This window comes from Paenibacillus sp. 01T424 (genome assembly GCF_056398745.1).
The window spans coordinates 1-57,671 of the sequence record NZ_JBFTPZ010000019.1 but is presented as its reverse complement, the minus strand read 5'-3'; the positions used below and the strand labels follow the sequence as shown (position 1 = coordinate 57,671).

Genomic DNA, 57,671 nt, shown 5'->3' with positions numbered 1-57,671 from the left:
CATGCATAACCCAGAGCATGCCGGGCCAGAAGCCGGACGTCCACCAGTTATCTTCTGTGTTGTCATAGATGCCGTTGGTTTTTGCCACATGAGGCGTTTTATCTCCAATTTGGTTTATCATGCGCTCTACCTTTTCGGTTAATTGCACCAATATTTTTTCTTTGTATGCCTGATTCATTTTGTAGTAAGCCTCCTCGTTGACCCATGATTGTGGTTAAGCTGCTTGCTATCATTATAGTCTCTGACAAATGGACAAAGTTACGCTACAATGGTTAAAAATGTTGTTCTGTTGACTTGTTGAAATGAAGGGGTGCAGTCAGTGAAGGGGACGCTGTTTCAGGAAATGGACTACGGGGGATTGTCTTTTCTTTGGTCATACCGCAACTGGTCGCAGCAAGATTTCGAGGGGTATTACCACTTTCATAGGGGTTTTGAGGTGCTGGCTGTGCATCAGGGACACGGCATGGTTACCGTTAATCAGAAGACGTACGAGCTTAAGCCAGGCATGCTGTTTTATTTCGAGCCCTATCAGCTGCATAATGTTTATGTGGAAGTGGATGAAAGCCGGCCATATGAACGCAGCGTCTTTCATTTCGACCCTGTATTTATGAAGGGCTACTTAAGAACGTTTCCGGCTCTTTATGACGTCTATAAACGAATGCTTCAAGGGCTTATCGTTTTGCAGGGCATAGATATGATCGATTGCAATGAAGAGTTGAATGCCGCTTGCTCCGCATTCCAGAATGGCCTACTCGCTTCCTCCGCCAGCAGCAACGAAGAGCAGAGCGCGCTTTATTTGTTAAAGGTATTGTCGTTAATTAAACGAAAGGTTATTCCGGGGCCCGAGCAGGAGGAGCATATGAAGCCTATTCGCCAATCGGAACGTGTTATGGCATGGATTGAAGATCATTACGGGGAGCCCTTCCAGCTGGAGCTGCTTGCGGACGAGCTCCATATGTCAAAATCTTATTTGTCCCGGCTGTTTCGGCAAGAGACGGGTAGCAGCATTACCGGTTATTTGACAGCCCGCAGAATGCAGCAGGCTTGCAGTCTGCTTCAAACGACGAACAAATCCGTAGAAGTGATCGGCGAGCAGGTAGGGTTTACGAGCACCTCTTATTTTATAAGCCTGTTCAAACGGATTATGGGCGTATCTCCGCATCAATACCGCCTAAGGCTGTAGCGGGGAGCAGCGGCAATAGAATAGATGCATCGTTCCAATTAAGGATTCTCTGCCTTGCGAAGCTGGTTCCGAACGCGGTATTTGCTGGGACTGGTGTGAAAATGATTCCGGAAGGCGCGGCTAAAATAAGGATAGCTGTGAAACCCGGAGGCTTCGGCGATATCTTCCAGTTTCATGTCGCTATATAGAATTCTCTCCGAGGCAATAGACAGCCTGATCTCAATGACATAACGCATTGGAGATTGACCGAACGCTTGCTTGAACAAGTGGGAGGCTGTCGATACGCTGATGCCATAACGTTCGGCGATATGGGTCAACGTCAGCGGATCGGTAGCATGCTTCTCCAAATACTGCTTCATTTTGTAAGGAATGTTGAGCTCAGGCCTGGAGGCCGCCGCCATCTTTACATACCTCTCGATAGTTAGACATAAAACTTTGATCAAAGCGTCCATCATTTCCGCATTATCCCCATGAATATTCCGCTTCTCATAAATTAGTTTTCTCCACAATGCCAAGAAGTCTTCCGCCGTATCCAGATGAACCTTGCTTGGAAAATCATTCCTGATGCACCACTGCTGAGCCCATACTCCGCTGCAGGATAAGTAGTAATCGGCACTCTCAATTAGCTGAGAATCTTCAGTGTCTTTATCGGCCTCAACCACTAATCGGTAGTATTCCCCTGGCTTGCGGATGATCAGATCACCGGGCTGTACAACATATGTCTCATCATTAATCTCGACACGGCATGTCCCTTTTACCTGGAAGCGCAGGAGCAAGCGATTGTCGTTTGTGCCTTTTTGCAAGGAGCCGGTGAATGGAGAAGTATGATGAGAATAACCGATCAACAGGCAATCGATCCACGATGCGTCCATCATTTGCTGCCACCTCCAAGTGAGTAAACTATTTCTACTATCATAAATGTTGCAAAATAAGTCAACAAGCAGAGAATCGGATATTCACTTCTAAATCAGTTGTCACTATACTGGGGATTAATGAAGTGAAGGGAGATGGTAGTTTGTTGAAGGATAAGATTGCGGTTCAATTGTATACGCTTCGCGAGGAATGCCTTGCAGATTTCCCGGGAGTTCTTCGTAAAATAAGTCAAATTGGCTATGGCGGCGTACAGTTTGCGGGCTTTCAAGGCTATGACCCACAGGAACTCAAAGCGGTTTTGGACGAAGTTGGATTGAAGACCGCAGGCATGCATGTTGGTTACCATGACATTGTTGCGAACACAAGCAAAGTGGTCTCGGACGCCAGGCTGTTTGGCACAAGGGATATTATTTGCCCGAGTATTCCCGCTGAGCTGCAAAATGAAGGCGGATACAAACAACTGAAGAAAGATTTAAATGGTATTGCGAAGCAGCTGAAGGGTGAAGGCTTCCGAATCAGCTATCACAATCATGCTTTTGAATTTGAAACGGTGATAGAGGGGCAGGATGCGCTTTCGTACTTGCTTGAGGCTGGTGCAGACAATGAAATCCTTGCAGAGCTGGATGTATATTGGCTTCAGAAAGGCGGTTTTGAGCCTGCATCATTCTTCAAGCCCTATGCGGACAGGATGCCGATTATCCATATGAAGGATATGACCGCAGACGGTGAGCAGGCATTCGCGGAAATCGGTACAGGATCGATTGAATTCGAACCGATTATTCGCTGGGGAGAGGAGAATGGAGTCGAGTGGTACGTAGTAGAACAGGATGTTTGCAGAACAGCACCGATGGGCTGCGTGCAAACTAGCTTTACCAATCTATATCATCTAATGTCAATTCTGCAACCCAATGCTCGTCCGAACATCAAACGATAACGGCGCTTCTCAGCTGAAGCGCCGGATGGTTTGCCCGTTATGGAAAGGGCCGGCAATACGGATATGCTCGCAAGGCTCGCCATTGTTGGCGAGGCGCCACAGCATTTTGTCAGCCGCTTTATATCCGGTCTCCTTGATCAGAAGCTGGGGGCGGCTTAAATGCGGTAGCGCCGCCACCGGTCCGTTGGCCAAGCCGACTAAGGAGATGTCCTCCGGGATGCGATAGCCGAGAGAGGTAAGGCTGTCATACAGCCTTACGATATCTTCATCGATGCCGGCAATGATTGCTGTTGGTTGGCTGCTGCGCAGCTTGTCGATCAGCATACACTCGTCCCAAACGTCTGTTATTTGCAGTTCTGCGTCATAATCCAACTGAAGCTCACCCATCATTTCCTCAAACGCCTGCCATCTTCTTGTATACCCCCGCTGGCTGTGAATATCTCCTACATACATAATACGGGTATGGCCAAGCTGCGCAAGCCGGTCCACGGCCATGCAGACGGCTTCGAACACATCCCAGATTACGCTGTCGATTCGGGAAAGTGGTCTCGGATAATTAATCAGTACCTTGGGTAAAGGCAGCTCGAACAGCTTGCGCTCCGTGGAGTCCGAGAGCAGCCGGGGCGCGATGAACAGACCGTCCGCCGTCGGCAAATTAAGCTGCTCCATCCAGTCCGAGAATGCGTGATCCGGCACATCCTCATCCAGCACATAACTATCCAGTCGATGCTCCAATTGATCGAGCCTTTCTCTTATCCCCTCTGTCAACAATACGTTGTAATTCATAGATTGCCGGGATTGTATCAATACAAATCGAAACTGGAAGGTAGGATAGGGCGTGATGCCGCGGCTGACCATCTCACGTGCCTGAGATACAGTCAAATAGCCGCGTACGAAGGCTGTTCGAATAATGCGGCTCCGCGTTTCCTCGGACATGCCGGCTCGTCCGCTCAGCGCCTTGGATATGGTCTGAATCGAAAGACCAAGTTCTTTGGAAAGATCGTGCAGAGTAATCGATTTACGAGTTCCCAATTTCAAAACCGCCTTCCTCTTTTCTCCGTTTGGTTAGGGGATGCGTACGTAAAGCTATCGTCCACGCTAACGCTCGACAGTTCTATTTTAAACTAAAGTTAAACTACTTTAGAAGTCCCCCCGCTCCTATAATGAGAGTACTTTCAGAGGAGGGGTTAAGCATGAGAAAAATAGAGACGGATATTGTGGTATGCGGCGGAGGGCCGGCGGGGATCAATGCGGCGCTGGCAGCTGGAAGAAGCGGGGCGCGAACGCTGCTGATTGAACGATACGGTTTTCTTGGCGGCATGTCGACTGCAGCTCTGGTCTATCCATGGATGACCTTTCACACAATGGATGGCAAACAGGTCATTGCCGGAACGGCGCAGGAAATTGTAGACCGCTTGATGGCCGAGGGAGCATCGCCCGGACACGTTCGCGATACGGTAGGCTTTGTAAAGACGATCACCCCTTATGATCCTGAAGTGTATAAGGTGTTAATTATTGATATGCTGCGCGAGGCGGGCGTGAAGGTGCTGCTGCACAGCTTCATGGACGAAGTGCAGACCGGGGAAGGCCTCATTGAAACGGTACGACTCGCTACCAAGTCCGGGAAGTACGAAATTTCGGCGAAGCAGTTCATCGATGCGACAGGGGACGCCGATCTGGCCTATCTTTCAGGTGCGCCGTGCTTGCAAGGACGCGACAGCGACAAATTGACGCAGCCGATGACGATGAAGTTCCGAATGAGAGGCGTTGACCTGGCGAGAGTTAAACGGTATATGATCGACCATCCGGACGAGTTTTACAAGAAGACGCCTTTCGATGAGCTGGAGGAACTGCCATTGTCCGGCGTATTGGGTTACTTCAAGCATTGGAAGGAGGCTGATCTGCCCATTAACAGAGACCAGGTCCTTTTCTTCACAGGTCCGGGACCGGACGAAGTGCTTGTCAATACGACTCGTGTTCAAGGGCTGGACGGAACTGAATTGGAGGATTTGACGGAAGGAGAGGTGCAGGGCAGGAAGCAGGTGCGCATGGTCGCGGAATTCATGACCCGCTGCTTGCCAGGCTTCGAGAACGCTTCCATCTCTTCGGTCGGAGCGCAAATCGGCATACGCGAGAGCCGCAGAATAGACGGCTGCTATTCACTCCAGGTACAGGATGTTGTAGATGGACGAGCGTTTGATGATTGCATTGCACGAAGCGGCTATCCCATCGACATTCACGATCCGTCCGGCAAGGGCGTACAGGCCGCATGGGTACAGGGCGACGGGGCGTACGATATTCCTTACCGTTGTTTGCTGCCGAAGCGGATTGACAATCTGCTCGTAGCAGGCCGCTGCATCTCGACGACGCATGAGGCACTGGCAACGACGCGTCTGACACCTAGCTGCATGGCGACGGGACAGGCTGCGGGTACGGCGGCAGCAATGGCATGGGAGCAGGGGATATCACCGGGAAAAATCGACATTGGACAGCTGCAGGAGCGTCTAATTCATAACGGCGCGCTGCTGCGCAGCGGGCAGACTGTATAGCGCGCATCCGCCTGCGAGATAACGACCAAATTCAATTGAAGTAATAATTGGGTCATGGTAGACTTTTTTATAAGGTCGCCTCGTATCGGAAGTTTGTTGGAAAACAAACACTCTACCGGATGAGCGGCCTTTTTACCATGTGATAGTACATGTGTGCGTTTAAAATCTGTCAGGGGGAATGGGTGAATGAAGCGGTATATTTCGATACGAGCCAAATTTATTACCATGTTCGTTCTGCTTATCACCATTCCATTCCTGATAAGTGGAATCAGCACTTACAATAAATTTGCGGAGGAAACCGAAAAAAACTCCAGGGCGTACTCCATGCAAATTATGAATCAAGTGAAAATTAATTTGGAAAATACGATAAAAGACGCAGACAGAATAACTGTGGCTCCCTTGTATAACGAAGACGTGCTGCGGATTTTGGAGAAGCACAGTTATGAAGAATCAGGCGAGGAGAAGCTTATTCCGTCGGCGGAAATTACCAAGATGGCAAGAGTAGCGGCTTCGCTCACATTGGATCAGCCCGGAATTGAACGAATGATCTTTTTCACCCGCGACGGCATTATGTACAGCGTCCAAGAAAAACTGACGCAGCGCTATTGGAACGAGAAAGGGAATAGCTGGATGCAGGAGGTGCTGGATGCGGAAGGTAGGCTTGTCATTATCGAACCTCACGAGACGACTTATTACAAACGATCGGAACGGGTTATTTCCGCTGCCAGAGCGTTGAATCACCCTGCAACGGGCCAAAGCATTGGGGTCGTCAAAATTGATTTTAACATGAAAGAGCTCGAGGCGTTATTGTCAGAAGTATGGCTCAGCGAAAACAGCCAGTTTTACTTGACAAAGGATAACGGCGAGCTGTTATTTCCGGATAAACCGGTTAATTTCCCGGATAATGGTCCGGGGGACGGAACGATAGATTGGAACGGTCAGACTTATCTGTACACAACCATGCACTCCAAATCAACGAAAGTGAATATTCATGGACTTATCCCGATGGCTGATTTGCAACGGGGCGGCAAGGAAATCGTCGGATTTACGATCCTCATTTCAGTCATATCGCTTATCATTGCCTATTTGTTTGCGATTTTCACGTCAGAGCGGCTGGTCAGGCCGATCCGTTATCTTCAATCGCGCATGCGGCGGGTAAAGGACGGGGCTTTCAGCGAACGGGCAGATTTGAGCTTGATGAATCGCGATGAAATCGGGCAATTGGCCCAGGGTTTCAATCTGATGGTGACGGAAGTGGAGCGGCTGGTCAAGGAGGTATATGAAACGAAACTGCGCGAACGCGAAGCCGAGCTGTCGGCTCTGCAAAGCCAGATTAATCCGCATTTTCTGTACAACACGTTGGAGTTGGTAAGCATGCAGGCGCTGAAGGAGAGAAATCTCGAAATCAGCGACATTGTTGCCAGTTTGGGGAGAATGCTGAGATACACGGTTGACAAACAGGAACGACCGGTGCAATTGAAGGAGGAGATACGGTTCGTTAACGCTTATTTGCAAATTCAGTTATCCAGGCATGGCGAGAAGCTGAGTTCGGAAATGTATGTGGATCCGTCCTTCGAATCTTGTCTTGTACCAAAGCTGCTGCTTCAGCCGCTGGTTGAGAATGCATTGGAGCACGGAATGGGCAATAGCGGATTAACGATAACGATCAGGGCATCCGTTCTGGATCAGGATTTACTCCTGACTGTACAGGATAATGGGGTGGGGATGCCGCCGCAACGGTTATTGGCGGTTCGCCATCAGATGTTGTGCAAGCCGGAGCGGGACGGCAGCCGTCCAAAGTTTGGAGATACGCTTAAAGGTTATGCCATCAAAAATATTCACCATCGCATCCAACTGCTTTATGGCGTGGAATACGGCTTAAGCGTGGAGAGCGATGAGGCTTCCGGAACACAATGGAGAATCCGGCTGCCATTACGATAGGGGGAATTGGAATGTACAATGTGATGCTGGTAGAAGACGAGAAGAAAATTCAGGAAGGGTTAAAGATAATGATCGAGGAAGTGATCGGCAGTTACAGGGTAACCGCGGAAGCGGAACACGGTTTCGCTGCGCTGGAGCTTCTCAGAATGCAATCGGTGGATTTGCTGATTACGGATATCCGTATGCCCCAGATGAACGGAATCGAGTTATTGCGGCATGTCCGGGGGTTGTATCCGAGCCTTCCTGTATTAATCATCAGCGGTTATGAAGATTTCACTTATGCCAAGGCGGCGATGCGTCACAATGCGTCGGATTACATCCTGAAGCCGGTGGACCGGATTGAGCTTTCCCATTTTCTATTGAATTTGAAAGCGCGGCTGGACCGCGAGCGGGCGGTAGAGATGCCTAACGCCGAAGCAGCCCATGAAGATCTGACGATTCGAAGAGTGAAGGAACTGGTCGTCTCTTGTCTGGATCAGGATGTTTCACTTCCATTCATCGCGGAGCAGGTGCATTTGAATCATCAATATTTATCCACATTGTTTAAAGTGAAAACCGGACAAAACTATTCTGATTATGTGACGGCCTGCCGGATGAGTAAAGCCAAGGAGCTGCTGACCCATACACATCTGAAAATATACGAGGTAGCCAACCTTTGCGGTTATGCCAGCGCCAATCACTTTATGGCCGTGTTTCGGCAGCATTGCGGAGCGAAGCCTACCGAATATAGAAAAAGGCCGCTGAGTTAGGCCGGTCAGATCATTGAGCACAAAACAAAACAGATGCTATGAATATCGTAGTTTTTCTCGAAAATACGTTGTTTTTCACTGACAGGCTGACTTGTATACTTATTGTTAAGCGCTCCTAATTGGTGCAGAGACTTCATGTATTGCGACAGAATGATTACATTCGGATATTCGGGAGGTGTAAGAGGAAGCTTGGGCTGGTTTTTGTTGGAAGCGTTTACAATAAGACCGCAAGAGAAGAGCTAATGAAATGACATGAAAGAAAGGATGTGGTGGATAATGACTAGTCTTACAAAAAGATCTACAGTGTTATTATTAATCCTGAGTATGCTGTTCACGGGTTTGATGGGCTCGAGCCGCGTGCAGGCCGAAGCCGAAGCGGAGTCTGCCAACCGAATTGTATTCGAGGATTTCGAGAACGGCGCTTCGGACGATTACAGTGTTGAGGCGGAACCGCCATTCGTTGTTCACGTCATGGAGACGACGAGTGCAACCCCGCTGACGATCGCGGGTTATCGGGCCAGCGGCAGCGATTCTAATATTCCGGAATATGCCATTGACGGTGATATTCAGACAAGGTGGTCGGCGTATGATGACGGGCAATGGATCGAACTGGATCTGGGCTCGGAACAGCTGGTTTCTTATCTGGGAGTCGCTTTCTACCGGGGAGACAATCGCAGCAAGACCATTGCTATCGAGGTTTCGAACGACCAGACCAACTGGAGCCGCGTATACAGCGGCGATAGCAGCGGCACTACGATCCAGGTTGAGGCCTTTGGTTTTGAATCCGTCACCGCCCGTTATGTACGGGTTGTCGGGCGCGGAGCAAGCGAATGGACAAGCATTTCAGAAATTCAGGTTTACCCTCCCCATGTGGACGGATTTATAGTAAGGGATGTGGAGATTCCGCCAACGGGACCGGATCCGGATTCCCCAATTCCGACAAAAGCTGGTCTCTATTATGCGGATGGCACACCGCATGTACCGCATGAGGCACAGACAGTGACCGGCTCTACGTATAATGTCCTGGACTTCGGCGCCGATCCTGCCGACAACGGAATAGATGACGCGCAAGCTATCCGGGCTGCACTTGCTGCAGCGAAGCTTGGGGACGAAGTGTATCTTCCGAACGGACACTATCAACTAACGAGCACCGATATGGACGGAGTTACCCATTTCATTATGAAATCCGGCGTGCAGATGCGCGGCGAGAGCCAGGATGGCGTTCTGCTTGTCTCCGACCATGCTAATGAACAGGAAGAATATGCTACGGTTGAAGGCATCGTATTCCGCATGGCCGGACAAAACAATATTAAGATCAGCAACATGACAATTACGTCCAGCTGGGACTTGAATTATTCAACGAATACGTCGGTTGCGAATCCCGATCGGGGCGGACCTAAGCAGGTGATCATGATTACTGCCGCTTCCGGCAAACCGTCATATAACATTACGCTGGACGGACTGACGATCGAGAAGTTTCAACGGATCGGCGTTGTCATTACGAACAGTCATGATGTTATTGTGGAAAATTCGCTTTTTCGCAATGCAACGAACTTAGCCGAGGGCGGAAACGGATATGGCGTTTCCATCGAAGGCAAATCCAAGGAAAGCCGGCTCGGCAGAGAGGACGACTCTCGTTTCAATGTCGTTCGCAACAACGAGTTTATCGGTCCCTATCTGCGTCACGGAACGATGGCGCATTCTTACACGCATAACAATCTCATTGAAAACAACTACTACTTGAACTCGGCATTAGACGCTATCGATTTCCACGGAGAAGACGAGTATATGAATGAAGTAAGCGGCAATCATATCGTTGGCGGCGGCGAAGCGGCTGTAGGCGTCGGCAATCCGGGCGCTACGCATGATGCTGCTGGACCAGGCAATTACATTCATAACAATTTAATCGAGAATGTGAAACGGTATGGGGTACAGGTGTACTTGGGATCTCCGGATACGATTATCGAGAATAATATCATTACCGGATTTACGAACGTGGGGAGCCAGGGAATACGTCTGAAAAATGCGCCCGGAACAATTGTGAAGGGCAATCAGATCGTGAACAATACGGCTTCTGGCTTCTGGGGTATCATTGCAATGAAAGACGACGGCGATCCCACCAACGCCGGGAACGGCGCAGGCATACCCGAGAATATTGTCATTCAGGATAATCATGTTACGGGGAATACGAATGGCGTTAAGATTTCGCACGGCACGAATATTCTTCTCTCCGGCAATGAGATCAGTGGAAATACCGGGACGGATTATGAGAATCAAGTGGTGGTTTCCGAACTGCTGCCGGCAACCAAGGCAGCAAGCGTACAGCAAAATGCTCAGAACGCTCAGGTTGCGGAACTTTTACAGATTAAAGGCGGAGATGATAGCGAATCGGCGAGAAGCTATCTGCAATTTGATCTGAATTCCATTGAAGGCAAGCTGGCTACCGCATGGCTCTACGTGTATGGACAAGCGCTTGAGAGCCCTGTTGGAGAGATGGGAGCGGCAACTTCTCTCTATGCAGTGGATAGCAATGACTGGGACGGCGATACCATGAAATGGGATATGTATCAGTCTCCGCCAGAGCTTGAGCAAAAGCTCTCGACTGTGCGGCTGAATAATAACAGCGAGAACGTCTGGTATGTATTCGATGCGTCTGTGCTCGTGCATGAACGTCTGGATGGCGATCGTACGATATCGCTTGCTTTTGCGCAGGATGCCGATCAAACCGGTTATCTGACTCAGCTATACAATGGACAAGACTCTAGCTATAGGCCTTACCTGCGGGTTGAAACCTACCCTCCTGTCGAACTTGCGGCCGTAGAAGTAAAGGCGGATCGTTTGCAGCTGGTGCCGGGCATGACTACCCAACTGCATGTGACCGGCACATACAATACAGGATCTCACGTTTCGTTAGAAAATGCGGACATATCTTTCATAAGTCTGACGCCGGATGTAGTGACTGTTGATCATACGGGCGTGGTTACCGCGATTCAAGCTGGAGAAGCAGCATTACAGGCAACTGTCGTCTTGGATGGCGTTGCTCGCACTGGAGAGTTCGTTCTTAATGTAACCAATAATCTGGCGATTACTGCGCAGTTGTCGGTCGACTCCACGCTGGGTACAAATACAAAAGAAAGAGTACTGGACGGAAGCTTGGAAACCCGGTGGATATCAAAAGGCTCCCAAACGCCTTATCTGATACTGGACTGGACAACGGAGCAAACGATCAACCAAGTGAAGCTGTGGAGCGGACATGTGCCGGTTATAGGCTCGGCCAACTGGCATGTCAGAGATTTTGATCTGCAGATTTTGGAAGACGGAGAGTGGAAGACGATAGCCGAAGTCCGAGATAATAATCAGGACGCTTTTTTGGGTCAGTATACGACGTTGAATTTGGAAAACCCCGTCGTGACGACTGCATTGCGCTTCCATTTTGTCCGTCCGTCATGGGGCAACGGCAATTTGAACGATATGATGGCCAGAATCAATGAGGTGTTTGTCGGCTTCGTCAACGATTAGGAACCATCTCGGCCTAAGTCCTTGTTACGCGGGCTTAGGCCGAAGTTCTGTTATTCAGCTGGTTCAATTAAAGTACTCGAATTTACATAGTTTTTCTCGAATTCGCGTTATTTTTTCTGGAAGCCATCAGATCTATACTAGTGATAGAAAACGATTACAAACGTAGAGAGGGGCATAAAAATGAAAAAATACGGGTTTGTCTTGCTGTCAATGGTATTGCTGCTCGGGTTGCTGAGCGCATGTGGAGGGAAAGGCAATAACAATAATGGCGCCGCAAAGGAAAAAGCGAACAATACGCCGAGTGCGGAAGTGGCTGCTGAGTCAAAAGATCCTATCGAGCTTAAGATGTCCGTTTGGGGCAGTGATGCCCAGGTGGCGTTGTATGACGAGCTTGCTGAGGAATACAAGAAGCTCCATCCGAATGTGACAGTCAAAACTTCCGTGATTCCATGGGCGGACTACCAGCAGAAACTGGCGATCATGGCAGCGACCAAAACCTCGCCTGATATCGTATGGATCTCAGAGCGCATGATTCCGCAATTTATGAATGGGGGCCAGCTGCTCGATATTTCGTCCGTGAAAGAGGACGCGGCTTATGCGTTCGGTGATATAATACCATCCACGCTCACTGCATTTGAAAAGGACGGCAAACTCTACGGTATTCCATTCTCTACGCCGCCTCAGGTAGTTTTCTACAATAAAAAACTGTTTGAAGCGAATGGATTGAAGTCGCCAATGCAGCTTTATGAAGAGGACAACTGGACTTACGATGAGATGGTCAAAGCGTCCGAAGCGATCTCCAAACCGCAAGAAGGGGTATACGGCGTGAAGTTCATACAAAGTTCCTCCAACTGGTCCGACAATCTGATTCCATTGATTTGGGCGATGGGTGGAGAAATATTCAACGAAGACACAACTAAATTCGCTATGAACACGCCGGAGACGGCCAAAGCGATCAATCTCTTTAAAGGGCTGCTCGATAAGAAAGCGCATCCAAGCATCGGCGAGCAGTTAACTTTTGATACAGGTAAGCTTGGTATGGCGTTTGAAAACGTTACCCGTACAAGCGCTTACCGTGACAAAGTCGATTTCGAATGGGATATTGCTCCGCTTCCGAAAGGCGACCATGGCGTCACGGTGCCTATCGGCTTTGGAGGCTATTCGATCTTCAAAGACGCAGAGTATCCGGAAGAAGCATTGGAATATTTAAAATTTATTAGTAATAAGGAAAATGCAGCTAAAGTAGCCCAGTTTTTTGTGCCGCAGAGAAAGTCTGTCCTATACTCCGATGAGTATCTTAACAAGTTCCCATTCCCGACTGTTGAAACGATGAAAGTGGCTGCGTACGATCGGTTGGCCGAAGGTACAATCCGGCCTTCTCATCCGAACTGGGTCAAGATTGACGAGCAGGTGACATTAAACATGGATGCGATTTTGCTCGGTTCCACGACAACCGAGCAAGCGTTAAAAATTATGGAAGACAGCATTAATCCTCTATTGAAATAACCCTCCAGAACGATGGAGCATTGCGAGATCGCCATATGAACAATAGGGCGGTCTCGTAGATTATAGGGAGGGTTGCGTCATATTGACAACAGGAGGTAGGCGCGAATGGCCGGAGGTAAGTCTGCGGGTTTAGCATCTTTGAGATCAAAAGAAATGTGGATGGGATATTTATTCATACTGCCTATTGTGGCAGGATATATAATCTTTCTGTTTGGCCCGATCGTGTACGCTTTCGTGATGAGCTTTACGAATTGGTCGTTATTTGGAGATACAGCGTACATTGGTTTAGATAACTATATTTACGCGATGCGCGATGATCCCGTCTTCTGGGATACGGTCGTGAATACCGTATATTTCTCTGCGGGCTTGGTCCCGCTGAACATTGTTTTATCGCTTTTGCTGGCCATGCTATTGAAACGGAAAATATGGGGCATCGGCTTGTTTCGGACCGCGATCTTTACGCCGGTAGTCGTTTCCCTCGTGGTTTGGGGGATCGTATGGAAGTTTATTTTCTCTACGGACGGCGGATTAGTCAATCTGCTGATCCGAACGTTTGGCGGAACGGAGATTGCCTGGCTTTTCTCAGAAACTTGGACGATGCCTACCGTTATAGTGGTCAGTGCGCTCAAAGGCGTGGGCATGAACATGGTCATCTTCCTGGCTGCTCTGCACGATGTGCCGAAGGATTATTACGAGGCTTCCAAAATTGATGGTGCTTCGCGCTGGGAAACCTTTAAATCCATTACATTGCCAATGATTACGCCAGCCGTATTCATGATAACGATAATAACCGTTATCGGTTCTCTTAAAGTGTTCGGACAAATCTATGTGATGACAGGCGGAGGGCCGGGAACTAGCACGTACGTGATGGTCTTCTACATTTTCAAACAAGCGTTCCGCTCCTACGAATTCGGTTATGCATCGGCACTGGCATTTATTTTGTTCAGCATTATCCTGGTTCTGACTTTGATACAGTGGAAACTGAGAAAGAGATGGGTACATTATGAACAATAAAAAGATAACATCCAACCTTGCATCCTATCTGGTTCTAACAATCGTTTCCTTCATCGTGTTGTTCCCTTTTTTTTGGATGGTCAGCACATCCTTGAAGACGGATTCCGAGGTGTTTCTATTTCCGCCCCAGTGGATACCCGAAGCTTGGGAATGGTTCAATTATATTCGCGTGTTTACGGAAATGCCGTTTCATCTCTACTTTTTTAATAGTATATATATCGCTGTGCTCGTCACGGCAGGCACTTGTTTCTTGTCCGCATTGGCAGGCTATGCGTTTGCCAGATTGCACTTTCCATTCAAAAACGCGATCTTTCTGTTCCTGCTCAGCGGGATGATGATTCCTACAGAAGTTACGGCCATTCCTTTATTCAGCTGGATATCAAAACTCGGATTCATCGATACGCATATTCCTCTGATTCTTCCGCCAATGCTTGGAGCGGGAGGGATGTTTGGTGTATTTCTCGTACGTCAGTTTCTAATTACCGTTCCTATTGAACTGGATGAAGCAGCCAAAGTAGACGGGTGTTCGCCGTGGCGCACGTTCAGGTCGATTATGCTCCCGATTGCCACGCCCGCATTGGCAACCGTAAGCATCTTTACATTCATGAATAGCTGGAACGAGTTTTTTGAACCGCTAATTTATTTAAATACGAAGGAATTGTTCACGCTGCCGATCGGCTTATCGCTGCTTACTACGGATACCGGCGTGGACTGGCCGCTGCTGCTTGCCGCTTCGACCATAGCAACTGTCCCGATTCTGGTTGTTTTCTTCCTGGCTCAAAATAAGTTTATTGAAGGCATTGCCAATACGGGCTTGAAATAATATTCACATACAAACGTCAGCCCAACAATGGACTGACGTTTGTTTTTTGCAGCTACTTCGAAACGAAAAAAAAGTCATATGTTAAAAGAGTGATTCTTTACGTCGATAACATGGTATTATAAATAAACTGGTGAACTAGAAGAGTAATGATAAGGCTCCTTTTGGAGCTTTTTTTAATAGGTACTGTCAAATATTATTCCAAACAGAACTCTTTCCCTAATATAATAGATGGAGCTTGATTTGATCAAACTCTTCGTCGGTCAGCTTGCCTTCTTTGAATAAAACATCGTCACGAACATCAATTTTGCTGATATCATGTAGGAGTGCCATTTTGTGCAGAAGATCAATTTGCCATTATAGGAAATATAGGCACGACTATTAGCAACAAGAGAGGAATTAATAAGGTGAAGGAATCACTCTGGACCAAACCGTTTGTTTTGTTGATTTTATCTAATTTATTTTTGTTCTTATCACTGGAGATGCTGCTGCCTACACTTCCGATGTTTGCGGCAAATAAAGGCGGGTCGGATGCTGAGATCGGACTCATTATTGGTTTATTTACTTTTTCAGCCGTTATTTTAAGACCTTTTGTTGGTATGGCTTCTGATAAATTTGGCAAAAAGCTGCTGCTTCTCGTCGGTGTAGCCATTTGTTTAATCGGTACGGCCAGCTATTACGCCGCAGTGACGATTACGATGATGCTTATGCTTCGTATCGTGCATGGTGTAGGCTTCGGTATTTCAACGACCTTGTACGGAACGGTTGCTTCGGACATTATACCTGCCTCCCGAAGAGGAGAGGGCATGGGGTTTTTCGGTACAGGGAATGCTGTAGCCATTTCGCTCGGGCCCTTCCTTGGCATATGGTTGATGGAGGAGTTTGGTTTCTCCGTATTGTTCATTGTTGGCGCATGTATACTGCTAATTGCGATGGTTTGTACGGCCTTCGTCAAAGGTGACACCAAAGAGGAGAGGGCAAAGGCGCAAATAGCGTCCGCCACGGAAACCTCATTCATGCTGCGGTTTATTGAGCCGAAAGCACTTATGCCTTCTTTATTAGGACTGCTTGTAGGTKTGTCTCTGGGCGGTGTTATCAGCTTTATCACATTGTTCGGCAAAGAAACAGGCGTACAAAATATAGGTTTTTTCTTCCTTGTCCTTGCTATAAGCGAATTTTTGATACGTTTTATCAGCGGACGGATTTTCGATTCGAAGGGGAGATTCTGGGTACTGTTTCCTGCGGCAATATCTTGTATCGTGGGCTGCATAATCCTTTATGTGACGAAATCTACTGGAACATTGCTGCTTGCAGCGGTGTTTTATGGAGCGGGCTTCGGGGCTATTTTCCCAGGCTTGCAGGCTTGGGTAATTGACAGGGTGGAGCCGCAGCGAAGAGGGGTAGCGACTGCAACTTTTTATAATGCATTCGATATCGGAATCGGAAGCGGAGCCATGCTGCTTGGTCTAGTCGCGACATGGTCGAATTATGCGACGATGTATCTCGTATCCAGTCTGTTCTTCGTCATTTACTTAGTTGTATATTTCGTGTATGAGAAGCAGCTTAAGCAAGCGGGTTTGGCGGAAATAGCAAAGCGATCGTAGCCGAGAAAAACAGCAGCGACGATCGCGTGGTTAGTGTGATACGTATCGATCTTTTCCTTCGCGCTTCGCCTGGTACAGCGCTTTGTCTGCATAGGTAAACAGCTCGTCTTGCTTAGCGGAGCAGCCAGGCTTCCATGTCGCTGAGCCCAAGCTTATCGTAACCTGCTGGCAGCCGGATAATTCTGCATGCGGTATTTTTAATTGTCTGACCGCTTCCAGAAGTCTAGATGCAATATTGTCGGCGCGTTCTTCACTCGTTTGAGGTAAAATAAATCCAAATTCCTCGCCCCCATAGCGGGCGACAATATCAAGCGGACGCTTCAGGGCGCTCCGCAATGCGGCGGCGATTTGTCTGAGACATTCGTCGCCTTTTTGATGCCCGAACGTATCATTGAATAATTTGAAGTTGTCGATATCGCCCAGCATGAGCGTGATCGGCATATGGTGATGCTGCGCTTCCAGCCATTCCTTGTTCCAAGACTCATCAAACACTCGCCGATTTGCAATATTGGTCAACTCATCCACATGCGAGAGCTTATGTAATAATTGATATTTTTCAATCATTTTCAACTCATTTTCTTTGCGAGGGGTAACGTCTCTGGAGACAGAAACGATCGTCTGCGTGCGATCACCATCATGATAAATGACGCGGGAGGTCGTTTCGAGCCAGCGATAAATGCCTTCCTTGCGGCGCATGCGATAAGTAATGGTATTGGCTTCAACGTTGCTGTAAATGAGCTCCTGATTTTCGAGCATTCTCCCTCTGTCATCAGGATGATACAAAACAAACGGTGACGATCCAATCAGCTCGTCATCACGAAAGCCTAGCAGCATATAGCAAGCAGGGGATACATAAGTAAATAACCCATCTCGATCATGCTTGGAGATCATGTCGCTTGAATTTTCAGCAAGCAGCCGGAAGCTCTTCTCGCTCTCCAGCAGCTTGTCAGCGATTCGCTTCCGCTCTGTAATTTGGCGAAAATGAACGGAGAGTCCAAATTCGGACGGGTATAAATTCGACTCAAACCAATTATTAAGCCGTGGAATRAATTGCTCATACATGCGGTGCTGATTGGTTTCCATAGACAACCTATATTCTAGATGGCTTATGGACTCTGCGAGCCAAGGGAATAGCTCCCATATGCTATAACCAATCAATTGTTCCTTGTTTCGCTTAAATAGTTCCTGAGTCGCATTGTTCGTATAGATAAACCTAAATTCATGATCCAGTGAGAAAAATGCATCTGAGATACTCTCCAAAATAGTGGAGATACGCATCGTAAGCTGCCTTACTTCCGACACGGCTTGCGTCTTCTCTGTAATGTCCATCATTTGCGATATAAAATGACGGGGGGCGCCATGCCTATCATATACAAGGGATACGGAAAGAAGCACGGTTACAATGCCGCCGGTCTTTTTGAAGTATCTCTTCTCCATTTGAAAGGTGTCGATTTCGCCCTCGAGCAGCTGTTTCACGTAGCGGTAATCCTCTTCCAAGTCATCCGGATGGGTAATTTGGCCAAACGTAAGATTGATAAGCTCTTTCTCCTCATAACCCAGCATCGTTTGAGCGGAAGGGTTGGCTACGATAAAACGACCATCTAAATCTACTAATGCCATGCCTATTGAGGCATAATGAAAAGCGCTGCCGAATAAATCAGCTTCGCGCTTTGATTTCGAAAACAAGGTCAAGCTGCGCACCTCTCTGCGGTTCAGACTGGATAAGTTTGTTAGTACATAGTAAAGAATAGAACACAACCATCCGTTTGTCCACATGACTTCTGTAGGAAAGATCATCTGCAAAAAAGTAAGCATGTGGTATTTTCGGCGCTATATTATTGTTGTTTTGAACAAAGCTTCGTATAATGAAACGTATCATGCGTATCTCGCCCATTCGTTTGGATAGGATAGGGATGAGGCGTACCGGCAGAGCAATGTTTGGAGCAATCAAAATGATAGAGGAGGAGCAGCAAAATGAGCAACGATATGAATTTATCGCCTGCGGAAATAGCGGCGATGATCGATCATACAATACTTAAAGCTGATGCAACAAAGGATGAGGTACTTCAAATTTGCCGCGAGGCTAAGCAGTATCAATTTGCAACGGTTTGCGTAAATGCAGGCTGGGTAGCAACAGCTGCTGAAGAACTAAAGGGATCGGGAGTAGGCATAACGACAGTCGTTGGTTTCCCATTAGGAGCGACGATGACGGCATCTAAGGCAGCAGAAGCGAAGTTTGCTATTGAAGCTGGAGCAACGGAAGTGGATATGGTTTTAAACATCGGCTTGATGAAATCAGGCGATCTTGAAGGCGTGAAGCGTGATGTTGAGGGTGTAGCTGCGGCGGTTAAAGGACAAGCCCTGCTTAAAGTTATTCTTGAAACGGGACTTCTAACGGATGAAGAAAAGGTTGTCGCATGTGAAATTTGCAAACAGGCTGGCGCAGATTTCGTGAAGACATCGACGGGTTTTGGCAAGGGAGGCGCTACGGTAGAGGATATCGCGCTGATGCGCCGTACGGTAGGTCCTGACCTCGGTGTGAAAGCATCCGGCGGCGTACGCGACCGGGAAACTGCTTTGCAAATGTTCGCAGCGGGCGCTACACGTATTGGAGCAAGCTCTGGTATCGCTATCGTTACAGGCGGTCAAGGCGAAGGCTATTAGTTCGTTGCTCTTAAAATGAAAAGAGGGAAGCCTTGCACCATGGAACCGAACCCATGGCTTGCAAGGCTTCCCTCTCTTTTTTTGCTTAATGGCTGAATCGTTCGTCCAAAGAGACAGGACTTAACGTTCGCAGCTAATCGTCATGTTGGCATGCAGCTCTTCGCCAGCGTTCAGCATGACAAGCTCCTCTTGACGGTTAAGCTCACCATTTTCAGCCATCCATGGCTCTACACATACGAAAGGCCGATCCTTAACGGACCAAAGTACCATATATTTGAAAATGTCATCGTAAGTTAGACGAACGCGAGCGCCTTGCAAAGCGACGAAGGAGATTTCGCTCTTCTTCGCATCGAGCAGGCATACGGATTCCACAAGTCCTTCCAAGTCGATAACACCATCAAATGGTTTCTCTACATTATCGTTATAATCGACATAGCGGGTAGCATCGCTTTCATATGCGATCTTTTTATCCGAATCAATGGCGAAATAAGGATGGAAGCCAGCATAAAAAGGCATCGCAGCTGCTTCGCTTAGATTGCGGTACAGCTGACGCGTATGTAATTGACCATCCTGCAGTACATAGGTAAACAACAATTCGAATGCAAAAGGGTAGGAGCGCAGCGTTTCTTCATTGCTTTGCAGGCGGATTGTAATCGAAGCCTCACCATCCGTTTTTGTACTGACAACATCCCATACAGCAGTACGGGCAACGCCGTGATTAGCCATCGTGTACGATTGACCGTTCCACTCATAAGTTTGGTTAGCAAGCTGCCCGCTAATTGGGAACAGGATCGGATTGCCTCCGCGGATATTGGCTGTGGGGTTCTCAAACGTCGCTTTGTCCAAATAAAAGAGCTCTAGTCCATGCAGCTGGCAGCCGATAACGATACCGCCGCGCTCTGGACATACAATGATGCGGGATTGCGTGCTTTCTTCCGTTAACTCATACAAGGTATACGTATCCTTATAGCTGCGTACTTCGTAGTTGCTCACTTGTTTCCCTCCAATAATAGGTACATGGCATATTTCACCATCATATCATATTCGCAATACACGCTACCTCACTATTTATGTCCTAAATCACGCCTACAGAGTCATTTCGCCCTCCCCGTCATCCGTACGACTATCCCTAACCGATCGATTGCCTGTTTTAAAATGGTCGAATCTAGTAAAACAATCATCTACGCCAATTGATAGTCATAGAATAATATATATTAACTTCAGAAGAATGACATAAAATTGAAGAGGCTCATCTGTCTTTCTGAAGCCAAAGCCTCCCTGAAGCCCATCCCTCCGGGTGAAAGGGGGGCTTTTTATTGTGAAAAAAGGACTGTGCCCACAGGTTATAAATAACCTATGAAGCACAGTCCCTTTAAAGAAAGCATTAGCTATTATTCAGCTTTTGGAGCGTCAGTAGCTGCTGGAGTCAGTGTGTTCGTGATTTTTGCTTTTGCACGAATTTCTGTCATCCAAGCTTCGGATAGCTCATTTGCTTCTGTAGCAACAAGCTGGTTCTTAATTTCTTCTTTTTTCTCTTCGAACGTTGGAACAACAGCAGCTTTCTCAGCTGTTTTCTTAATAATGTGGAAGCCGTTTTCGGTTTGAACAACACCGCTGATTTCATTGATTTTTAGAGCAAAAGCAGCAGCTTCGAACTCAGGAACCATTTTTCCTTTTCCGAATAGGCCAAGATCTCCGCCATTATCTTTCGAACCTGGGTCGATCGATTTCGCTTTTGCAATTGCAGCGAAGTCGCCGCCTTGCTTAAGCTCAGCTAGAATAGCGTCAGCTTCTTCTTTTGTAGCTACCAAAATGTGTGAAGCTTGAATTTGCTCAGGCGTGCCAAGTGCAGCTTTGTTCGTATCATAGAACTGTTGAATTTCTTCCGCAGTTACGTCTGTTTTTGGCTCCAAAACTTTACGAATCGTTAGATTGATTTTTGTATCGCTTTTCAAGTTTTCAAGCGTCATGTTGTACTGAGCAAGTGCATTACTGAACTGCTCGTCCGTACCGAAGCTCTTCTTGATCAGCGCAATTTCAGCATCCACGTCAGCGTCTGTAACTTTGACGTTATTTGCTTCTGCTTCTTGGAAGATCAGCTCTTGTGTAATGATGTTCTCAAGTGTAGCCGGACCGCCTGCTTTAACTAGCTCATCGTAAAGTCTGTCTTTCCCTATGTTGACACCGTTGACAGTTGCCACGGTTTCATTGCTTGATCCAAATGGCGGTTTAATTAATACGACGATCAGCAAAATAGCTAGTACTGCTGAGACGATCAACCATGCTTTACCGCTTCCGCCTTTGGGAGCCTGATGAACGCTCTCCGAATTTAGGGCAGCAGCACGAACCTCGTCGTTTGATGCTTCAGGAAGCTCTTCGTTTAATTCTTGTTGAAGCTCCTCTTCGATAGCTGTATCTTGATCCGAAAGCTTGTCCTGCTCTTCTGTCTGTTCGAGCTCGTAACGTTCTTCCTTCGCAGTCAATTCGTTTTCTGCGTCTTTGTTTGGCTGCGATTCCTTGTTATTCATTCCATAAACTCCCTTCAATTTACCTGTCTTCAACTACTATAACAAAACAAGATTGAAAAAACCTTAATCTAAAATAAAAATATATGTTGTCGGCTCGAATTATCCGTATTTCCGCGAAATTTCACTATTTATAGGTTGACTCCGTGATGATATGATAGTAAAAGACGAATATCCAACATTATCCTACAAGTTTCATGTTGGTTTTTAATGAAGCTTTACATTTTGCGCCTCCCACAGGCGGTATGTTTACCAGCAAATACATATAAAGAACGACATCTAGGAGGAATAAGCTTGCGCAAAAATATGTGGGTATACACACGTTTAGTTTTATTAATGCTTTTGCCGTTGGCAGGCTATTTCGCGTTGCGAGGTTCGGAGCTTGATAAGAGCATTAACGCACCTCAAGAGCATTTTTATATCGTCAGTCTCGTAGCATTGATCTCACTGATCCTTGCTATTGCTGTAGGATTCGTCGCGATTACCCTTCGCAATATTAAGATTAGTTTTCTATCGTTATCTTATGTATCATTATCTGCATTGTTTGTTCTGCATGGCTTATCTACCCCTGGTTTTTTAACGCATCACTCAAGTACTGCAGGCAGCACTGCTCAGCTTAGCGTTATACTGGCCGTTGTATGGTTGTGGTTGTCCTCTATATCTGTAGATCGTCCTCTCATCAAATGGTTTGCGCAGTTGCAGCGAATGCTTTTGCCCTTATGGATATCCTTGCTTCTTGCCCTTTGCACCATCCTTTGGTTTTACCCGAATCTTATTCTATTTCTACATTTTAAGGAATTGCCGATGAAATGGGCCGCAAGCCTATTTACGATCGCTTTGAATGGCTGGACAATATATCGGTATTTGCAAGCGTACATATCCTCTCGTTTTCCATTGCAGCTCGCCATCGTGTACAGCTCAGGCTGGATGATTATTGCACAGCTGATTATCGTGAGTGGCGAAGCTTGGAATATAAGCTGGTGGCTTTACCATTTCCTATTGCTTGCTTCGGTTATTGTTATGGTTTGGGGTATTGTAAATCAATATGTCAGCTCCAAATCCATTACAGCGTCTATTAAGCTGATGTTCCGCGCCAATCCGCGCGATTGGATTAACACCTATATGTCTACAAGCGTTCGAGAGCTGGTGATGACAACGGAAGCACGTGATTCTTACACAGCAGGCCATAACTATCGGGTAGCCCTCTATGCTTTGAAGCTGGGAGAGGAGCTCTCACTCAGCTCAGCTGAATTAAGAGCGATTGCGCAAGGCGGATTAGTTCATGATGTCGGCAAATTGCGAATACCGGATACGATTTTGAACAAGCCAGGCAAGCTTACACCAGAGGAACGTGAAATTATTGAGGTGCATCCTATATCGGGCTACGATTTGTGCAAAAGATTAGGTTTTATGCCGGAGGAGCTTTCTGTTATAAGGTCTCATCATGAGAAGTGGGACGGCAGCGGCTATCCTGATCAGCTTGCAGGTGAACAGATACCGCTGCTTGCACGGGTCACTGCCGTAGCGGATGTTTATGATGCTTTGACCTCGTCACGTTCTTACCGAAAGGCGATGTCGCATGAGGCAGCTATGGAAATTATCCTAAAGGAGAGCGGGAGACATTTCGACCCCGTGTGCGTTCAGGCATGGGAGCGCCTTGTACGGGAGCAAACGAGCTTTTTCGAGGAAACCGTCCGCAACAGTCCGCATTTGAAGCTGGAGAAAAGGCTGATCAAATAGTTGCATTTCCATTTGGCAAGCTGCAGTTGTACAATATACGGGAAGCAGTTTGTTGATGCTTAATAAGCACAATAAGCGATTCCAATAACGGTTTGGGGGAATATTGAACATGACTTATTTAGCGGCTAATAATCGGTATGAGAGCATGAAGTATAACCGTGTCGGACGAAGCGGCTTAAAGCTGCCGGCAATTTCCTTAGGATTGTGGCATAATTTCGGCGGCATTGACCGTCATGAGAATGGGCGTGCCATGGTACGCCGTGCATTTGATTTAGGCATTACGCACTTCGATCTTGCGAATAACTATGGACCGCCTGCTGGATCAGCAGAAGAAATGTTTGGCCAAATACTTAATCAAGATTTTGCAGCATATCGTGATGAGCTTATTATATCAACCAAAGCTGGCTACTATATGTGGGAAGGCCCTTATGGCGAATGGGGCTCACGCAAATATTTGGTTTCCAGCTTGGATCAAAGCCTAAAGCGGATGAACCTTGATTATGTCGATATTTTTTATCACCATCGTCCAGATCCGGATACACCGCTTGAAGAAATAATGGGGGCTCTTGATCATATTGTGCGCCAAGGAAAAGCGCTGTATGTCGGCGTTTCGAATTACAATCCAGAGCAAACAGCTAAAGCGGCCGCTATTCTGAAGGATCTAGGTACGCCTTTCCTTATTCATCAGCCATCCTATTCGATGTTCAATCGCTGGATCGAGAACGGCTTGCAGGATGTTTTGGACGAAGAAGGCATTGGCTCGATCGTATTTTCTCCGCTTGCTGGAGGCTTGTTGACGAATCGTTATTTGAACGGTGTTCCTGCCGATTCACGCGCTGGAGGACCAAGTGTATTTCTGAAGGCGGATCATATTACAGACAGCACATTGAATAAGATTAAGCTGTTGAATGAGATTGCACAGCATCGTGGACAATCGCTTGCCCAAATGTCTCTTGCTTGGGTACTCCGAGGCGGAAGAGTAACTTCGGCTTTGATCGGAGCAAGTCGTGTTGAACAAATTGATGATAATGTTGCAGCACTACGCCGTCTTGATTTCAGCGACGAGGAGCTTAGCCGTATTGAATCGGTGCTTGCAGCCGAATAGCTTACTATAAATGATAATGAGACGCTAGAGCAGCTAACCGCAGTGTTGCGGCATGCAGACTCTAGCGTTTTTTTATTATCCAAATAATAGTTGAAAGAGATATAATAGTGTCAAAGTCAGGCAGATTTGGCTCATGCGTAGCGAAAGGTGGAAGTGGTTTGAAAAAAATGTCGTTGCGTACAAAAGGTTTGATCTTGATTGTTCTCATTTCTTTTTTTCCGCTGTTGATTGCCGGAATAGGCAACTATTCTGCGGTCAAGGATGCAATGCTCAAATCCGAAATCGAGAAAACAAGCAGTATGCAAAACAAACGTGCAAACGAATTGGCGTCATGGATGGCTATCCGCAAGGCGGAGGTTATTGTGATGAGCCGAACAGAGGTTGTCCGTTTTGGCACAGATGAGGAGCGTCTTCATTATTTTGGACGTGAGCTCGTTCGCGGGGGCTTTATCTATCACTCGATTGGGTATATAGATGAATCAGGCATAGGCCTGCGTACCGATGGTATTAGACGAGACATGAGTATGGAGTCATTTTTTCAGGAGTCGATTACAGGCAAAGTGGTCATTACGGACCCTTTTAAGCCTTCTTTTTCTGATGCTACACAATCATTTATTGTTGTACCTGTATATGGGGCTACGAATGAACTCAAAGGAGTTGTGTACGCCTCTATTGTCATGGCTACACTTCGGCCATTCATTGAATTTACAGGAGATCAAACGATTATACGCTTGTTCAATGATGAAGGCGGCATCATCTATAGCTCTGATGACCAAGAGATCATTAGCAAGGGCTTATTTCATGAGAAGTCTTCCTTGTCTCCGATTGCCGAGAAAATGCTTGGCTCCTATGAGGGTGTTTCAGAAATTAACATAGCGGGAAGAGCGTACGCGGTATTTCATACGAAGGTGAGTGAAACGCCATGGCGTTTTGCATTGCAAGAGCCAATGTCCAAGCTGGAAGAAGAGGTAAAGCCGATCTTTTGGCGTATTTTCACGACGATTGCTGTCTCGGAAGTAATCATTGTTATCTTCTTCTTTCTCTACTTCGAACGTATTGTGAAGCGGTTAGAACGTATTTTGGGCGTTACGGAGCAGGCTGCAGCGGGGAGCTTCGAGGCTGAGCATCTTGAAGTTGAGCCGTATGATGAGATTGGTCAGCTTGGTCATTCTGTGAACGGCATGATGGAGCATTTGCAAGAAATGTTCGATCGCCTTGAGGCAATTATTAATCAGAATCAATATGCATTTATCGTGCTCGACGATCAGTATAAGGTCACCTATCTGAATAAAACAGCTGAAGAGATGCTGGGCTACAAGACTTCGGAGCTAGCTGGGAGCGCTACACCGCTGTTGTTCATGGATCTAGATGAGGTTCGCTTGGAAGCTGAGAAGCTTACCGAACAGCTTGGCAGAACGGTTCAGCCTGGTCTTGAAGTATTCAAGGAGCTCCGCAGCACGAGCTTCTCCTATGAGAGGGAATGGACCTTTATTCATAAAAACGGAACAAGAATTCCAACGCTGCACAGCTCGAATGGTTTGCGTGACCGCAATGGACGGTTCTCTGGTGTTGTAGGTATGGTGCTCGATATTTCCGACCGCAAGCATGTAGAGAAAGCACGCAATCGTTTGCTCGACATCGTTGAATCAGCCAAGGATTTAATAGCTTCAGTCAGCTCAAGAGGCAAGCTCGTCTATATGAATGGGGCAGGCAGAGAAATGCTGGGCTTGCAAAGCAATGCGGATCAGGTGCATATGGTAGAGGAATATTCTCATCCAGAAATGTATTCGGAGCTTGTGAGAGGAGCAGCGCTCGCCAAAGAGTTTGGTTACTGGGAAAGCGACGCGCAGTTGATGAAGCGAAATGGCGAGCCGCTGTACGTTTCCATGGTCATCGTGCCGCATAAGGATGAAGATACGGGTGAGCTGTTTTTTTCTTGTATAGCCAGAGATATTTCGGAGCAGAAGATGGTGCAGGAGAAGCTTGTTCGCGCCACACTCGAAGCGGAGGAAGCCAATCAGGCGAAAAGCCGATTCCTAGCACTCATGAGCCATGAGATACGCACACCGCTTAATGGGATAATCGGCTTGACGCAATTAATGCGCAAGACAGGGCTGTCTTCGTCACAGAAGGATTATATGGACAAGATGAATACCTCCTCGGAGACGCTGCTGCGAATTATTAATGATATTTTGGATTTCTCCAAAATTGAAGCAGGCAAGGTCGACATCGAACGTCAGCCGTTCCAGCCTGAGGAGCTGATGCACCGGATCACTGATCAATTAAGCGTATTTATGGGCGGTAAAGAGCAGTTTGAATTCATTATTGATACGCCAGAGGAATTGCCGCAAACGATTATTGGCGATGCGCTGCGTCTTGAGCAGGTGCTGCTCAATTTGTGCATGAATGCGATCAAATTCACGAATAGAGGAAAAGTAAGGCTGAAGCTGGAGATAGTGGAGCAGACGGATAAAGGGGTAGACGTGAAGTTTATCATCTCGGATACGGGGATTGGGATGAGCGAGGCGCAGGTCCAGAAGCTCTTTAAACCGTTTACGCAAGCGGATGGATCAACAACACGGAAGTTTGGTGGAACGGGACTTGGACTTGTCATATCCAAATCATTTGTTGAATTAATGGGAGGCAAGCTGAAGGTTACCAGCAAAGCGCTTGTTGGAAGCGAGTTTTACTTTACGCTGCCATTCACTATTATTCATAAGTATACCGAACCGCGTTTGCAGGTTCATCAGGATTTATTGGAGCAGCCCGTGTGGATCGTAGAGGATGATGACGAGATGCGGGAGCACTGGAGCGATATTGTCGAATCGTTTGGCTTGACGCCTATTCCATTTCACTCTTGGAAAATGGCTAGAGATCGCCTGCGCCGCATTGGAGCTGGCGCTCTGCCGAAGCTTATCGTGCTTGATATGGAGATGCCGGATATGTACGGTGCAGAAACCTGGCTTGAATTCCATCGTGATGCGGAACTAGCTGGTGTTAAAACCATTGCTATGACGACCTCTTATGGACGCGACGAAATGATGCAGCTTCCTGCTGAGCAAAGACCGGTAACATTGTTAATTAAGCCTATCATGAGAACGGCTATGCTTCGTGCAATTGAAAGTGTTCTGGATCATAATGGCACGAATGGGAAGGAACAAGAAATCGAGTCGCTCGAAGCAACGATTCAACAAAATATGACAAATACGCGGATTTTGTTAGCAGAGGACAATAAAATTAATCAGCTGGTTGCAATCGAAATTTTGAAGGAGCGGGGCTACGAGGTCGGCTTAGCTGAGAATGGCGAAGAAGTGCTGATGAAGCTGGGTGAAGAGCGCTGGGATCTTATATTAATGGATATTCATATGCCGATAATGGATGGATCGGAAGCGGTTCGCATCATTCGCACACAAGCTAAATATGATCATATTCCGATTATTGCCGTGACGGCAAACGTGCTTCGCAATGATCACGAGCGTTATTTGAAGCTGGGGATGAACGATGTGGTAACGAAGCCTATTTCCTCCGAGCGAATTCATAATGTCATTTCCTATTGGTTGAAGGAAATCAGCGGTTCGACTATTCAGCCGGTCGTCAAATCTGGGCTAAATGATCGTACACGTACATTAGAACCAGCAAATATAGATAGTTTGCCGTCTATTGACGGCATGGACGTTGAAAGCGCACTGGCAAGAGTGAATGGAAAACTGCCGATCTTGCTGCATATGATGGAGCAATTTATGCTTGATTACGATTCATTTGCAGACCAGCTGCGAATGATGATTAAGCAATCGGAGCTAACAATTGTCAAACGAATGGCTCACACACTTAAGGGGGCTGCCGGTTATTTATCCGCCTACGAATTGTTAGAGGCGGCTTGTGAGGTTGAGCGAATCGTGAAGCTGCCGGAGCTAGAATCAGACAATTTGCAAAAAGCTATGATTCAGTTAGAGGTGACGTTAAAGCGGCTTTTGGATGGGCTTCGGAAAGCGAAAGATGTATTCGACAATAAAACCTAACAAATTTCTAACAACTTGTTGTTCCTTTAATAACGTTAAGGTATAGTAGAGATACAAAAAATATTCGACAGAAATCTTCAATCCTCAAAAAGGGTGACGACAATGTATAAGGTTTTAGTTATTGAAGATGACGTCATGATGAGTGATATGCTGTCTATGTATTTATCCGAGGAAGGCTATTCTGTCATGCAAGCTTATAGAGCGGATGATGGATTAAGACTCGCATCAGAGTTTAATCCGGACTTGGTGCTGCTTGATTTAATCTTGCCCGATCTGGACGGAATGGAAGTGTGTGCGCTAATTACAAAGCGCTCTAACGTACCGATTATGATTCTATCCATGAAGAGTGAAGTGTCAGAAAGAGTTCAGGCTTTAAAAGCTGGAGCGGATGATTACATGTGCAAACCATTCAGCATGCACGAAATGACAGCTAGGGTAGAGGCGTTAATTCGTCGATCGAATACGATGCAGACAGAGACAATGCAGCAGGTTTCAGCAGCAGTGGAAGCGACCGAAGAGGGGGAGCTCATTCAGCTTGATTTTGAGAGACGCCTATTGCTGGTTCGCGGGAAGTTAGTTGAAACAACCTTCTCGGAATATGAGCTGATGAAATTATTTCTTGCACATCCGGGCAAGGTGTTTAGCAGGGAAGAACTTATAAATACGATCCGCGGCTTTGATTCCTTCGTAACAGACCGTGCCATAGACGTACATATCGTCAACCTTCGCAAGAAGATTGAACAGAACCCGAAGGAACCGCGGCTCATTCGAACGGTTTGGGGATTCGGCTATAAGTATACCGCTCAGCATACGAGCAAGAATCAAACCTGAATAAGCTATTATGTAAGAAGAATCACTCTATAACATGGAGTGATTCTTTTTTTTTGCCCATTTGCCCAGCAATACTATGAATATTCGCCGCCATTCTCCTAATTGTAAGGTTGTTAGAACAGGTATTAAATTATCTAACAATGTTCTAAATATTGCTCATTAATTTTTCTAATAGTTGTATGACAAAATGAGTGTATATAACTGAAATGGAAAAGGATGGTGGTCGAACAACATGGATGCGTTGACCGGTTTGCCTTGTCGCAAGGAGGCTTATGCACAGCTGGAATTGGCCGTAAATGTCGTACGTGCAGCAGGCAAGCGGATGGTGGTGGCGTTGGTGGATTTGGATAAATTTTATCGCTTAAATGAAACCAAAGGAACAGAGTTTGGCAACCATGTACTCCTCATGATGGGGCAGCGTCTGGCTGAAGCTAGAAAGGCTGCTACAACGGTGAGTAGAGTTGGTGGAAACAGATTTATGGTAGCTATGCCTGTAGAACATGATGAATGTCAAAGCATACAAGCTGTGGAGGCTATCAAAAATGCGATTGAGCGTCCCATCGATATTAACGGAGCGGAGCTGTATTTGACCTCGAGTATTGGGGCAACGTTATACCCGAAGGATGGACGAACAAGCGAACAGCTTATATGCCGAGCGGAGTCTGCCCTATACCAATCAAAAGAGCAGGGCGGCAATCGAGCAAGATTTTATAATTTGGAAGATACGAATAAGCTTAATCGACGCATCGCTATCGAAGCGGCGTTAAGACCAGCATTATATTTACAGCAATTTCACCTCAGCTATCAGCCTATCTATCGCATGGAGGACGGCAAGCTTAGAGGATTTGAAGCGCTGCTGCGCTGGCAGCATCCTGAGCTTGGCGATATTTCACCTACAGAATTTATACCTATAGCTGAGCATAGCGGTCTCATTGTACCTATTGGAGAATGGGTGCTTAGAGAATCGTGCAAAACGCTCGCGAACATGAGCAAATATGGTTTGAATAGTCTTAACATGTCAATTAATATATCTTCTCTTCAGCTGCAAGATCTGACCTTTTCACAAACGGTGCTGCATGTGTTAAAGGAATATGAGCTTGCGCCCTCCTCATTTGAGCTTGAAATAACGGAAAGCTGTATGCTTCATACTTCAACTACAGCCATATCTACACTTAGCTGGCTTCGAGTAGCTGGCGTTCGAATCATACTAGACGATTTTGGAACAGGATTCTCTTCCCTCACCAACTTGAATCAATTGCCGATTCATTGCCTTAAGATCGATAAGTCATTCATTAGAAACATTGATCTGCAAAGCGCGGATCGCATTATCGTTGAAGGCATCATTAATCTCGTTCATAAGCTTGGTCTTGAAGTGATTGCCAAGGGTGTAGAGTACAAGGAACAATACGAATTATTAGGCGAATGGGGTTGCAATTATGTACAGGGATTCCTTCTGGGCAAACCACAGGAACCTGACGTGCTTGATATATCCATGATACGACGTTCGGAATACACAGCAAAGAAGATGACTAAAGGAGAACTGTAAAGTGAGTCTATTGAGCAAGCTAAAAAATCTTCGATCGATCAAACCTACGATTCGTATAAAGCTAATGGCGTTATGCTTGTCGCTTCTTTTAATTCCTAGCATTCTAGTTAGTACTTTAAGTTACAATACTGCTGTTAGCGAACTGGACAACGGCGGCGAGAAGCTGCTTCAAAATAGCGTTAAAAGCACCATTGGTTTAATTGCATTGCTCGACACACAGGTGAAAGCAGGAGCGATTGACCGCGCCAAAGCAGAAGAGTTCGTCAAAGTCACTATGCTTGGGCCAAAGAATGAGGCAGGCAAACGGCCTATCAATAAAAGCATTGATCTCGGCGAAAACGGTTATGTTTTTGCATTAGACAAAGACTCACTCACGATTGCCCATCCCACGATGGAGGGCAGCAGTCTTGCTGGACTTAAGTACGGCAATGGAGAACCAGTGCTCGATTCTGAATGGGGCCTCCCTGTTTCGGATGCCTTCATGAAGAAAGCGGAGTCGGGTGGCGGTTTTGTTTATTATACTTGGGCGCTTCCGGGTACAGAGAATGAACTGGCGTCGAAAATTACTTACCTAGAGAAGGACCCTCACTGGGGCTGGATTATTGCCTCGGGTACATATATGCAGGATTTTAATAAGGGTGCTGAACAGATTGTGACGGTTACAATCGTTACCTTATTAATTACGATAGCGGTCGGTATGGCAGCAACAATACTCTTTACGATCCGCATGACACGGCCAATCAAGCAGGTTTCTGCGCTTTCAATGGAGGTTGCAAAAGGTAATCTTCAAATAGATCCAATTATTTGCCATTACCGAGATGAGACAGGCGTACTTGCTGTAAGCTTTAATGAAATGGTAAAGCAGCTCAAAACGCTTGTGCACGAGGTGGGGAGCAGCGTGGATCAGGTAGCCGCTTCCTCGGAGGAGCTTATGGCTAGCGGAGAGCAAACCAGCCATGCAAGCGAACATATCGCATATACGATTCAGAAGGTAGCAGATGGGGCAGAGAAGCAATCGGCTAGTGCTGAGCAGAGCTTTCAGGTTATCCATGAAATGTCGGCAAGCGTTCAGCAAATTGCGGTTAGCACGGAGCAAGCATCACATGCAGCCAAAAAAACTTCCCGCCAGGCAACAGAAGGAAACGAGACGCTGCAGCAGGCAGTTGTTCAAATGGAATCAATCCAGCTATCGTTTAATAGTTTGGCTGCAGCCGTACAAGGACTTGGGAATCGATCCACTGAAATCGTTAGAATGGTGCAGGTTATATCTGACATTTCTGCTCAGACGAATCTGCTTGCACTGAACGCTTCTATAGAAGCGGCAAGAGCGGGTGAGCATGGCAAAGGCTTTGCAGTTGTAGCTGGCGAGGTTCGCAAGCTGGCAGAGCAAACGAAGGAATCAAGCGATCATATTACGAAGATTGTTATGGCTGTTGGCACGGAGACGGAACGTGTGGTGCTGGCGATGAATGATGCGGGCACTGTCGTATCCGGCGGCATCCAAGCAGTTGAAGGAGCAGGCCGCATGTTTGGCTCTATACGGGACGAGGTTATGCAGGTCGCTGAGCAAATTGATGAGGTTTCGCAAGCAGCAAATGGGATTGCAGCAGGTACGGAGCAAGTGATGCTGACCATTAAAGAGGTCGTTGATATCGCGGTTGAAGGGGCTTCTGGTACGCAATCTGTAGCTGCGGCGGCGCAGCAGCAGACGGCCTCGATGGAAGAAATTGCAGCGGCATCAGCTATGCTTGCCAATATGGCAGAGCATTTGCAGAAGGAAATTATGAAATTTAAGGTTTAGCTTAAAGGAGAATGAGTAATGCCCTAGCAGCGATATGCTGTTGGGGCATTTTTTATAGGTGAATGGGATTGATAAAAACACAAAAAGACCTGACGGGCACTTTGCCTGCAGGTCTTTCTTTACGAGTTATCTAACATACTTCAAGGTAGAGCTTTGTGCCGTCGTTATATTGGAAAATAGCGACATCACGCACCATTTCAACAGATTTGATTCTTCTCCACTTTTTGCGGAAGTCAAAATCGAGTTCTAGTTCGTACAATTTATGATGAAGCAGATCTATGGATGCGGATTGTTCATTAGGGTAATAGACTGGGACAGAACGACTTTTAAAGGTAACGATTTTCATCATTTCCTATAACACCTCCGATCAATTTCCTCCATTCTAACGTAAATATTTTAGCCCCTTATGAATATGTGGTCAGAATTTTGTTTACTTTATTTACACTTTTCTAACATGTTCGACAATTACTGCACATGCTTTAGAGGTGTAGCAGCTGCAATCTCATGTATGAAAGCCATAGAAAAACTGGCGGAATGATCAACTGAATGATAGCTTGCGAAATATTTCCTTAAAGCTTTCGCTGCTGGTTGCGTAATAAACGATTGCGATGAGCGTCAAATGAAGCGGATAAAAGCTGCGCCAGACGAAGCGCGGCACTTTGATGGTTTCGAGGCTGCGCATGAAATCAGGCACATAGACCATAAGAATAGTAGCAAATATGCTAAAGGGCTGTATGAACCATTCCTTTATAAAGATGCTTACCACTTCCAAGGAGAAGTGAAACACAACAAAGGATTGATTTTGAGCATAACGATAAATGAGTACGAGCAGTGCAGCATATGCGCCATAGCTGAAGGGCATAAACTCGAGAAGTCCAGCGAGTGAAAGGCAAAGCAGAACTTGAAGAAGCGGCTTTCCGTTCCATTTGTCTAGAAGGCGCAGAAGCAGCAGGCAGACGAATAAAGTGCCTACCGTATTGACTTCAAGCCGGTAAAAAGCAAATTGATAAGGCAGCTGCGATAAAAGCGCGATCCATGCAACCCGTTTCAGATAACGATCCAAATTGCTCGTTCGGTAATAACCGAGGACAATCGCGAGCGCATAGAAGGGGAGTGCCAGCCGTCCAATGATTCTCCAAACGACGTTCTCAGGGAACCATAACAGACCAATATGATCAATAAGCATAGTAAGCATAGCCAAAACTTGAATCGCAATCACCTTCGTTCCCTCGCCTTTTGTTTAGTATAGCATAGGAAAACGAGGGAATAGGAGCAGGAAGACCTCCAAGCCGCTTTGCGCGCATGAGGAGGTCTTCCTTGAATCATGACATGATTATAGTCCGGCGTTTTTCTGCAGCCGACGGGCAATTTCAATAAAATCCTCTTGCGAGATGCCTGGCGCAAACTCTTCTGGAAGCTCGCTCAAATCAGGCATAGGTGCGCCTTGCGGTGCGCCTTGAATGACCTCAAGCTCAGCGCCGGTAAGCGGATTTTGTCCATTCCAAATGAGGACAATATCCTTGTAGTCGTTCTGGCTGAATGTGTACAGCTTGTTGCCAAGCCCCATTGCTTCGTATTTTCGAGCCGTTTCGAAGCTGTTGTTGCTAAGGTCGGGAATAGGGATAAGCTTCTTCACATCAACACCCGTTGCGATTTCGAGCGCTTTGGCATAGGCAAGTACATGGACGCCGCCGCGAACGAGTAAATAGCCAATCATTGCCCTTGCTGTAGGGTGATCCGTCATCTCAAATACTCGCATTTTATGCGTTCGTGCTCCGCACTCCAAGAAGAAATTATGCAGCAGATCAAGCACGAGATTGCCGCTGCTAAATACATTATCACCAGTCCATGCGCGTCCCATCGAATCACCTGGCAGCGAGGTTTGACCGGTTTGTATAAAAAAATAGCTGTTGCGCTTATTTACACCTTCCTTTAGTGGAGCAGAATTAGGATCACCGGGACTTGTTGTCCCTGTTAATACCATATTAATAGCTGTCGAAACAAGCTCCACATGGCCAAATTCCTCTGCTGTTATGCTGGATACGAGGTCGTAGAACGGTTTAAGCTTCTTTTTCTCACGGAAATTAAAGGACTGATACATGTAGTTGTTTAAGGTGGACATTTCACCAAATTTTCCTCCAAGCAGCTCCTGCACCGCTGCCGCGGCGTTCGCATCCGCGTAAGGTGATGGCGGGAGTTCTATCTGAAGCCGATTTATCCGTTCAATCATGAGTTTACTCCCCTCATTTCATCGACGTTTCATTCTATGCATATGTATGACAGCTTTCGCAGTCATAGACCGTCGATGTCAAAAGGGACATGCTTTTGTCGAATGTATCAAAGCCTAACTTAATACTTAGAGCAGTGTGATGACAAGAAGCTCATACAGAACGAGTGGCAGCACCGCATTGTACGGGTTCATGAAAGCGCGCGGGTCTCGCATCGTACATTGCAAATAAAGAATGCAGTGATCAATATGCATAAGTTTGCCTTCAAATACATGTCCATCGATGGTCTGGACGCAAACGTATTTATGCATATGACCGCCGCACATGTTCATAATCCTATCGCGTACCTCCATCACCATTGCCGTGTGCTGCGCTTCGGCTTCATAGATCACTGGAGCGGGTTTCTCCATGCCTGCCATGTTGCTCATATTAGGCATGCCGCCCATGCCTGCGTTTTGCATGTTGCTCATGTTAGGCATGCCACCCATACTGCTGACGTTTGGCATATTGCCCATGTTGCTCATATTGGACATGCCGCCCATACTGCCGACGTTTGGCATATTGCCCATGTTGCTCATATTGGGCATGCTGCCCATATTGCCTGCTTTCGGCATATTGCCCATGTTGCTCATATTGGACATACTTCCCACATTCCCCGCATTCGGCATACTACTCATGGTGTTCATGTTAGGCATATTGCTCATGCTCCCCATGTTGCCGGGGTTTGGCACATTGCCCATATTGCCGATATTGCCCATGCTCATCATATTTTCTGCCAAGCCAAAGACCTCCATTCGTATGGTATGTCATATAGGTATGCAGGAAGCGAGCGGGTCATACAAAAATGGAAGGTTAAATTCAACACATGGAAGGCGATACTCGTCCATGCAACTCTCTTAAATTTACATAGAATAGAGTATGTTCGATAGGGAGGTGGAATAATATGTCTGCTAAATCAATACTGAAAGTTAGCAATGTGAAAGCTGCTCGCAAAACAAAAAGCCGAGCTCGTATTTCTTCTGAAAGCATAAGCCCAGTGGAGCAAAAAAGCTGCGGACGCAGAGAAGACCCGGCAGTTGAAGCGATGCAAGAAGCAGGAGCTGAGTTAAGTGATATTTTTAAACAGTTGAAAGATGAGCGCACTGCTGCAAAACTTGTGAGAGCGATACGATGTCGTGATGCAAGAGCCGTTCAAAGCTTAATCGATTGCCATTGCCGTGTAGTTAACTTCTTCTGCACGCGTGACAAGGACTGTGTAAGAATTTTCTGTGCGTTTGGAAGAAATCAAGATGTAACCGTCTCATTTGATATTTGCGTCAAAAGAGAAGTAGATGAATGCCGTCGTCAATTCTGGTAATTTCAATTTAATAGGAAGGGCTGTCAATATTCTATGTTGGCAGTCCTTTTTGTTATTTAAAAAGGAGGCATATCACAGGAGTTGTATGGGCTGCATACGTTATAGGAGTGAGAGACGAGAATCATGTATAAGTTTGGAGGGAAAGAGGATGCCGCGAATACCTAATTTTCCGCAAGCGTTGTTAGATGAGCACCGCGTATGGCATCATACGAATCATTTGGTTCCGGGAACGATACCGCCGCCGGGTTATGGCGATCGGTTTCTGCGATTTCATCGAGATTTTATTAATAGGGTATACAGCTGGCATGATTCGATGGGCTATGACCGCAGCTGGATTGCTGGCTGGAACCAAGTGCCTGAGGAGATCAGGCGTTCCTCCTGCTTTAATCCAGGCGCAGAGCAGCGAGTACAGAACAATCCGCGTTCATTCGCTACAGCCGATCAGCTGGGCAGCTTTATTGAGTACAATCTTCACGGGTGTTTTCATGAAATGGCGGCGAGGTTGTACAATCAGCCCGAGCTGAATGATTTTGACCTAGCGCCGCGCCATACTGAATTTTATAATATCCATGGCTTAATTGACCAGTGGTATAGCAATTGGGAGCGAACAATGGGCGTTCGCGATCCAGCTAGCAAAAGCAGGGCATCCCTTAAGTACAACCGCGCAGAGCCTGAAGTACGCTCGTATAATAAGAAAACTCGCGAGGCACGAATTGCTTCGCCGAAACAGAGCACTGGACAATCGTCAGCTGCTCGTTCTGATCGCCGAGCTCAACACCTGACGCAGAAACCGCAGATAAAGAGCCTTCAAACAATGCAATCAGCTCATCTAGATCAGCCTCATAAACGCCGGCCACTTCTTCAGGCTGCAGCAGAAGTTCTGTCAAAGGCAGCTCGCACACAAGGCCAAAAACGTCACTGACCTCACGGTCGATAAAGGGTTTTCCGTTTACTTCACCGCTAATATTTTCCCTGATTTGCCCGAGTGGTATGAGCTGTTGAAATGAGGCGGAAACCCCTAGCTCTTCCTCAAGCTCACGAATGGCCTCGCGAATAGTTTCGCCCGCACTCAAATGGCCGGCCGCCGTGATATCATAGCAGCCCGGATTGGTATCCTTGCCTGCCTGACGCAGCTGAAACCGCACGAACCTGCGGTTTCCTTCACGGCGCGTCAGCCAGCAATGGAAGCTGCGGTGCCAATAACCTTTCGCATGCGTCTCTGCGCGTGTTGCTGTGCCCAGCGGCCGAAGCTGCTCGTCATAAATGTCAAAGAGCTCATCAGCCATGTGCAGCAGCCTCTAGCTGGGATGTGCAGTGCTTGCAGCGAGTAGCCTTCACAGGGATTTTGGACAAGCAGTAAGGGCAATCCTTCTCGGTCACTTCAACAGGTGGAGCTTCCTTCTTCTCATTGCGGCGAAGCACATTGATTACTTTTACAAGCAGAAAGATACAGAATGCAACGATAATAAAGTCCAGCATTACGTTTATGAATTGGCCATAATTAATGGTAGGCAACAAGGTTTCATCAATTTTGCCTCCGTTGCTTGCGGTGACAGTGGCGGCGTGTTCTTTGCTATAAAGAGGGATTTTTAAATCCTTAAAATCGACGCCTCCCAAAACCACACCGATCGGCGGCATAATCACATCGTTAACCAAAGAAGTTACGATTTTACCAAAAGCTCCTCCGATAATGACCCCGACCGCTAAATCGATGACATTGCCTCTCATTGCAAACTCTTTAAACTCTTTAATGATTTTCATTGCTTTTCCTCCTACACATTTTAAGAAGCGGTAATAATGTCTGACGTAAGCCTCGTGCTATTACGAAGCGGAATGATCAAATCTAGCAATCCTATTAGACTATTATCGCCTGTTTCTACTAAGGTCATTCTAACATAATAGCCGAAGATGAGCAGAAGAGAAACTCACTCGCGATTTCTTACAAAAAATTGAAATATTGCCGGGACAAAGAGAGGTTTTTAAAGGATATTGTCGAATTTTACTATTTGAAAGCAAATTAATGGTTATTTAAGGAGTTCTATGAGCGACCTCGTTATACATGAAAATGGATTCTATTTAGTTTTATCACTCTTCATCATGTGTTTTGCCTCCTATACGATGCTGAAAATGATTGAAAAGCCTCTGCAAAATGAACATACACACGGCTTCAATTGGATCATTGGCGGCGCTGCTGTATTTGGACTTGGCCTATGGACGATGCATGTTGTTTTGTTGCTTGCATCCCATTATAGATTGGTCATGAATTGGAGCATGCTCCCTATAGTATTCGCATGTGTCATTATCATTTATGTCTCATTAGTTGTTATGCAAAAGAAAAATCTCTCATCGGTACGCTTCTTATTTGGAGCCCTATTAATGGCTCTGGGAGTTAATATGCTTCATTACTTGTCGATGCTTTCCGAATCGGTCGTTATACTAAAAATGGACTGGCCGCTTTATTGGATCTCCTTTGGAGTCAACTTTATTGGTGCATATTTGGCTTTTTATTGGCTGGAAACAAAGGGGTCAGGGTATAAGATAAAAAGCTGCTTTTCACTCGGATTGTCTAATATAGTCGTTCATCAAGTTGGCATGCACGCGCTGCAGATTGATTATAGCGATGTTTTATCTACAGATCTTCTAAACCAATATTTGTTGATTCTTGCATCTTTACTTGGTTTATCTACTTTATTTATCCTCAGCTTCAGTCTTACCACCTGGTTTGCATCCAACAAATATACTCAAATGAATGAGCGTTATAAACTTCTAGTGGAGAACTCCATAGATACGATAGCTTTAATAAGCGACGGCAAATGGGAATTTATGAACCGTGCTGGCTTGCGTTTATTCGAAGTGCATTCAGCGGATAAAATAATCGGTTCAAATGTTTATAATTTATTGGCCGAACCCTATCATAATGAACTGGAAGCATGGCTCACGGCAGGCCAAGCAGGAGATGATGCGCCCAATAAGCCAATCGAGCTGCAATGGATGTCCATGCAAGGGATGCTGCTTCATACAGAAATGGTACGGGTGAGCTCTACCTTCTCGGGTAAACAAATTGAACAAGTCATTATTCGGGATATTTCTGAGAGGAAGAAGAATGAGGAGCTGCTCATTAATTCTGAGAAGCTTTATGTCGCAGGTCAATTAGCGGCGGGCATTGCACATGAAATTCGAAATCCGCTTACCTCGTTAAAAGGGTTTATGCAGCTGCTTTCATCGGGCCGGGGCAATATCAACCATTTTTACGATATTATGAAAACAGAGCTCATCCGTATCGAGTCAATCGTCAGCGAACTACTTATGCTCTCCAAGCCACAGGTTTATGAATTTGTGCATAAAGATTGCCGTCAATTAATGGCGGACACGGTTAATTTACTGGAGACACAAGCTATTTTGCACAATGTGATCATTGAATTCCATTCTGACTATCGCCCATTGTGGGTATACGGTGTTGAGAATCAATTAAAGCAAGCGTTTATTAACGTGCTTAAAAATGCGATAGAAGCGATGCATAATGGTGGCATCGTCATGATTAATATGTCCCTTGATCCTGATCGCGGAGTAATGATACGCATTAAAGATGAAGGATCAGGCATGCCTGCGGAGCAGCTGTCGAAGATTGGTCAACCTTTTTATACAACAAAGGATAAAGGGACAGGACTTGGATTAATGGTCACTTTCAAAATTATTAATAATCATCAGGGACAAATTACGGCCGAAAGCAAGCTAGGAGTCGGGACGACCTTCATCATCCAATTGCCGTATATGGAGCAGCCGAATTTGCCGATGGATCAGAAGCTGAGCGAGCTAGGCCAATCAGATGATTCAGACCATTAGAGACGGGTTCACGCCATTCATCATTAACTTTTTATCACGCGCCGAAGGATGACTTTTTGAATTTGAAACTTAATTTTCAAGACATCGTAATACGGTTATGCAGTTCGGAATGATGATAATTTGAGTGGAGGTCGGTTTGATGTTTAATCGTTTTTTGGCAAGCATCGGTATTGGCTCAGCAAAGATTGATACACTATTAGAAAAAGCACGTTATGCACCAGGTGAAGAGGTTCGAGGTATCGTCAAAATGCAAGGCGGCAACGTAGAGCAGCGAATTGAAACGATACAGCTATCGGTCATGACAGAATATATACGTGAGAGCAATGACAGTAAAATAACGCAGCAGGGAGTGGTGGGACGATATCACGTGAGCGCTCCCTTCACATTGCAGGCAAATGAAAGTCGCGAGGTGCCGTTCTCCTTTCAGCTGCCCCATCAAACACCGCTTACAATTGGCCGCGCGCCAGTATGGGTGAAGACGGAATTAGACGTTCGCGGAGGCGTCGATCCTGGTGATAATGACCGAATCGAAGTGGTTCCGACACACGCCATGAACACGGTGCTGGAGGCGCTGAATGTGCTCGGCTTCCGTTTGCGCAAGGCAGAATGCGAGTACTCTTCCCGTCTTGGCGGCAAAATGCCATTTATTCAAGAGCTGGAATTTGTGCCGACCTCGCAGTTCCGAGGCCAGCTTGATGAGCTGGAAGTGATGTTCTATCCATCGGATCGCGAGCTTGAGCTGGTGCTCCAAATCGACCGGCGCGCACGCGGGTTATCATCCTTTTTTGCAGAGGCTATGGATATGGATGAGACATTTGTTCGGGCTCGCTTCACGAATGAGCAGCTGTCAGCAGGGCCGAACGCAATTGCGCAGCAGTTGTCTGGAATCATAGCGCGCTATATTTAAGTTTTATAAATAAAACAAGCTCGGGAGCGCTCTTGCAGGGGCGTTTCGGAGCTTTTTTGCTGCTTGCAGCGCAGTTATAAATGAATAACGGATGCAAGTAGTGATCGAATCGGTTTTTTCGGTATAATAACTGGAGGAGGGGATTAATTTGGCAGAACCGCTTAAGGCTATGTACGATGGATTATTTTTGGAGAAATTTGCGGGTTTGCTGAAGTCAGCATGGAGTCCTTTTGACGTCGTTCTTTTCGCAGAGCGTGTAAGGGATGGTGACTGGGAGCAATTAGAGTTAAAGGCTCGAACTCGAAAAATTACAGAAGCGCTGGGTGCTACATTACCGCAGGCATATGATGAAGCGCTGGCTGTTTTATATCAAATAGATGAAAAATGCACTGGGCTGCCTTTTATCGTATTTCCAGACTTCGTCGAGGTGTTTGGACTGGAGCCGCAAAACTGGGAGCTGTCTTTGGACGCGCTGGAGCGCTTTACGAAATATTCGACCTCAGAATTTGCAATAAGAGCATTCATTCTTGCCGATCCACAGCGTATGGCTAAGCAAATGCTTATATGGGCAGATCATCCGAATGAGCACGTAAGGCGGCTTGCGAGCGAAGGCATAAGACCACGCCTGCCATGGGCGCAGGCGCTGCCGCTCTTTAAGCGAGATCCATCGCCGATTGTTCCGATTTTGGAGAAGCTGAAATGTGATGATTCACTTTATGTGCGTAAGAGCGTAGCTAACAACTTGAATGATATTGCGAAAGATCATCCGGAGCTTGTCACCACGCTTGCGCAGGCTTGGATCGGCAATGATGCGAAGACGGATTGGATCATTCGTCATGGCTGCCGTACGCTGATTAAGCAATCAAGCCCGCAGATCATGGAATTGTTTGGGTACGCGAAGCACTCGTCTGCAGAAGAAGAGGAACACCCGCTTGTTGCTTTTGCTGCAATCGAGGTAGATCCAGAGACGGTTGCTATTGGTGGTGAGGTATCTATACGCTATCGCATACAGCTGCGTGAGGGTGAGCCGGCCAAGCTGCGTATCGAATATGGAATTGCATTCGTGAAGTCTGGAGGGAAAACTTCATTGAAACGTTTCCTGCTATCGGATCGCGAGTATGCTGGAGGAGCGTCAGCTTCAAGTGTTCGCACTCATCGTTTTGCTGATTTAACGACGCGAAAGCATTATAGCGGGCTTCATCTTGTAACGCTTTGGGTAAATGGAAGAGAGGTGGCTTCAGCCGAACTTCTGGTGACGGAGGCAGAATCAACATGACGATTGGTGCAAGAGTTTTAAAAACGGGGATGGCTGTTGCCTTAGCGATTTACTTGAGCAGCTTGTTCGGCTTCGCTTCCCCGCTTATTGCTGCTGTGGCAGCTATATTTACGATTCAGCCTTCTATTTACCGCTCATGGCAGCGTGTAGCGGATCAAGTGCAAACGAATCTGCTTGGTGCTGTAATGGCGATTGTAGCCGTTCGGTTATTCGGCCATACGCCGATTGCGGCAGGTCTTGTATGTATCCTTGTCATTCTCATTAGTATTCGCTTGAAGATGGAGAGCACGATTAGTCTGACGCTAGTAACGGTCGTTGCCATTATGGAAGCGAATGGACAAGGCTGGGACGTGGCAATTGGAAGATTTTTAATGGTGCTAACGGGTATTGGAGCATCATTTGCGGTTAACGTGCTCGTATTTCCTCCACGGCCAAGGAAGCAATTTACCGAACAGGTTCATCATGCCTATTCACAGCTTTCTCTGCTGCTTCGCACAGCCATTTCGAATGAGATGAAGGAGCAGGTTTTCCGCCAAGAGAAGGACAAGCTTCACGATACGCTGCACAAGCTGGAGGAACGCCACACCGTTTTCGAAGAGGAGCGCAAAGTGCTTGCGAAGACGAAGACGAGCCATGCCCGTCAGCTGCTTGTATCGAAACAAATGATTAAGTCTCTGCAAAAAGGGGCTGATCTGCTCGATGTGGTGGAGGAGCATTATTTTTCCTCCCAAAGTGCCAGTGAGTGGGCGCTGCGCTTCGATCGGCAAATTGAGGATTTATCGAAGTATCACGAGCACATCTTGTTGAAAGCTGAAGGGAAAATGAAGCCTAATGCGCTGATTGAGCCTGAGGAAGAACGAGAAGCGCGGTTTGTGAAGGAATTGACAGCATACATTTTGGAAGACCCGGACGAGCATAAGCGTCTCGTCTTTGTCGCTTCGGCATTGTTCGAATATGCCTACCATTTGCGGCGACTGGAGAAGCTGCTCGATCAAGTGACGCAGCGCGAGGAAAACGCAAAGCGCTGTGCTGAAGAGGCAGAGAATGGACCAAAGTCATCATGAACGGATTTAGCTGATTAGTTTAGCAAATAAAACAAAAACAGCAGGTTAGAACGCCGCTTAAGAGCGTTCTTGCCTGCTGTTTTTCTGCTTATATTACAGCATGCTCAATGTTTACTGATCATCGTCAGTTTTGTTGCTGCCTTCATGACGCCTTGGATGCTGCATATGAGCCTCTGGGTTATTATCATCATCATGCGGCACCAGCCTCGGATCAGTATGCCCCTCATGATGATTATTGAAGAAGAGCTCAACGAGCTGCCACTCGGTTGTTCCAAGCATCGGATCTGCTGGGAACACATCTCCGCGTTCGAGCTGCTCTTCACGTCCCCATTCATTGCGGTAGGTGCCTTTTACTTCAACAGGCTCACCAGATAGGGGATTCATCTCATTATGGTTATTATCATTGCTCATATGGTGTCAACCAACCTTCCTGTCCTTATAATCCGTGCTTGGGCACAGCTGAACGATCGGCATCTGACTGCAGTTCGCTCGCTGACGATTTGCTGGCTAGATTGCGGTCTGCTCGGGATTGCGCCTTGCTTGCTGCCTTCTGTTGATCGGATGGCTGTTTGCCTGACATGTGGTCACCCTCCTCGAGAATCTCATCGTTTTTTTATTTTCTTTATCTTCAGAAGAAGATCCTCAACAGTGTGCCACAAAAGGATGAAATGTATGAGTACAAGGTGGAAGAACAGGAGCAAACTATAATAAGTGGAGTCCGCATGAGGGGCAAACCGAATCACGTTCAGTGACGATCTCATCGCAAGCGGGACATGGTTCGGAAAATGGTGCTTTAGCAGCTGCGGCATCATGTATGAGCTCGCCTTTGCCTTCTTTTATGGCGGAGGATTGTTCGGGATTCGGACGGAGATGGGCAGGCGTTCCGAAGATCGTCTCCACCATCTCTTTCATGTCCTTAAATTTATCTGAGTCATCTGTAACAATTCGAATGAACATAAACATGCCGGCGAGCAGAGCAAACGCAATGACCAGCACGATCGTCGTAGCCCCAACATCAAACCATGTGAGGAGAGGGAGAGGCGCTTGTACAGGCAAACTAGCCAAGATGGTCCATGAAAACATACTCCATCACCTCACCCATTCAGCTGATAGCGGGATTCGAGACGTTTGCCCCCGAACCACATGACCAGAACAGCAGTAATCGAGACGAATATACGCCAAGGCTCATTGACTAAATTGCCAATATCGAAGCTAATCAAGGAAATGCAAAATATCATAACTGCCTTCCCAAGCAGTGTAGCGAGCATAAAAGTAGGGAATGGCACCTTGCTAAGTCCGGATACGACAGTTATAACAACTGAAGGTGTAAAAGGGAAGCAAGCCAGCAGGAATAGCGGCGTGAAGCCGCGGCGTTCAACCCAATTGAAGAACCGCTGCGACTTGGGAAATCTTCGCTCTAGTTTCCCTTTTACATTGCGTCCGAGCTTTCGGCTGATCCAAAATACGCAGAAGGCACCAGCGCTTACACCGATCCATGAAAAAAGAAATCCAAAGCCGAGGCCGTAAATGTTGGCATTAGCCGCAATGATAAGAATTAATGGGAGGAAAGGGAGAAACGATTCAAGCATGGGAAGCAAAATGCCGGGAAAAGGCCCCCATTGCGAATAGCTTTCCAATGTCCATTGGATTGAATCGAGATCCAAGTGTTTTAAGTATTCAAGCCAGTTGCGCCAATCATCCATAGATCTAACCCCGTTCTACTTGTTTGTAGCTTTTTCATTTGTAGCGAATGCCGGAAATGGGAACCATAAATAAAATAAACCGATCAATCCAAAGAGGATTGCGCTTGTCCAAAAAACGGATGCTTCTCCGTTCCAAGCCGCGATTAAGCCGCCAGCAGCTGGACCGATCATAACGCCTATTCCTTCAAAAGTGGATAATACGCCCCAGCCAAGCCCTTCTTGATTAGGTGGAACATAGGCAGCGAGCAGCGCATTCCAAACAGGCAAAATAGCTGAATAGGATAATCCAAGAGCAGCCGCTATTAGTAAACAATACCAGAACGAAAGTCCTGATGCCAGCATATATAAACCAAATGCAAACGCTCCAAATCCAGTCACGAGAAACCATTTTTTATTAACCAGCTTATCGGCAAGTTTCCCCATGGGGATGAGTCCACCTGCAGCAAAAAGTCCTCCGGCCGTTAAAAGAATGGAGTATTGCGTGCCTGAGATACCCAGCTCCTGATTTGCGAAGCTTGGTAAAATGGGAACGAGCATGCTTGCGCCTGTCGTCTGCAAAATCATCCCCGGCAGCAGCATCTTCATATGGCCGAGTCGTTCCTTCAGAATGACGAGCTGCGTTCGAAATGGCATACGGTTTGATGCAGCAGCCCTTTCTTTGCTCATGAAAAGTGTTAATACGCATGCAGCCACAGACATGCTGACAAGCAGCTTGTACGTAAAAGATACGCTGAAATCGAGCAGAATATTACATACGATCGGACCGCTTCCTAGTCCCACCATCCAAATGGTGTAGAGCGTTCCCATTTGAGTTGCACGCTGCTGCTCAGTTACTTTCGTTAAACATACGATCCAGATCGGTGACATTCCGATGCCATATAGTGCGGCTGCACCAATGAACATCCATGGCAGCTCGGAGAATTGCAGCAAATATATGCCGATCAGCGAAATAATTAAACCTGCTTGAACGACGATACGAGTTGAGAAACGATCGAGCAAGTAGCCAATAGCCATTTTGAGCAGCGTATCGGTTAAATAATGAGCTGAAATCGCAGCGCCGATAACATCAGGTGATAGGCTTAATGTTTTTGCTCCAAAAATAGGCAGCAAACTAACAAGAACAGCACCTCTTACAAACTCCACAACAAACAAAATAACGGAGATAAGTCGCATCTCCGCTCCAAACCAACTTTTCTGATTTGTAATCACGGGCAAGCCCCTTATCCATTATAAAGTGATTGCTTTCTCCATTATACGTAAGTTGGATAAAATATCCAAAACGATGCTATCTGCTGCGGTTTGTGAGGCTTGAAGCTGTTTAGTGGATTGTCTGCTATTAGTAAGACGTAATGGATCATGAACGAGTTTCAAAATTTGTTCCGTCAGCTCATTCACCTCATAGGCAACGACAGCTGCGCCTTTGGACTTAAGATACAATGCATTTTGTTTTTCTTGTCCAGGAACTGGCTTGTAGATGAATATGGGCAGCTCGGCAGCGATCGCTTCTGATAATGTAACGCCACCTGGCTTAGTGATGAGGCAATTAGATATAGCCATAAGCTCGTGAATAGACTCAATAAACCCGTACACCTGCAGGCGAGAAGCTCCTTCATGTGCTTGAAATTGTTGCTCAATAATATTTTTCATAAACAGATTATGTCCGCATACGAGCGCGACCTGAACCTCAGCGTTTTGCAGCAAGCTGCTGCAAATTTGCGATACATCAGGCAAAACGCCCTGCGCTCCCGCCATGATTAGGACGATAGGTTGATTAGGATTTAGTTTATATCTCTCGTAGAGCTCGCTTGAGGCGGCTGTTGCACGGAATCCGCGTTTGAGCGGAATGCCGCTCACTTGAATTGCCCTCTCCGGTATTCCCAGCGAGGAAAGCTCTAATCGGAGATCCTCTGTAGCGACATAATAGCGGTCGACGCTTGGATGAACCCAGCGCCTGTGAAGATCAAAATCGGTAATGACAGCATAGGAGGGAGGATGAACGCTTTTACGTTTCTTAAGCTTCGGCAGAGCAAAGCTAGGGAAAGTATGCACGACGATATCCGGCTGCTCGACTGCAAGAATACGCCTAATTTTTTCTGTACCGAAGGAATGAAGAAGCCCGCCAAACAAAGAATCATGCTTCATTAGCCTTGTGAAATCATACACCCAGCCATATAGCGAGGGCATATGCGTATAGCTCTTTAAGTAAAAGCGCTTAGCAAACTCATTTATCCAAGGGTGAGATTCTGCCATGAGATCGACCATTACCGTACGATAATTGCCATGCTCCTCCCAAGCGCTCTTAATCGCGCGAGCAACCTGAAGATGGCCTTCTCCATATGAAGCGTACAAAATTAACAATTTCGGCTGCGGTTTTTCCTCGAAACGTATCATAGACACACCTCCTGCCGTTAGTGTAACGAACATTTGTTATGCGATTGTGAACGGCGTTTGGTTACTTTGTGTATTTTTAGTATAATGAATACGCAATCCATCCTATTTCAAAATTGAAGGAGCGATGATTAGAGTGCAATACACGAAACTAGGAAGATCTGGACTTCGAGTAAGCCGTTTATGTCTGGGCACAATGAATTTTGGCGTGGACACGGACGAGAAGGAATCATTTCGTATATTAGACGCAGCTCTAGATGCAGGCATTAATTTTATCGATACCGCTAACATTTACGGTTGGGGCGAGAACGCAGGCCGTACAGAAGAAATTATCGGAAAATGGTTCAAGCAGGGCGACGGACGCCGTGAACGTACGGTGCTGGCTACAAAAGTATACGGCGACATGCATGATAATCATGACGGTCCGAACCGTGAAGCGGGACTATCCGCATATAAAATTCGCAGACATTTGGAAGGTTCGCTTAAGCGTCTTCAAACGGATCATATCGAGCTGTACCAAATGCATCATGTGGATCGCAGTGCAAATTGGAATGAGCTTTGGGGAGCATTCGAAACAGCAGTAAACCAAGGCAAGGTTGGCTACATAGGCTCAAGTAATTTTGCCGGCTGGGATATTGCAGTTGCGCAAGGCGAAGCGAAGGCAAGAGGATCGATCGGTCTTGTATCTGAGCAGCACAAATATAATTTGTTATGCCGTTTGCCGGAACTGGAAGTATTGCCAGCTTCGAAGGAATTAGGACTTGGCGTTATTCCGTGGAGTCCGCTTGACGGCGGCTTGCTTGCAGGCAATCATCGTCGTAAAGACGGAGGCCGCCGCAGCGGAGATTCGAAACGATTGGATCAGCATCGTGATCAATTAGATGCCTATGCTGCATTTTGTGACGAGCTTGGCGAGCCTGAGGATCTCGTTTCACTCGCATGGTTGCTTGCAAATCCGGCAGTAACGGCTCCGATTATCGGTGTCCGCACGCTGGATCAATTCGAGCGCTCGCTTCGCGCAGTTGAAATCTCATTAGATGAATCTGCACTGAAACGTATTGATGAAATATTCCCTGGTCCTGGCGGAGATGCACCGCGCGCTTACGCCTGGTAATGACAAACGCCCCGTATCCATTCATGGATACGGGGCGTATCTTATTCACATCATGCCGATCAAATCAACAAGTTAAACAAAACAGGGTCCTTGTTCAGCTCAAGAAATTGAAAGCCCTTCTTGCTCATACGAGCAACGAGCGGATCGTAATCCTCACGGTGCGTAAGCTCGATGCCGACGAGCGCAGGACCGTTGTCTTTGTTTGATTTTTTGGTGTACTCGAATCGTGTAATATCATCATTAGGACCTAGCACGCTGTCGAGAAATTCACGAAGCGCTCCTGCGCGCTGCGGGAAGCTGACCATAAAGTAATGCTTGTAGCCCTCATAGATGAGAGAACGTTCTTTGATTTCCTGCATCCGATCGACATCATTATTGCCGCCGCTGACGACACAGACGACCGTCTTGCCTTGAATTTGATCACGGTATGCTTCTAGCGCAGCAATGGGCAGTGCGCCTGCCGGCTCGGCTACGATGGCATTCTCATTATACAAATCGAGCATCGTCGTACACACTTTTCCTTCAGGTACGGAAATAACATCGTCAAGCAGGTCTCTGCATAGCTCAAATGATAAATCACCGATACGTTTAACTGCTGCGCCATCGACGAATTTTTCAATTTGATCAAGGGTAACGACTTCACCTGCATCAAGCGATGCTCTTAGTGATTGCGCGCCTTCCGGCTCCACGCCAATTACCTTTGTTGTCGGTGAGACGATTTTTACATAAGATGAGACGCCGGCTGCAAGCCCGCCACCGCCGACAGTCACGAATACGAAGTCAGGTACGGTATCCGCGGCTTCCATTAATTCTTGTCCTACCGTTCCGTTTCCTGCGATGATTTTGGGATCGTCAAAGGGATGTACGAAGGCAAGGCCATTGCGGTTGCTCTCTGCGACTGCTTCGGCATAAGCATCGTCAAAGGTGTCTCCTGTAAGGATGACTTCTACTTGCGATCCGCCAAAAAAGTTAACCTGCGTCACCTTCTGGCGAGGAGTTGTGCTGGGCATGTATATTTTACCGGGGATGCCAAGTGTTTGGCACGAGTAGGCTACGCCTTGCGCGTGGTTGCCGGCGCTGGCGCAAACCACCCCTTTAGCGAGCGTTTCTGGTGACAGAGAACGCATCATATGGTACGCTCCGCGTATTTTGAAGGAACGAACGATTTGCAGGTCCTCTCGTTTTAGAAGAACATGACATCCAAACCGCTCGGACAGCACACGGTTATGTTGAAGTGGTGTTCGTGTAATGATATCCTTTAAGTGCATTTGAGCTTGAACGATTTCTTCAAGCCCAATACGATGCAGCGGTATAGGATTTGTGTTCATAGGTGACCATCCTCTCGGCATTTTTTTGATCAACAGTAAAAATGATTGGATTCATTATAGCACTATCATTATGAGATGACGTAATAGAAATCGTTTATCTGTATAGCAAGGAGAGGATTCACATGGGAAAAACCTTAAAAAGACTTCTAATGAGCTTCATTGTTATTCTTTTACTGCTTGGCGGCGCACTATGGTGGTTCCTGTCTTACATTGCACCGGATGAGCCGCTGGACATGAGCTACGCGCCGATTGATGTGAAAGAGAAAGCGCTGGATATGGTCAAAAAGATGAAGCTGGAGCTCGTCCTCACGGAATCCGATATTAACCATTTGATCAAAATGAATATGAAAGACGAGCTTGCCATCAGCAGACCAGAATCCGCTGATCAAGAAATGGCGAGGGATATTCATCTAGATGGGGCAAACTTTGACCTCGAAGAGAACAAGCTGATTGCACAAATGAATATTACCTATAAGAACAAAATTCCTGCGAGATTGGATGCGGTATATTCACTGGACTGGGAGTCTCCAAACATTATTCTTAAACCCCAATCGCTTTCTGTCAAAGCTATTCAGCTGCCGCTAAGTATGCTAGAAACGATCGTCATTCCACTAGATTTGCCGGCACAGGAAGTTGTAACGGTGAGAGATGTACAGTTCGAGAATAATCAGATAAAAATTCGTTTCAAGCTCCAAATTCAATTAAAGCTGTAATGAACGAAGAATCTTGGAAAAGAAAACGACAGATTAAGGACGAATCCTTAATCTGTCGTTTTTCATAATTTCGTTTTTTAAGAGATGCCTAATCCAGCGCTAGCATAGCCAGCTACAAGATTGACAAGTGATACACCAGTAGCTGTAGCAGAGAAGACAAGAAGAAGGCGTGTTCCAGCAGTAACAGGAATAGATAAACCTGGAGTAATGCCGCTGCTAATAGTGCCTAGAGCCAGAATGCCGGTAAGTGGAGGAGCTAATGTTACAACAGCGCCTGGAACTGCAGTAAACGAATTGTTTGGAGTCGTTGACTGGTAAAGCTGAGCAGTAATAGTTACTGTAGAGTTGACAAGCGAAAGCGCTGCTGTTGTACTGAAGTAAGCTGCAAGAGAAGTGATCGTACCATCGCGCGGCACAGAGAAAGCAAAGTTAAGAAGTGTTCCTGCAGCGCCTGTGAGGTCGATTATACCGCCAAGTATACTAACGCCTACAGCGGAGGAACCAAAACCTACCAGACTCGAAGTTCCTACCAAACCGCCTAATACTGTCGTTAATTCGGTTGGAATGCCTGAAGCAAAAGGAATAATAGCGCCCGCACCATCAATACCAGTAGCACCAGTAGCGCCAGTACCACCAGTAGCACCAGTAGCGCCGGTAACGCCAGCAGTACCAGTAGCACCAGTAACACCCGGATCTCCTGTAGCCCCAGTAGCACCGGTAACACCAGCAGTACCGGTAGCGCCCGTAGCCCCAGTAACACCCGGATCTCCCGTAGCCCCAGTAGCACCGGTAACGCCAGCGGTACCAGTAGCGCCAGTAGCTCCTGCAACACCTGGATCTCCAGTAGCACCAGTCGCTCCAGTAGCACCAGTCGCTCCTGTAGCTCCTACTCCTGGTCCTGTAGGACCTGCTGGACCAGTAGCACCGGTTACGCCGCTAATACCATTTGCACCAGTCGCTCCCGTAACTCCAACTCCAGTAGCGCCGGTAGAACCCGCTGCCCCTGCAGATCCTGTTGCACCTGTAGGACCAGCTATTCCTTGAGGCCCTTGTGGACCTTGTGGTCCTTGCGGTCCTCTTCTGCCTTTGTGGCCTTCTTCTCCTCGCTCAGCTACGACTTTAACTCTTTGAGATATAATTTTTTTCTTTACAACTATTATTTTGTCATCGTGTTTCTTCCTTCTTGGACTGCAACCTGCAGTCGGTTTTCTGACACAACGTTTCTTATAATAATAATGACTCAGCGAAAACACCTCCTTGTTAGATGCCTTATTATACGGCTGTACTCTATCTATTGATTGGGTATCTATCTGCTATGGTCATAGTCCTTCAACTATATTTGCGGATATGTGTGTTTGTATGGGATGGATGATCAACTACTAAATGATAGAGAAGTAGAAGAGCATGAATGAAGAATAAATGAAGAACAGGATTGACATTATTATTGAGAATGGTTATCATGTATACGAAAGTGATAATCATTATCACTATATGGTGTTGTTCTTTTACTACTGCCATGAAAGAGTTTGGATAGACATCCCCAATAACACCTTATAAGAAACGAAACATATTGCATTATTAGTGAATGGATAACGATATAACGATTATTTTTATAGGAGTGAGAGACATGCAGACTGAAACGAGCAAGCCTTGGAATTGGCTGCTCTTTCCCTTCTCGTCCGTTAAAGCAGGAGCTGATAGCTTGTATGCCGCTTCAGTCGGTCACGGGATTTACCAAATCGATGCTGAAGGAGAATGGAAGAAGCTTGATCAAGGCATGGAAGACCAGACTAATGTAAATCGGCTGCAGTTGCAGCATGATTTGCTGCATGCCTGCTCAAGCAGCGGCTTATATGAATGGAACGGAGAAGCATGGGTCAATGATGGCATATTGATTCCTAGTTATCAGTATCGCAAGATCGGTGGAAGCAGCTATGTTGCAACGGAATATGGGCTTTGGTCCAAGGCTAGCTCCAAATGGGAGCAAATAGCATGCCAAGATAAACGTGTATATGATTTTATGAATTTGCCTCAATATTTGATTATTTCGCATGAGAGCGGCATCTCTTTATATGATCGTTTTATGGATGATTGGGCTCATTTTGAGCTGGATGCAAGTGTAACAAGCTTAGCGGTATTCAGAGGCCACTTAATTGGAACGAGCGATCAAGGCGAGCTGTTTATTGGCGATAAAAAAGGAAGATTTGACCGGATAAGATTCGGCAAACTTTTTATTTTTTCTGTGCAGGCGAAGGGCAATGAGGTTTATGTATGTACGGATCGCGGATTATTCCAGCTTACTTATTTGTGTAATCAAGTAACTCTTCTATCCGTTAAACTTGGTTATCCTGTAACAGATATTGATATGCAAGATGGAAATCTGTATCTCGCTACGCTTTTCCAAGGCATTCAAACGATAAATGTCTAACGACAAAAAATAGAAAGCGGAGGAAAAAAGATGCCCAAAATACTTGTGGTGTATGCTAGCATGACCGGAAATACAGAAGAAATGGCCGAGGCGATAGTAGAAGGCGCTAAGGAAGCGGGTGCCGAGGTTGTTTCTAAAGAGGCCTTTGATGCTACTGCAGATGAGCTGAATCATTATGACGCGATTATTATAGGCGCCTACACATGGGGAGACGGTGAGCTTCCGGATGAATTTCTCGACTTCTTCGAAGAAATGGATGGACTTGATCTTAGCGGCAAGAAAGCAGCCGTATTTGGCTCAGGTGATACATCATACCCAATCTATTGCGGCGCTGTAGATACAATTGAAGCGAAGCTGAAGGAGCTCGGCGCAGAAATTGCGGGAGAGTGCATTAAATTTGAATATAACGCGTCGGAAGAAGAGAAAGAGCAAGGAAGAAGATTAGGACGCCAAATTGCGGGTCTTGTAGCGGTAGCCGGATAGTGGAACGAGAAAGGCGGACTTTGTAATGGAGCAGTTGCCAGCGATTTTGAGAGTGGAAGACTATAAGCTAGAAGAGCTGCTGCGTTGCCCCGAACGGTTCGCTCGAAGAAAATCCGGTCGCAAGCAGGAAAGTGACGTGAATTGGCGGCAGCTTGTTCAATATGCAGCCAGCCACACGGTAAACGACTTTTATCGTCAGTCCAAAGAGACCCGCGGAGTAGAAACGATACATACTTCCGTTGAGAATTGGTGGACGAATCGCAATTATAAATTTCATTCCGACGAGCATTTCTTGCAAATGAAGCAAACGATTAAGGAGCATTTGGCAGCCTTCTTGCTTGGAGGCGGAGCACCGAGTATGCCGATTATCTTTTATGAGCAAATGACGGCTTATGTAGAGGAGCTCGATTTGGAGATTTCACAAATCTTTCATTTGGTTTCTGCCGAGCAAGAGGATTCGCTTGATCATTATATAGTTCAAAAGCTAGCAGTAGATACAGATGAAGACGCTCTTAATCTATATTTTCATATGACATCGGTATTTTGTATGAGTGCATTCGAGAAGCTCCCTGACCGAATCGAGGTGTTCTCCCTTTTAAGCGGTAAGCAGGTCGTGTTCGTGCCTGACGAGCAATCGCTTGAGCTTTCTTATGATTATATGTTTTTGGTCAAAAGCTTGCTGCCGGACGTAGATTTCTTTAAGGTTAATTCGGGCTCGGATGTACAGCTGGTGATGTGAAATTGCTGCTGAAAATAATACAAAATTTGCAAATCCCCCAAGTCATTTCCGGAAGCGGAATGGTGGGGGATTTCTTTTGTTGTAGACAAATGAAATGGTTTTCAAGTAACATGAGCAGTAGTCATTTTTTGCACATTTACACATGATTATTAATTGTGAAGTTTATTTTACTGTGAAAAAGTAAGCGTATGCTTTTTAAGGCAAGTTTTGCTAGGTAAATTGAGCATAGGCTAGGATGGCAGGCTTTGCTATGCAAAAACTGGATTAATGTTTATGGAGAGAGTTTTGCTGCGCAAAACAAAGGTTATGAGTATGAAGAAGTTTTTGCTATGCAAAACAAAGCTCATGCTTACGAAGTAAGTTTTGCTATGCAAAACTTTAGAAGGAGAGAGATTAGGTTGTCAGAGGAGCTATTACTAACGTTTCGTTCACCACCATTGCCATTTTTCATAGAATCCAACCGTTTGGTTTATCGTGCGGGCGAGGAGCATCCGAATCGGACGAACCTCGGCGTATTTGATTTGTTGTATGTGAACAAGGGAGCACTGCATGTAGCAGAGGATAATCGCAGATGGACGCTCGGTCCTGGAGATGTGCTTATTTTAAGGCCGGACCGCTGGCATTATTCTACACGTCCATGCGAGGAAGAGACTGTGTTTGATTGGATTCATTTTCAAACAGTAGGCGCTTGGGAGGAGACGGTAGGCAATCAAAGTGGATCGCTTAGAGGGGACTACTACACTTATGCCATTCGTCTGCCTAAACAAATGAAGCTTACCTACACGGATGAAGCGAGTCTTATTTTCTCGCAATTGCATGAGGCTTCCAAAGGCTCGTCACATGGCGCGTTCTGGGATCGGCAGCAACGGTTTCTGCATTTGCTTCAAATGCTGGACGAAGGCTGGCGCTCGGATGCGGCTAAAGCTGCCGTATCGGTAGCAGAGCGTGCGGCTGCCTACTTAAAGCTGAATTATCGTACACCAATCAGCAACACGATGCTGAGTGATGTGCTGGAGTTACATACGAATTATATTACTCGCTGCATGAGTGAGGTTTTTGATTGTACGCCGCAGCAATATTTGCTTTATTATAGACTCGATCAAGCAAAGCTGCTGCTTATTAAGACAGATTGGACGATTGCAAAAGTAGCAGAGGAAACAGGCTTCCGGCAGACGCCGCATTTCTCAAGGCTGTTTGCATCCCATACGGGAATGCCTCCTCTTAAATTCCGAAAAAGATTTACGATGTAGGTCGAAGGGTTTTGAAGAGTAGAGGAACTATTTTCGGCAAACTGTTGTTTAGACTTTCTAATATTCTGAATAGGAACGTTGCATAAATATCGCGACTTTAACAAAAACTGGATTCAACAACGTGAAAAGGGTGGTCGCGATGATTGAACGGTTTTCGTTAACAGCAGATATTGGCGATATAGTGGATATGTTTCAGGTAGGAAAAGTAATTCGGGGGCATACAAACCGATTTAATGCAGCTCCGACTCAGATGGTTTCGATTGTCATGAATGATCGATTTGATCAGCGGACAATGGAGGAATCGAGATGGGGGCTGTTTCCTTTTTGGGCGAAGGATGCGGTTAATGCAGATCATATGACATTGTCCGAGAAGCCTTTCTTAGAAAGAATGCTTCGCAGACAAAGATGTGTGCTGCCATGCAGCGGCTTTTTTGGTCAAAAGCAATTCGGAAAAGAGCGTGATCCGAGGGCGATGCATATCGTTGTTCCAAGCCAGCAGCTTTTTGGCATAGCGGGCATTTACGACTGCTGGAAAAACGTGAGCGGCAAGGAAGTGCGTGCCTTCACTATGATTACCGCAGCTTCGACAGGAGCGATGTCGGTGTGGCAGCCTCGAGTTCCGGTTATTTTGGACGAAGATGGTATGGAAGATTGGCTCAATCCGCGTATTACCGAATTCAGTGGATTGCGGAAGCATTTAGAGGCTATGGACACTTATCTCATGCGCGCCTACCCGGTAACGAATGCGGTGCATGATGATCTGTACGAATCGCCGGATTGCATCCGTGAAATCCGTCCTGATTTTGCTTAAGTAAAATGAAGTGTAGTTAACCAAAAAGGCGTCCTATCTCTGACTCGGCTCTGTATGCGGCCGAAACAGGGTAGACGCCTTTTTTTGATTTTTTAGTGGACGGGGTTAGGTGCTTGAATCAGATATATAATGATTTAGTTGGTTGTAAATGGAATCAACTTAAGTAAAAAATTTTAAGCACGATACGGGTGAGAGGCAATTAGATGAAAACTAGGACATTTAAGCGCGAGCGCGTTGGAGCTCTGTTGTTAATAGCGGAACGACCTCGAATAAATCGCCTACGATGCCATAATCAGCAACGCTGAAAATAGGGGCATCGGGGTCTTTGTTGATAGCGACAATGACGCGAGATTGGCTCATACCCGCCAGATGTTGAATAGCGCCGCTGATTCCGCAGGCAATATAGAGCTGAGGTGTAACAACTTTGCCGGTTTGCCCGATTTGGAGGGCATAATCACAGTAGCCGGCATCGCATGCGCCGCGAGAGGCGCCGACTGCGCCCCCGAGCGCTGTTGCCATCGCTTGCAGCGGCTCAAAACCTGCTGCGCTGCGAACGCCTCGGCCGCCGGACACGACGACGTCGGCTTCGGCAAGATCAAGCTGCCCGCYGGCGCGGCGCACAAGGCTGCGCACGGCGGTATAAAGCGGCGGCACCGTGAACGGCAGCTCCGCTGCGGTGCCCTTTATATCGGCGGCGTCCAGTGGTTCTGCCGCCGGCAAGTTGTTCGGGCGCACCGTGATGACCCACGTCGCGCCCGAAATAAAGCTGCGCCGCTCGAACGCCTTGCCGGCGTAGAGCGGGCGGGTAAATAAGACGTCATTGCCATCGTCAGATGTTTCGATGGCAATGACGTCAGCGATGTGGCCAGCGCCATGGGCAGCGGCCACTCGGGGCGCGAGCTCGCGCCCCAAAGCGGTGTGGCCGAGCAATAGCGCGTCCGGCCGCACCGCAGTTATGGCTGCGCCGAGGGCGGCGATGTACGCCTCGGGCGCAAAGGCGCGAAGGGCCGGATCGTCGGCGATATGCACGACGTCCGCGCCCCGCGCGATCAGTGCGGCGGCTTCATCCGCCGCACCGCCGAAGCAGGCAAGGACGGCGTGGACATGGTGGACATG

Annotated in this window: 51 protein-coding genes (1 of these 51 running past the window's edge); 30 read left to right on the top strand and 21 right to left on the bottom strand. The window is 46.7% G+C overall.

Annotated features, from left to right (window positions below; genetic code table 11):
- Nucleotides 1-178: the beginning of a glycoside hydrolase family 88 protein gene (locus AC1DPK_RS15970; RefSeq protein ID WP_477510944.1), read on the bottom strand. It extends 938 nt beyond the left edge of the window; the window shows 178 of its 1,116 coding nt (coding positions 1-178); its start codon is at nucleotides 176-178; its stop codon lies beyond the left edge, outside the window.
- 141 nt (nucleotides 179-319) lie between these two features.
- Here AC1DPK_RS15970 and AC1DPK_RS15965 point away from each other — a divergent pair, with 141 nt between their 5' ends.
- Nucleotides 320-1,183: a helix-turn-helix domain-containing protein gene (locus AC1DPK_RS15965; protein WP_477510943.1), complete on the top strand. Its 864-nt coding sequence runs from the start codon at nucleotides 320-322 to the stop codon at nucleotides 1,181-1,183.
- Nucleotides 1,184-1,221: 38 nt separating this feature from the next.
- Here the strand turns inward: AC1DPK_RS15965 and AC1DPK_RS15960 are convergent, their stop codons facing one another.
- Complete coding sequence (locus tag AC1DPK_RS15960; protein WP_477510942.1) at nucleotides 1,222-2,058, bottom strand: helix-turn-helix domain-containing protein; 837 nt, start codon at nucleotides 2,056-2,058, stop codon at nucleotides 1,222-1,224.
- Nucleotides 2,059-2,198: 140 nt separating this feature from the next.
- Here AC1DPK_RS15960 and AC1DPK_RS15955 point away from each other — a divergent pair, with 140 nt between their 5' ends.
- Nucleotides 2,199-2,990: a sugar phosphate isomerase/epimerase family protein gene (locus AC1DPK_RS15955; RefSeq protein ID WP_477510941.1), complete on the top strand. Its 792-nt coding sequence runs from the start codon at nucleotides 2,199-2,201 to the stop codon at nucleotides 2,988-2,990.
- Between the two features lie 9 nt (nucleotides 2,991-2,999).
- Here AC1DPK_RS15955 and AC1DPK_RS15950 read toward each other — a convergent pair whose 3' ends face one another.
- Nucleotides 3,000-4,028: a LacI family DNA-binding transcriptional regulator gene (locus tag AC1DPK_RS15950; RefSeq protein ID WP_477510940.1), complete on the bottom strand. Its 1,029-nt coding sequence runs from the start codon at nucleotides 4,026-4,028 to the stop codon at nucleotides 3,000-3,002.
- A 155-nt stretch (nucleotides 4,029-4,183) separates the two neighbouring features.
- On the opposite strand from AC1DPK_RS15950, the gene AC1DPK_RS15945 reads away from it, so the two are divergent.
- The 8 genes from AC1DPK_RS15945 to AC1DPK_RS15910 all read left to right on the top strand — a co-directional run bounded on the left by AC1DPK_RS15945 (nucleotide 4,184) and on the right by AC1DPK_RS15910 (nucleotide 16,692).
- Entirely contained in the window at nucleotides 4,184-5,539 is a 1,356-nt protein-coding gene (locus tag AC1DPK_RS15945) for an FAD-dependent oxidoreductase (RefSeq protein ID WP_477510939.1), read from the top strand.
- A gap of 186 nt (nucleotides 5,540-5,725) precedes the next feature.
- Nucleotides 5,726-7,480, top strand: coding sequence for a cache domain-containing sensor histidine kinase (locus tag AC1DPK_RS15940; protein WP_477510938.1), 1,755 nt, complete (start codon nucleotides 5,726-5,728; stop codon nucleotides 7,478-7,480).
- The gene (locus AC1DPK_RS15935; protein ID WP_477510937.1) at nucleotides 7,453-8,229 is read left to right on the top strand and encodes a response regulator transcription factor; all 777 of its coding nucleotides are present in this window, start codon (nucleotides 7,453-7,455) and stop codon (nucleotides 8,227-8,229) included. Before AC1DPK_RS15940 ends, AC1DPK_RS15935 begins: the two co-directional genes overlap by 28 nt.
- 276 nt (nucleotides 8,230-8,505) lie before the next feature.
- Nucleotides 8,506-11,748, top strand: coding sequence for a discoidin domain-containing protein (locus tag AC1DPK_RS15930; RefSeq protein ID WP_477510936.1), 3,243 nt, complete (start codon nucleotides 8,506-8,508; stop codon nucleotides 11,746-11,748).
- A 180-nt stretch (nucleotides 11,749-11,928) separates the two neighbouring features.
- A complete protein-coding gene (locus AC1DPK_RS15925) occupies nucleotides 11,929-13,254 on the top strand; it encodes an ABC transporter substrate-binding protein (RefSeq protein WP_477510935.1) in 1,326 nt (441 codons plus the stop codon).
- A 105-nt stretch (nucleotides 13,255-13,359) separates the two neighbouring features.
- Nucleotides 13,360-14,268, top strand: a complete 909-nt coding sequence (locus tag AC1DPK_RS15920; protein WP_477510934.1) for a carbohydrate ABC transporter permease — start codon at nucleotides 13,360-13,362, stop codon at nucleotides 14,266-14,268.
- Entirely contained in the window at nucleotides 14,258-15,091 is an 834-nt protein-coding gene (locus tag AC1DPK_RS15915) for a carbohydrate ABC transporter permease (protein WP_076268419.1), read from the top strand. Before AC1DPK_RS15920 ends, AC1DPK_RS15915 begins: the two co-directional genes overlap by 11 nt.
- A gap of 404 nt (nucleotides 15,092-15,495) precedes the next feature.
- On the top strand, nucleotides 15,496-16,692 hold the full coding sequence (locus AC1DPK_RS15910; protein WP_477510933.1) for an MFS transporter: 1,197 nt from the start codon (nucleotides 15,496-15,498) through the stop codon (nucleotides 16,690-16,692).
- Nucleotides 16,693-16,722: 30 nt separating this feature from the next.
- On the opposite strand, the gene AC1DPK_RS15905 is transcribed toward AC1DPK_RS15910, so the two are convergent.
- Nucleotides 16,723-18,384 (bottom strand): PAS domain S-box protein, encoded by a 1,662-nt coding sequence (locus AC1DPK_RS15905; protein ID WP_477510932.1) that lies wholly within the window; start codon nucleotides 18,382-18,384, stop codon nucleotides 16,723-16,725.
- A gap of 282 nt (nucleotides 18,385-18,666) precedes the next feature.
- Between AC1DPK_RS15905 and deoC the strand changes: the two genes are divergently transcribed.
- Nucleotides 18,667-19,356 carry a deoxyribose-phosphate aldolase gene (gene deoC / locus AC1DPK_RS15900; protein WP_477510931.1) on the top strand — a complete coding sequence of 230 codons (690 nt, stop codon included), beginning with the start codon at nucleotides 18,667-18,669 and terminating at the stop codon, nucleotides 19,354-19,356.
- Between the two features lie 120 nt (nucleotides 19,357-19,476).
- Here deoC and AC1DPK_RS15895 read toward each other — a convergent pair whose 3' ends face one another.
- Entirely contained in the window at nucleotides 19,477-20,349 is an 873-nt protein-coding gene (locus AC1DPK_RS15895) for an aldose epimerase family protein (protein WP_477510930.1), read from the bottom strand.
- 398 nt (nucleotides 20,350-20,747) lie between these two features.
- Nucleotides 20,748-21,884 (bottom strand): peptidylprolyl isomerase, encoded by a 1,137-nt coding sequence (locus AC1DPK_RS15890; protein ID WP_477510929.1) that lies wholly within the window; start codon nucleotides 21,882-21,884, stop codon nucleotides 20,748-20,750.
- Between the two features lie 291 nt (nucleotides 21,885-22,175).
- On the opposite strand from AC1DPK_RS15890, the gene AC1DPK_RS15885 reads away from it, so the two are divergent.
- From AC1DPK_RS15885 to AC1DPK_RS15860, 6 genes are all read left to right on the top strand, one after another.
- Entirely contained in the window at nucleotides 22,176-23,621 is a 1,446-nt protein-coding gene (locus AC1DPK_RS15885; protein ID WP_477510928.1) for an HD-GYP domain-containing protein, read from the top strand.
- Between the two features lie 109 nt (nucleotides 23,622-23,730).
- Nucleotides 23,731-24,726, top strand: coding sequence for an L-glyceraldehyde 3-phosphate reductase (gene mgrA / locus AC1DPK_RS15880; RefSeq protein ID WP_477510927.1), 996 nt, complete (start codon nucleotides 23,731-23,733; stop codon nucleotides 24,724-24,726).
- Between the two features lie 167 nt (nucleotides 24,727-24,893).
- On the top strand, nucleotides 24,894-28,745 hold the full coding sequence (locus AC1DPK_RS15875; RefSeq protein WP_477510992.1) for a response regulator: 3,852 nt from the start codon (nucleotides 24,894-24,896) through the stop codon (nucleotides 28,743-28,745).
- 102 nt (nucleotides 28,746-28,847) lie between these two features.
- Nucleotides 28,848-29,576, top strand: a complete 729-nt coding sequence (locus AC1DPK_RS15870) for a response regulator transcription factor (RefSeq protein WP_477510926.1) — start codon at nucleotides 28,848-28,850, stop codon at nucleotides 29,574-29,576.
- 232 nt (nucleotides 29,577-29,808) lie between these two features.
- Complete coding sequence (locus tag AC1DPK_RS15865) at nucleotides 29,809-31,122, top strand: putative bifunctional diguanylate cyclase/phosphodiesterase (RefSeq protein ID WP_477510925.1); 1,314 nt, start codon at nucleotides 29,809-29,811, stop codon at nucleotides 31,120-31,122.
- 1 nt (nucleotide 31,123) lies between these two features.
- Nucleotides 31,124-32,923 carry a methyl-accepting chemotaxis protein gene (locus AC1DPK_RS15860; protein WP_477510924.1) on the top strand — a complete coding sequence of 600 codons (1,800 nt, stop codon included), beginning with the start codon at nucleotides 31,124-31,126 and terminating at the stop codon, nucleotides 32,921-32,923.
- 130 nt (nucleotides 32,924-33,053) lie between these two features.
- On the opposite strand, the gene AC1DPK_RS15855 is transcribed toward AC1DPK_RS15860, so the two are convergent.
- The 4 genes from AC1DPK_RS15855 to AC1DPK_RS15840 form a co-directional block, all read right to left on the bottom strand.
- On the bottom strand, nucleotides 33,054-33,272 hold the full coding sequence (locus AC1DPK_RS15855; protein WP_076268411.1) for a hypothetical protein: 219 nt from the start codon (nucleotides 33,270-33,272) through the stop codon (nucleotides 33,054-33,056).
- 189 nt (nucleotides 33,273-33,461) lie between these two features.
- A complete protein-coding gene (locus AC1DPK_RS15850) occupies nucleotides 33,462-34,142 on the bottom strand; it encodes a TraX family protein (RefSeq protein ID WP_477510923.1) in 681 nt (226 codons plus the stop codon).
- A 114-nt stretch (nucleotides 34,143-34,256) separates the two neighbouring features.
- Entirely contained in the window at nucleotides 34,257-35,153 is an 897-nt protein-coding gene (locus tag AC1DPK_RS15845; protein WP_441877864.1) for a manganese catalase family protein, read from the bottom strand.
- 126 nt (nucleotides 35,154-35,279) lie between these two features.
- Nucleotides 35,280-35,930 (bottom strand): hypothetical protein, encoded by a 651-nt coding sequence (locus AC1DPK_RS15840; protein WP_477510922.1) that lies wholly within the window; start codon nucleotides 35,928-35,930, stop codon nucleotides 35,280-35,282.
- A 164-nt stretch (nucleotides 35,931-36,094) separates the two neighbouring features.
- Here AC1DPK_RS15840 and AC1DPK_RS15835 point away from each other — a divergent pair, with 164 nt between their 5' ends.
- Both AC1DPK_RS15835 and AC1DPK_RS15830 read left to right on the top strand, forming a co-directional pair.
- Nucleotides 36,095-36,508, top strand: a complete 414-nt coding sequence (locus tag AC1DPK_RS15835) for a hypothetical protein (protein ID WP_477510921.1) — start codon at nucleotides 36,095-36,097, stop codon at nucleotides 36,506-36,508.
- 185 nt (nucleotides 36,509-36,693) lie between these two features.
- Nucleotides 36,694-37,032, top strand: a complete 339-nt coding sequence (locus AC1DPK_RS15830; RefSeq protein WP_441908232.1) for a hypothetical protein — start codon at nucleotides 36,694-36,696, stop codon at nucleotides 37,030-37,032.
- Between the two features lie 126 nt (nucleotides 37,033-37,158).
- Here the strand turns inward: AC1DPK_RS15830 and AC1DPK_RS15825 are convergent, their stop codons facing one another.
- Nucleotides 37,159-37,794 carry an NUDIX hydrolase gene (locus AC1DPK_RS15825; RefSeq protein ID WP_477510920.1) on the bottom strand — a complete coding sequence of 212 codons (636 nt, stop codon included), beginning with the start codon at nucleotides 37,792-37,794 and terminating at the stop codon, nucleotides 37,159-37,161.
- Entirely contained in the window at nucleotides 37,787-38,269 is a 483-nt protein-coding gene (gene mscL / locus AC1DPK_RS15820; RefSeq protein WP_477510919.1) for a large-conductance mechanosensitive channel protein MscL, read from the bottom strand. The genes AC1DPK_RS15825 and mscL overlap by 8 nt, the downstream gene beginning before the upstream one ends.
- Nucleotides 38,270-38,635: 366 nt before the next feature.
- Here mscL and AC1DPK_RS15815 point away from each other — a divergent pair, with 366 nt between their 5' ends.
- The 4 genes from AC1DPK_RS15815 (at nucleotide 38,636) to AC1DPK_RS15800 (ending at nucleotide 43,598) form a co-directional block, all read left to right on the top strand.
- Nucleotides 38,636-40,351, top strand: coding sequence for an ATP-binding protein (locus AC1DPK_RS15815; protein WP_477510918.1), 1,716 nt, complete (start codon nucleotides 38,636-38,638; stop codon nucleotides 40,349-40,351).
- A 139-nt stretch (nucleotides 40,352-40,490) separates the two neighbouring features.
- The gene (locus AC1DPK_RS15810) at nucleotides 40,491-41,258 is read left to right on the top strand and encodes a sporulation protein (protein WP_339206505.1); all 768 of its coding nucleotides are present in this window, start codon (nucleotides 40,491-40,493) and stop codon (nucleotides 41,256-41,258) included.
- Between the two features lie 148 nt (nucleotides 41,259-41,406).
- Entirely contained in the window at nucleotides 41,407-42,534 is a 1,128-nt protein-coding gene (locus AC1DPK_RS15805; RefSeq protein WP_477510917.1) for a DNA alkylation repair protein, read from the top strand.
- Entirely contained in the window at nucleotides 42,531-43,598 is a 1,068-nt protein-coding gene (locus AC1DPK_RS15800) for an FUSC family protein (protein WP_441877878.1), read from the top strand. Before AC1DPK_RS15805 ends, AC1DPK_RS15800 begins: the two co-directional genes overlap by 4 nt.
- A gap of 111 nt (nucleotides 43,599-43,709) precedes the next feature.
- Here AC1DPK_RS15800 and AC1DPK_RS15795 read toward each other — a convergent pair whose 3' ends face one another.
- The 6 genes from AC1DPK_RS15795 to AC1DPK_RS15770 form a co-directional block, all read right to left on the bottom strand.
- The gene (locus AC1DPK_RS15795; protein WP_339206509.1) at nucleotides 43,710-44,009 is read right to left on the bottom strand and encodes a transposase; all 300 of its coding nucleotides are present in this window, start codon (nucleotides 44,007-44,009) and stop codon (nucleotides 43,710-43,712) included.
- 25 nt (nucleotides 44,010-44,034) lie between these two features.
- Entirely contained in the window at nucleotides 44,035-44,178 is a 144-nt protein-coding gene (locus AC1DPK_RS15790; protein ID WP_179089810.1) for a hypothetical protein, read from the bottom strand.
- Between the two features lie 122 nt (nucleotides 44,179-44,300).
- On the bottom strand, nucleotides 44,301-44,681 hold the full coding sequence (locus AC1DPK_RS15785; protein WP_477510916.1) for a zinc ribbon domain-containing protein: 381 nt from the start codon (nucleotides 44,679-44,681) through the stop codon (nucleotides 44,301-44,303).
- Between the two features lie 11 nt (nucleotides 44,682-44,692).
- Nucleotides 44,693-45,301, bottom strand: coding sequence for a TVP38/TMEM64 family protein (locus AC1DPK_RS15780; protein ID WP_076268400.1), 609 nt, complete (start codon nucleotides 45,299-45,301; stop codon nucleotides 44,693-44,695).
- 15 nt (nucleotides 45,302-45,316) lie between these two features.
- Entirely contained in the window at nucleotides 45,317-46,510 is a 1,194-nt protein-coding gene (locus AC1DPK_RS15775) for an MFS transporter (protein WP_477510915.1), read from the bottom strand.
- Between the two features lie 18 nt (nucleotides 46,511-46,528).
- Nucleotides 46,529-47,692, bottom strand: a complete 1,164-nt coding sequence (locus AC1DPK_RS15770) for an MGDG synthase family glycosyltransferase (protein WP_477510914.1) — start codon at nucleotides 47,690-47,692, stop codon at nucleotides 46,529-46,531.
- Between the two features lie 133 nt (nucleotides 47,693-47,825).
- Here AC1DPK_RS15770 and AC1DPK_RS15765 point away from each other — a divergent pair, with 133 nt between their 5' ends.
- Entirely contained in the window at nucleotides 47,826-48,803 is a 978-nt protein-coding gene (locus AC1DPK_RS15765; protein ID WP_477510913.1) for an aldo/keto reductase, read from the top strand.
- A gap of 59 nt (nucleotides 48,804-48,862) precedes the next feature.
- Here AC1DPK_RS15765 and ilvA read toward each other — a convergent pair whose 3' ends face one another.
- Nucleotides 48,863-50,131 (bottom strand): threonine ammonia-lyase IlvA, encoded by a 1,269-nt coding sequence (ilvA, locus tag AC1DPK_RS15760; RefSeq protein WP_076268397.1) that lies wholly within the window; start codon nucleotides 50,129-50,131, stop codon nucleotides 48,863-48,865.
- Nucleotides 50,132-50,253: 122 nt separating this feature from the next.
- Here ilvA and AC1DPK_RS15755 point away from each other — a divergent pair, with 122 nt between their 5' ends.
- Nucleotides 50,254-50,844 carry a hypothetical protein gene (locus AC1DPK_RS15755; protein WP_477510912.1) on the top strand — a complete coding sequence of 197 codons (591 nt, stop codon included), beginning with the start codon at nucleotides 50,254-50,256 and terminating at the stop codon, nucleotides 50,842-50,844.
- Between the two features lie 77 nt (nucleotides 50,845-50,921).
- On the opposite strand, the gene AC1DPK_RS15750 is transcribed toward AC1DPK_RS15755, so the two are convergent.
- The gene (locus AC1DPK_RS15750; RefSeq protein WP_477510911.1) at nucleotides 50,922-52,097 is read right to left on the bottom strand and encodes an exosporium glycoprotein BclB-related protein; all 1,176 of its coding nucleotides are present in this window, start codon (nucleotides 52,095-52,097) and stop codon (nucleotides 50,922-50,924) included.
- Nucleotides 52,098-52,471: 374 nt separating this feature from the next.
- Here AC1DPK_RS15750 and AC1DPK_RS15745 point away from each other — a divergent pair, with 374 nt between their 5' ends.
- The 5 genes from AC1DPK_RS15745 to AC1DPK_RS15725 all read left to right on the top strand — a co-directional run bounded on the left by AC1DPK_RS15745 (nucleotide 52,472) and on the right by AC1DPK_RS15725 (nucleotide 56,555).
- Nucleotides 52,472-53,272 carry a hypothetical protein gene (locus AC1DPK_RS15745; RefSeq protein WP_441877893.1) on the top strand — a complete coding sequence of 267 codons (801 nt, stop codon included), beginning with the start codon at nucleotides 52,472-52,474 and terminating at the stop codon, nucleotides 53,270-53,272.
- A 30-nt stretch (nucleotides 53,273-53,302) separates the two neighbouring features.
- Nucleotides 53,303-53,755 carry a flavodoxin gene (locus tag AC1DPK_RS15740; protein ID WP_441877895.1) on the top strand — a complete coding sequence of 151 codons (453 nt, stop codon included), beginning with the start codon at nucleotides 53,303-53,305 and terminating at the stop codon, nucleotides 53,753-53,755.
- A gap of 25 nt (nucleotides 53,756-53,780) precedes the next feature.
- Entirely contained in the window at nucleotides 53,781-54,494 is a 714-nt protein-coding gene (locus AC1DPK_RS15735) for a hypothetical protein (RefSeq protein WP_477510910.1), read from the top strand.
- A gap of 398 nt (nucleotides 54,495-54,892) precedes the next feature.
- Nucleotides 54,893-55,744, top strand: a complete 852-nt coding sequence (locus tag AC1DPK_RS15730) for a helix-turn-helix domain-containing protein (protein WP_441877899.1) — start codon at nucleotides 54,893-54,895, stop codon at nucleotides 55,742-55,744.
- A 139-nt stretch (nucleotides 55,745-55,883) separates the two neighbouring features.
- Nucleotides 55,884-56,555 carry an SOS response-associated peptidase gene (locus AC1DPK_RS15725; RefSeq protein WP_477510909.1) on the top strand — a complete coding sequence of 224 codons (672 nt, stop codon included), beginning with the start codon at nucleotides 55,884-55,886 and terminating at the stop codon, nucleotides 56,553-56,555.
- A gap of 219 nt (nucleotides 56,556-56,774) precedes the next feature.
- On the opposite strand, the gene AC1DPK_RS15720 is transcribed toward AC1DPK_RS15725, so the two are convergent.
- Nucleotides 56,775-57,671, bottom strand: an 897-nt coding sequence (locus tag AC1DPK_RS15720) for an electron transfer flavoprotein subunit alpha/FixB family protein (protein ID WP_477510908.1), incomplete at its 5' end; no start/stop codon positions are given.

Excerpts from the sequence above, each read along its gene's own strand:
- AC1DPK_RS15925 (WP_477510935.1), top strand. The coding sequence starts at position 11,929 with ATGAAAAAATACGGGTTTGTCTTGCTGTCAATGGTATTGCTGCTCGGG.
- ilvA (WP_076268397.1), bottom strand. The coding sequence starts at position 50,131 with ATGAACACAAATCCTATACCGCTGCATCGTATTGGGCTTGAAGAAATC.
- AC1DPK_RS15890 (WP_477510929.1), bottom strand. The coding sequence starts at position 21,884 with ATGAATAACAAGGAATCGCAGCCAAACAAAGACGCAGAAAACGAATTG.
- AC1DPK_RS15920 (WP_477510934.1), top strand. The coding sequence starts at position 13,360 with ATGGCCGGAGGTAAGTCTGCGGGTTTAGCATCTTTGAGATCAAAAGAA.
- AC1DPK_RS15770 (WP_477510914.1), bottom strand. The coding sequence starts at position 47,692 with ATGATACGTTTCGAGGAAAAACCGCAGCCGAAATTGTTAATTTTGTAC.
- mgrA (WP_477510927.1), top strand. The coding sequence starts at position 23,731 with ATGACTTATTTAGCGGCTAATAATCGGTATGAGAGCATGAAGTATAAC.
- AC1DPK_RS15735 (WP_477510910.1), top strand. The coding sequence starts at position 53,781 with ATGGAGCAGTTGCCAGCGATTTTGAGAGTGGAAGACTATAAGCTAGAA.
- AC1DPK_RS15930 (WP_477510936.1), top strand. The coding sequence starts at position 8,506 with ATGACTAGTCTTACAAAAAGATCTACAGTGTTATTATTAATCCTGAGT.
- AC1DPK_RS15810 (WP_339206505.1), top strand. The coding sequence starts at position 40,491 with ATGTTTAATCGTTTTTTGGCAAGCATCGGTATTGGCTCAGCAAAGATT.
- AC1DPK_RS15960 (WP_477510942.1), bottom strand. The coding sequence starts at position 2,058 with ATGATGGACGCATCGTGGATCGATTGCCTGTTGATCGGTTATTCTCAT.
- AC1DPK_RS15835 (WP_477510921.1), top strand. The coding sequence starts at position 36,095 with ATGTCTGCTAAATCAATACTGAAAGTTAGCAATGTGAAAGCTGCTCGC.
- AC1DPK_RS15855 (WP_076268411.1), bottom strand. The coding sequence starts at position 33,272 with ATGATGAAAATCGTTACCTTTAAAAGTCGTTCTGTCCCAGTCTATTAC.
- AC1DPK_RS15725 (WP_477510909.1), top strand. The coding sequence starts at position 55,884 with ATGATTGAACGGTTTTCGTTAACAGCAGATATTGGCGATATAGTGGAT.
- mscL (WP_477510919.1), bottom strand. The coding sequence starts at position 38,269 with ATGAAAATCATTAAAGAGTTTAAAGAGTTTGCAATGAGAGGCAATGTC.
- AC1DPK_RS15875 (WP_477510992.1), top strand. The coding sequence starts at position 24,894 with ATGTCGTTGCGTACAAAAGGTTTGATCTTGATTGTTCTCATTTCTTTT.
- AC1DPK_RS15915 (WP_076268419.1), top strand. The coding sequence starts at position 14,258 with ATGAACAATAAAAAGATAACATCCAACCTTGCATCCTATCTGGTTCTA.
- deoC (WP_477510931.1), top strand. The coding sequence starts at position 18,667 with ATGAGCAACGATATGAATTTATCGCCTGCGGAAATAGCGGCGATGATC.
- AC1DPK_RS15740 (WP_441877895.1), top strand. The coding sequence starts at position 53,303 with ATGCCCAAAATACTTGTGGTGTATGCTAGCATGACCGGAAATACAGAA.
- AC1DPK_RS15780 (WP_076268400.1), bottom strand. The coding sequence starts at position 45,301 with ATGGATGATTGGCGCAACTGGCTTGAATACTTAAAACACTTGGATCTC.
- AC1DPK_RS15800 (WP_441877878.1), top strand. The coding sequence starts at position 42,531 with ATGACGATTGGTGCAAGAGTTTTAAAAACGGGGATGGCTGTTGCCTTA.
- AC1DPK_RS15865 (WP_477510925.1), top strand. The coding sequence starts at position 29,809 with ATGGATGCGTTGACCGGTTTGCCTTGTCGCAAGGAGGCTTATGCACAG.
- AC1DPK_RS15845 (WP_441877864.1), bottom strand. The coding sequence starts at position 35,153 with ATGATTGAACGGATAAATCGGCTTCAGATAGAACTCCCGCCATCACCT.
- AC1DPK_RS15815 (WP_477510918.1), top strand. The coding sequence starts at position 38,636 with ATGATTGAAAAGCCTCTGCAAAATGAACATACACACGGCTTCAATTGG.
- AC1DPK_RS15935 (WP_477510937.1), top strand. The coding sequence starts at position 7,453 with ATGGAGAATCCGGCTGCCATTACGATAGGGGGAATTGGAATGTACAAT.
- AC1DPK_RS15825 (WP_477510920.1), bottom strand. The coding sequence starts at position 37,794 with ATGGCTGATGAGCTCTTTGACATTTATGACGAGCAGCTTCGGCCGCTG.
- AC1DPK_RS15830 (WP_441908232.1), top strand. The coding sequence starts at position 36,694 with ATGAGCACCGCGTATGGCATCATACGAATCATTTGGTTCCGGGAACGA.
- AC1DPK_RS15795 (WP_339206509.1), bottom strand. The coding sequence starts at position 44,009 with ATGAGCAATGATAATAACCATAATGAGATGAATCCCCTATCTGGTGAG.
- AC1DPK_RS15790 (WP_179089810.1), bottom strand. The coding sequence starts at position 44,178 with ATGTCAGGCAAACAGCCATCCGATCAACAGAAGGCAGCAAGCAAGGCG.
- AC1DPK_RS15755 (WP_477510912.1), top strand. The coding sequence starts at position 50,254 with ATGGGAAAAACCTTAAAAAGACTTCTAATGAGCTTCATTGTTATTCTT.
- AC1DPK_RS15870 (WP_477510926.1), top strand. The coding sequence starts at position 28,848 with ATGTATAAGGTTTTAGTTATTGAAGATGACGTCATGATGAGTGATATG.
- AC1DPK_RS15945 (WP_477510939.1), top strand. The coding sequence starts at position 4,184 with ATGAGAAAAATAGAGACGGATATTGTGGTATGCGGCGGAGGGCCGGCG.
- AC1DPK_RS15745 (WP_441877893.1), top strand. The coding sequence starts at position 52,472 with ATGCAGACTGAAACGAGCAAGCCTTGGAATTGGCTGCTCTTTCCCTTC.
- AC1DPK_RS15785 (WP_477510916.1), bottom strand. The coding sequence starts at position 44,681 with ATGTTTTCATGGACCATCTTGGCTAGTTTGCCTGTACAAGCGCCTCTC.
- AC1DPK_RS15940 (WP_477510938.1), top strand. The coding sequence starts at position 5,726 with ATGAAGCGGTATATTTCGATACGAGCCAAATTTATTACCATGTTCGTT.